This window comes from Streptomyces sp. NBC_00647 (genome assembly GCF_045207245.1).
In the GTDB taxonomy this organism is placed as follows: Bacteria; Actinomycetota; Actinomycetes; order Streptomycetales; family Streptomycetaceae; genus Streptomyces.
The window spans coordinates 1,370,524-1,428,194 of the sequence record NZ_CP109040.1 but is presented as its reverse complement, the minus strand read 5'-3'; the positions used below and the strand labels follow the sequence as shown (position 1 = coordinate 1,428,194).

General features: G+C 70.7%; 37 protein-coding genes and 3 pseudogenes (2 of these 40 only partly in view). 19 read left to right on the top strand and 21 right to left on the bottom strand.

The annotated features are described in order from the left end of the window. Positions 1-1,293, top strand: the 3' portion of a protein-coding gene (locus OG788_RS06260) for a phytoene desaturase family protein (protein ID WP_406369453.1). Its footprint begins 273 nt before the window's first position; 1,293 of the gene's 1,566 nt are visible here — the last part of the coding sequence; its start codon lies beyond the left edge, outside the window; it ends in the stop codon at positions 1,291-1,293. 151 nt (positions 1,294-1,444) lie between these two features. On the opposite strand, the gene OG788_RS06255 is transcribed toward OG788_RS06260, so the two are convergent. From OG788_RS06255 to OG788_RS06245, 3 genes are all read right to left on the bottom strand, one after another. Then, entirely contained in the window at positions 1,445-2,368 is a 924-nt protein-coding gene (locus OG788_RS06255; RefSeq protein ID WP_406369452.1) for a hypothetical protein, read from the bottom strand. A gap of 51 nt (positions 2,369-2,419) precedes the next feature. Next, positions 2,420-2,857 carry a peptidase inhibitor family I36 protein gene (locus OG788_RS06250; RefSeq protein ID WP_406369451.1) on the bottom strand — a complete coding sequence of 146 codons (438 nt, stop codon included), beginning with the start codon at positions 2,855-2,857 and terminating at the stop codon, positions 2,420-2,422. Positions 2,858-3,075: 218 nt separating this feature from the next. Beyond that, positions 3,076-4,860 carry a serine hydrolase gene (locus OG788_RS06245; protein ID WP_406369450.1) on the bottom strand — a complete coding sequence of 595 codons (1,785 nt, stop codon included), beginning with the start codon at positions 4,858-4,860 and terminating at the stop codon, positions 3,076-3,078. Between the two features lie 171 nt (positions 4,861-5,031). Between OG788_RS06245 and OG788_RS06240 the strand changes: the two genes are divergently transcribed. Then, entirely contained in the window at positions 5,032-6,144 is a 1,113-nt protein-coding gene (locus OG788_RS06240) for an NAD(P)H-dependent flavin oxidoreductase (RefSeq protein WP_406369449.1), read from the top strand. Between the two features lie 28 nt (positions 6,145-6,172). Here the strand turns inward: OG788_RS06240 and OG788_RS06235 are convergent, their stop codons facing one another. Beyond that, complete coding sequence (locus tag OG788_RS06235) at positions 6,173-7,366, bottom strand: RNA-guided endonuclease InsQ/TnpB family protein (RefSeq protein ID WP_406369448.1); 1,194 nt, start codon at positions 7,364-7,366, stop codon at positions 6,173-6,175. A gap of 179 nt (positions 7,367-7,545) precedes the next feature. Between OG788_RS06235 and OG788_RS06230 the strand changes: the two genes are divergently transcribed. Together OG788_RS06230 and OG788_RS06225 are read left to right on the top strand one after the other, a co-directional pair. Further along, positions 7,546-9,096 (top strand): acyl-CoA synthetase, encoded by a 1,551-nt coding sequence (locus OG788_RS06230; protein ID WP_406369447.1) that lies wholly within the window; start codon positions 7,546-7,548, stop codon positions 9,094-9,096. A gap of 102 nt (positions 9,097-9,198) precedes the next feature. Beyond that, positions 9,199-10,698, top strand: a complete 1,500-nt coding sequence (locus tag OG788_RS06225; protein WP_406369446.1) for an acyl-CoA synthetase — start codon at positions 9,199-9,201, stop codon at positions 10,696-10,698. Between the two features lie 94 nt (positions 10,699-10,792). Here OG788_RS06225 and paaK read toward each other — a convergent pair whose 3' ends face one another. The 5 genes from paaK to OG788_RS06200 form a co-directional block, all read right to left on the bottom strand. Then, positions 10,793-12,100, bottom strand: coding sequence for a phenylacetate--CoA ligase PaaK (paaK, locus tag OG788_RS06220; RefSeq protein WP_406369445.1), 1,308 nt, complete (start codon positions 12,098-12,100; stop codon positions 10,793-10,795). A 175-nt stretch (positions 12,101-12,275) separates the two neighbouring features. Further along, a complete protein-coding gene (locus tag OG788_RS06215) occupies positions 12,276-13,607 on the bottom strand; it encodes an enolase C-terminal domain-like protein (protein WP_406369444.1) in 1,332 nt (443 codons plus the stop codon). A 114-nt stretch (positions 13,608-13,721) separates the two neighbouring features. Beyond that, a complete protein-coding gene (locus OG788_RS06210; protein ID WP_406369443.1) occupies positions 13,722-14,681 on the bottom strand; it encodes a 5-dehydro-4-deoxyglucarate dehydratase in 960 nt (319 codons plus the stop codon). Between the two features lie 473 nt (positions 14,682-15,154). Continuing rightward, entirely contained in the window at positions 15,155-17,407 is a 2,253-nt protein-coding gene (locus OG788_RS06205) for a sulfatase (RefSeq protein ID WP_406369442.1), read from the bottom strand. Between the two features lie 156 nt (positions 17,408-17,563). Next, positions 17,564-19,192, bottom strand: coding sequence for an acyl-CoA synthetase (locus tag OG788_RS06200; RefSeq protein ID WP_406369441.1), 1,629 nt, complete (start codon positions 19,190-19,192; stop codon positions 17,564-17,566). A 198-nt stretch (positions 19,193-19,390) separates the two neighbouring features. Here OG788_RS06200 and OG788_RS06195 point away from each other — a divergent pair, with 198 nt between their 5' ends. From OG788_RS06195 to OG788_RS06165, 7 genes are all read left to right on the top strand, one after another. After that, a complete protein-coding gene (locus OG788_RS06195) occupies positions 19,391-20,191 on the top strand; it encodes a crotonase/enoyl-CoA hydratase family protein (protein ID WP_406369440.1) in 801 nt (266 codons plus the stop codon). 78 nt (positions 20,192-20,269) lie between these two features. Next, entirely contained in the window at positions 20,270-21,211 is a 942-nt protein-coding gene (locus tag OG788_RS06190; protein ID WP_406369439.1) for a Zn-ribbon domain-containing OB-fold protein, read from the top strand. Then, the gene (locus OG788_RS06185; RefSeq protein ID WP_351555081.1) at positions 21,212-22,267 is read left to right on the top strand and encodes a thiolase domain-containing protein; all 1,056 of its coding nucleotides are present in this window, start codon (positions 21,212-21,214) and stop codon (positions 22,265-22,267) included. Continuing rightward, complete coding sequence (locus OG788_RS06180; protein WP_356756694.1) at positions 22,264-23,430, top strand: thiolase domain-containing protein; 1,167 nt, start codon at positions 22,264-22,266, stop codon at positions 23,428-23,430. Before OG788_RS06185 ends, OG788_RS06180 begins: the two co-directional genes overlap by 4 nt. 83 nt (positions 23,431-23,513) lie before the next feature. Continuing rightward, positions 23,514-23,756, top strand: coding sequence for a DUF397 domain-containing protein (locus tag OG788_RS06175; RefSeq protein ID WP_028799506.1), 243 nt, complete (start codon positions 23,514-23,516; stop codon positions 23,754-23,756). A 243-nt stretch (positions 23,757-23,999) separates the two neighbouring features. Next, on the top strand, positions 24,000-26,891 hold the full coding sequence (locus tag OG788_RS06170; RefSeq protein WP_406369438.1) for an AAA family ATPase: 2,892 nt from the start codon (positions 24,000-24,002) through the stop codon (positions 26,889-26,891). A gap of 80 nt (positions 26,892-26,971) precedes the next feature. Then, the gene (locus tag OG788_RS06165; RefSeq protein WP_266755403.1) at positions 26,972-27,469 is read left to right on the top strand and encodes a hypothetical protein; all 498 of its coding nucleotides are present in this window, start codon (positions 26,972-26,974) and stop codon (positions 27,467-27,469) included. Positions 27,470-27,490: 21 nt separating this feature from the next. Here OG788_RS06165 and OG788_RS06160 read toward each other — a convergent pair. From OG788_RS06160 to OG788_RS06145, 4 genes and pseudogenes are all read right to left on the bottom strand, one after another. Beyond that, positions 27,491-28,903 (bottom strand): annotated as a pseudogene (locus OG788_RS06160) (SpoIIE family protein phosphatase); the annotation flags it as partial. A 126-nt stretch (positions 28,904-29,029) separates the two neighbouring features. Beyond that, positions 29,030-29,809 (bottom strand): annotated as a pseudogene (locus tag OG788_RS06155) (PAS domain-containing protein); the annotation flags it as partial. Between the two features lie 209 nt (positions 29,810-30,018). Further along, positions 30,019-31,989, bottom strand: coding sequence for an N-acetylmuramoyl-L-alanine amidase (locus OG788_RS06150; RefSeq protein ID WP_406369437.1), 1,971 nt, complete (start codon positions 31,987-31,989; stop codon positions 30,019-30,021). 266 nt (positions 31,990-32,255) lie between these two features. Continuing rightward, positions 32,256-33,395 carry an aminoglycoside phosphotransferase family protein gene (locus OG788_RS06145; RefSeq protein ID WP_351542017.1) on the bottom strand — a complete coding sequence of 380 codons (1,140 nt, stop codon included), beginning with the start codon at positions 33,393-33,395 and terminating at the stop codon, positions 32,256-32,258. 233 nt (positions 33,396-33,628) lie between these two features. On the opposite strand from OG788_RS06145, the gene OG788_RS06140 reads away from it, so the two are divergent. Next, positions 33,629-35,128 carry a hypothetical protein gene (locus tag OG788_RS06140; protein ID WP_406369436.1) on the top strand — a complete coding sequence of 500 codons (1,500 nt, stop codon included), beginning with the start codon at positions 33,629-33,631 and terminating at the stop codon, positions 35,126-35,128. Positions 35,129-35,293: 165 nt separating this feature from the next. On the opposite strand, the gene OG788_RS06135 is transcribed toward OG788_RS06140, so the two are convergent. Then, entirely contained in the window at positions 35,294-36,763 is a 1,470-nt protein-coding gene (locus OG788_RS06135) for a PP2C family protein-serine/threonine phosphatase (protein WP_406369435.1), read from the bottom strand. Between the two features lie 308 nt (positions 36,764-37,071). Next, positions 37,072-37,752 carry a TetR/AcrR family transcriptional regulator gene (locus OG788_RS06130; protein ID WP_406369434.1) on the bottom strand — a complete coding sequence of 227 codons (681 nt, stop codon included), beginning with the start codon at positions 37,750-37,752 and terminating at the stop codon, positions 37,072-37,074. Between the two features lie 366 nt (positions 37,753-38,118). On the opposite strand from OG788_RS06130, the gene OG788_RS06125 reads away from it, so the two are divergent. After that, the gene (locus OG788_RS06125; RefSeq protein ID WP_406369433.1) at positions 38,119-40,149 is read left to right on the top strand and encodes a phosphocholine-specific phospholipase C; all 2,031 of its coding nucleotides are present in this window, start codon (positions 38,119-38,121) and stop codon (positions 40,147-40,149) included. Here OG788_RS06125 and OG788_RS06120 read toward each other — a convergent pair whose 3' ends face one another. Next, a complete protein-coding gene (locus tag OG788_RS06120; protein WP_406369432.1) occupies positions 40,150-41,163 on the bottom strand; it encodes a Gfo/Idh/MocA family protein in 1,014 nt (337 codons plus the stop codon). A 263-nt stretch (positions 41,164-41,426) separates the two neighbouring features. On the opposite strand from OG788_RS06120, the gene OG788_RS06115 reads away from it, so the two are divergent. Together OG788_RS06115 and OG788_RS06110 are read left to right on the top strand one after the other, a co-directional pair. Next, the gene (locus tag OG788_RS06115; RefSeq protein ID WP_406376684.1) at positions 41,427-42,845 is read left to right on the top strand and encodes a basic amino acid/polyamine antiporter; all 1,419 of its coding nucleotides are present in this window, start codon (positions 41,427-41,429) and stop codon (positions 42,843-42,845) included. Between the two features lie 33 nt (positions 42,846-42,878). Continuing rightward, the gene (locus OG788_RS06110) at positions 42,879-44,141 is read left to right on the top strand and encodes an arginine deiminase (RefSeq protein ID WP_406369431.1); all 1,263 of its coding nucleotides are present in this window, start codon (positions 42,879-42,881) and stop codon (positions 44,139-44,141) included. A gap of 23 nt (positions 44,142-44,164) precedes the next feature. On the opposite strand, the gene OG788_RS06105 is transcribed toward OG788_RS06110, so the two are convergent. The 3 genes from OG788_RS06105 to OG788_RS06095 all read right to left on the bottom strand — a co-directional run bounded on the left by OG788_RS06105 (position 44,165) and on the right by OG788_RS06095 (position 48,205). Then, positions 44,165-45,733 (bottom strand): FMN-binding glutamate synthase family protein, encoded by a 1,569-nt coding sequence (locus OG788_RS06105; RefSeq protein WP_406376683.1) that lies wholly within the window; start codon positions 45,731-45,733, stop codon positions 44,165-44,167. A gap of 145 nt (positions 45,734-45,878) precedes the next feature. After that, positions 45,879-46,427 carry a DUF4232 domain-containing protein gene (locus tag OG788_RS06100; RefSeq protein ID WP_406369430.1) on the bottom strand — a complete coding sequence of 183 codons (549 nt, stop codon included), beginning with the start codon at positions 46,425-46,427 and terminating at the stop codon, positions 45,879-45,881. Between the two features lie 191 nt (positions 46,428-46,618). Then, positions 46,619-48,205, bottom strand: a complete 1,587-nt coding sequence (locus tag OG788_RS06095; RefSeq protein WP_406369429.1) for an alpha/beta hydrolase — start codon at positions 48,203-48,205, stop codon at positions 46,619-46,621. Between the two features lie 270 nt (positions 48,206-48,475). Between OG788_RS06095 and OG788_RS06090 the strand changes: the two genes are divergently transcribed. Next, on the top strand, positions 48,476-49,207 hold the full coding sequence (locus OG788_RS06090) for a chaplin (RefSeq protein ID WP_406369428.1): 732 nt from the start codon (positions 48,476-48,478) through the stop codon (positions 49,205-49,207). Between the two features lie 288 nt (positions 49,208-49,495). Further along, positions 49,496-50,353: a GNAT family N-acetyltransferase gene (locus tag OG788_RS06085; RefSeq protein ID WP_406369427.1), complete on the top strand. Its 858-nt coding sequence runs from the start codon at positions 49,496-49,498 to the stop codon at positions 50,351-50,353. A 91-nt stretch (positions 50,354-50,444) separates the two neighbouring features. On the opposite strand, the gene OG788_RS06080 is transcribed toward OG788_RS06085, so the two are convergent. Both OG788_RS06080 and OG788_RS06075 read right to left on the bottom strand, forming a co-directional pair. Continuing rightward, complete coding sequence (locus OG788_RS06080) at positions 50,445-51,188, bottom strand: class I SAM-dependent methyltransferase (RefSeq protein WP_406369426.1); 744 nt, start codon at positions 51,186-51,188, stop codon at positions 50,445-50,447. Then, positions 51,172-55,530, bottom strand: coding sequence for an aminotransferase class I/II-fold pyridoxal phosphate-dependent enzyme (locus OG788_RS06075; protein WP_406376682.1), 4,359 nt, complete (start codon positions 55,528-55,530; stop codon positions 51,172-51,174). Before OG788_RS06075 ends, OG788_RS06080 begins: the two co-directional genes overlap by 17 nt. 387 nt (positions 55,531-55,917) lie before the next feature. On the opposite strand from OG788_RS06075, the pseudogene OG788_RS06070 reads away from it, so the two are divergent. Further along, positions 55,918-56,406, top strand: a pseudogene (locus OG788_RS06070) (IS630 family transposase); the annotation flags it as partial. 793 nt (positions 56,407-57,199) lie between these two features. Beyond that, positions 57,200-57,671 carry the 5' end (the start) of a putative bifunctional diguanylate cyclase/phosphodiesterase gene (locus OG788_RS06065; RefSeq protein WP_406369425.1) on the top strand. The gene runs 2,708 nt beyond the window's last position, so only the first 472 of its 3,180 coding nucleotides appear in the window; the start codon lies at positions 57,200-57,202; the stop codon falls past the right edge of the window.

Genomic DNA, 57,671 nt, shown 5'->3' with positions numbered 1-57,671 from the left:
CCCGTCGAGCGCGACGGACGGCCCACCGGGCTGCTCGTCGTCGGCGGCGAGCGGCGCACCCGCGAGGCGTTCGCCCGGCTGACGGGCTCGGACCGCGAGTACGAGGCGTGGCAGCGCTTCTACGGGATGACCGGCCGTGTCGCGAAGAACGTCTTCCCGACGCTCACCGAGCCGCTGCCCACCCGCGAGGAGCTGAGGGCGCGCGTCGACGACGAGGACGCCTGGCGGATCCTCTTCGAGCAGCCGGTCGGCGTGGCCGTCGAGGAGTACTTCAGCGACGACCTCGTACGCGGTGTCGTCCTCACCGACGCGCTGATCGGCACCTTCGCCGACGCCCACGACCCGTCCCTGCGGCAGAACCGCTGCTTCCTCTATCACGTGATCGGCGGCGGCACCGGAGACTGGGACGTGCCCGTCGGCGGCATGGGCGCCCTCACCGACGCGATCGCCGCCGCGGCGCGCACCGCGGGCGCGGTGATCGCCACCGGACACGAGGTGCTGCGGATCGACACGGACGGCGAGTCCGCCGAGATCACCTACCGGACCGCCGACGGCGAGGGCGTCGTCGCGTCCCGGCACGTCCTGGTGAACGCCTCGCCGCAGGAGCTCGCGCGCCTCACCGGAGACGAGCCGCCCACCCCCGCCGAGGGCGCCCAGCTCAAGGTGAACATGCTGCTCAAGCGGCTGCCGAGGCTCCGGGACACCTCCGTGGACCCGCGTGAGGCGTTCTCAGGGACCTTCCACATCGCCGAGGGCTACGAGCAGTTGGCGACCGCCCACGCGCAGGCCGCGTCCGGTGAACTGCCCGCCGCGCCGCCCTCGGAGATCTACTGCCACTCCCTCACCGACCCCAGCATCCTCGGCCGGGACCTGGTCGAGCAGGGATATCAGACCCTCACGCTCTTCGGCCTCCACACGCCGGCCCGGCTCTTCGAGCGGGACAACGACGCCGTACGGGAGGAACTGCTGAAGTCGACGCTGGCGCAGCTGGAGTCGCACCTCGCCGAGCCGCTCGCCGACTGTCTGGCCACCGACGCGGACGGGCGGCCGTGCATCGAGGCGAAGACCCCGCTGGACCTGGAGCGCGATCTGCGGCTGCCGGGTGGCAACATCTTCCACCGCGACCTCGCCTTCCCGTACGTGCAGGAGGGCACCGGCCGCTGGGGCGTCGAGACCCGGCACGCGAACGTGATGCTGTGCGGGGCGGGCGCCGTGCGCGGTGGCGGGGTGAGCGGAGTTCCGGGGCACAACGCGGCGAAGGCCGTACTGGAGTCGCCGGGCCAGGGACGCTGAGGCCCGGCCCGCATCTGCCGGCCCCTGCGGACCCGGTCCGCAGGGGCCGGCAGATGCGGGCCTGACGCTGGAGGACCGGGTCCTGCCGGTCGCCGCGCCGGCGGACCTGTCCGACCCTGCGCCGACTCGTCCCGCTGTCGAGGCTGTCGAATCAACCACCGTTCGACGGTGACGCCTTCGACGGCGCCGAGCCGGTCGACCGCGCGAATTCCGCTACTTTGCCATGCTCCGCAGAGAGTTGGGCAAGGCGCGCTCTGTTCGTCTGGATATCCGCTCGCTGAATGCGTGATTCGGCGTTGAACCAGACATTCAGCAGGTTCGTCTTCTTCTTGCACGAAAGGTCCGCCACGGCGACTTTTCGCTCGTCGTCGCGCACGGCAGGTGTGTCCAGATCGAAGTCGCGCGGAGGCGCCAGGGGTGAAGAGTAGGAGAATCCTTCTGCTTTCATGCAGGAGGCCCACTGCTTCGTGACGTTCAGAACCGACGGGTCGGACAACGACTTACGGAAACCATTGACTGCGATTTCACGCGCCACGTCCGCCGCCTTGGTGGTGGGTCGCTGCTTCTCCCATGTATGGACCGCCTCGGCGCGACATCCTCCCTTCGGCACTTCCTTTCCGTCGAAAGTGGATACCGCACCGTAGAGGACTGGGTAGGACGGATCGGTGGAGGGCACCGGCACGGTCTGAGGAGAAGGGGCCAGGTGATAACCGTACCTCGCCGCTTCGCGCGGGTCGGAAATTCCGTAACGGCGATCGGACGGAGTCGGGGTGTCCGTGATATCGGTATCTGCCGGGTGGTAACCCAGGTCGAATCGCTGCATGCACCCGCGAGTAAGGGAATCCTTCGCCCTCGCTATCAGGCGCTCCTGGGCGGGGGTGTATTCATATTTCGCGATGGGGAGGGCGTGGGTGAAGTCTTTGACGTCATCTCCGCGCTTCCCCGCTGTGACCTCACGGGACGTGGGAGCGCCGTGCGCATCACTCTTGGCAGTCCCGCCATCACTCGCGGAACAGGCGCTGACGAGCAGCGTGCCCGACAACGCCGCACCGATGAGAGCGTGAGCCCTTTTCATGTGTCTCCTTGCAGAAAAAAAGCCCTGGCCGCATGCGGCCAGGGCTTTCCGTCAGAAGTCGTAGCAATCGCTCCTGGTGTAATCCCAACGGAAGGATGCGTCGTTGTTGTACGTGTAGTGCAGCTGGTCCGATATCGCATATGCCGACAGGGTGTCACAGGCCCCGACATAGCCGCTGTTGTAATAGATGGTGACCATGCTCGGACTGTCGTTCAGGGCGCTTGCGGCGTTGTTCTTCACCGCGTTGCCCTTGCCGGTCCCCGAGGTGAGGAAGGTGTACCCCGCCAGGTCCGAGACGTTTGCGTCGAAATAGGTGCTCGAACCCGCCCTGTTGCTGTTGTAGAACAGGCGAATACACCCGTTGTGAGTCCCGCTGGCATTGCAACCGGTGCTGGCAGTCGCCGATGCGGCACCCGCCGTCGGGATGATCAGCGCGATCGCGGCCGCCAGCGGAACCACGGAAGTTGAAATAGCTCGTCGGATGTTCAATTCCGCTCCATTTCAAATGAGGTCGACGCCATAAGGTACCACCGCGAAGATCAACAAGCCACTCCTTAATCGTTTTCTTACGGAGGCTTTTCGGAAGGCTTGCGCCCATCTCGGTCAAGGAATCCCGAATTGGGTGAGGGCTTTGTGGTCTGGCATGGATTGCGGTACGCGTCGGGGTCGATCGGTCACCGCCCCCGCCGCGCCCGCCGCCCCCGGGATCAGTCCTTGGACGGCTTCCAGCCCGCCGCCGCGATCCGCGCCGCGTCCGCGGGCCGTGACTCGTCGAAGACGACACGGTCACCGCTCTCGACCCGCAGGGCGTCGACGTACGCGCCGCGGCCGACGTACAGCCGGTCGGTCGTGTACCGCCAGCGCAGCGTGAGCCCCGCGGCGCTCGGCAGGTCCGCGCCGAGTCGGTGCCACACGCGCCCCGACCAGCCGGTGGCCGTGCCCGTCGGATGGTCCTGCGGGTCCTCGGAGTGCCGCCGGGTCGTGAAAGGGATCGGCTGCCAGGTCGTTCCGCCGTCGGTGGAGGACTCCAGGAACAGGAGGTCCGACCGGGGTTCGGTGTCCCACCAGAGCACACACCCGAGGCGCGCGGGACCGGCGGTGGTGTCGAGGACGGGCAGCGTCAGGGTCGCGGTCGTCGCGCTCGCGGTCCCGGAGAACCAGGATGTACGGCCGCGCGCGGAATGCACCGCGACGGCCCGCGCCAGGTGGTTCGCGGCGGTGACCCGGGGGGCGGAGCCGGATCGCCAATTGCGCACGGGGTGAACGGAGTTGCCGAGGACGATCAGGAAGGAGTTGGTCGTCGGGTCGAGGACGAGCGAGGTGCCGGTGAAGCCGGTGTGGCCCGCGGTGCGCGGCGTCGCCATCGCGCCCATGTACCAGTGCTGGTAGAGCTCGAAGCCGAGACCGTGCTCGTCGCCCGGGAAGGCGGTGTTGAAGTCGGTGAACATCAGGTCCACCGTCTCCGGCTTCAGGATGCGTGCCCTGCCGTACGCGCCGCCGTTCAGCAGCGTACGGCCGAGAACGGCCAGGTCCCACGCGCAGGAGAAGACACCGGCGTGACCGGCGACCCCGCCGAGGGAGTACGCGTTCTCGTCGTGGACCTCGCCCCACACGAGCCCGCGGTCCAGTCCCGACCAGGGCAGCCGGGCGTCCTCGGTGGCGGCGATCCGGGGCTTCCAGGAGGCGGGAGGGTTGTAGCGGGTGCGGTCCATGCCGAGGGGGCCGGTGATCTCGTCGCGCAGGAGGATGTCGAGGGTCCGGCCGGTGATCCGCTCCAGGACCAGCTGGAGCGAGATCAGGTTCAGGTCGGAATAGAGGTACGTGGTGCCCGGCGGATGGAGGGGCACCTCGTCCCAGATGAGCTGCAGCTTGCCCTCGGGGGTCGGCGCTTTGTACAGAGGGATCCAGGAGCGGAACCCCGAGGTGTGGGTGAGCAGTTGACGGACGGTGATGTCCTTCTTGCCGCCGCCCGCGAACTCCGGGAGGTAGGAGGCGACGGCGGCCTCCAGCTCCAGGGCCCCGCGCTCCATCTGCTGCACGGCGAGGATCGACGTGAACAGCTTGGAGACGGAGGCGAGGTCATAGACGGTGTCCCTCGCCGCCGGGATCTGCCGGTCGGCGGGGAACTCCACGCCGGTGTCGGTCTTCTCGTCGTACGCTGCGTAGCGAACCGCCATGCCGATCGGCTGGTGCAGGGCCACCGTGCCGCCGCGCCCGGCGAGCAGGACGGCACCGGCGTACCAGGGGTGCTGGGGGGAGGGGCCGAGGAACGACTCCGCGTCCGCCACCAGTTGGCGCAGATGCCCGGCGAGCAGTCCGGCCTGGCCGGGGGTGCCGTGCCGCAGGGTCCGGCGGCCGTCCCCCGTCGAGGCCACCGCGGGGCCGGCCGGGAACGGCGCGACGGCCAGCGCTCCGCCCATGGCCAGTACGCCCTTGCCCCATTGGCGACGGGTCAGTCCGTCGCCCGCTCTGCCCTTCGCGCCTTCGGTCATCGAGAAGCCTCCTGCTCACGTAGCCTGAAAGTATCTTTCCGGGTCTGCCGTGCCGAGTGAAACTTTCCCGTCAGGCGCAGGCGTGTCAACCTCCCCGGCGGACCTCCAGTGATCTGACGGAGTATCAGAAAAGGCCTTCCCTCGTCCGGACGTCTGCGGCATCCTGCGGCCATGCAGACGGAGCTGAGCAAGGAACTGGGAGTCGAGCACGCCATTTTCGGCTTCACGCCGTTTCCCGCCGTCGCCGCGGCCATCAGTCGCGCGGGCGGATTCGGTGTGCTCGGCGCGGTCCGCTACACCGCCCCCACCGACCTCGAGCGCGACCTCGACTGGATCGAGGCGAACGTCGACGGCAAGCCCTACGGCCTCGACGTCGTCATGCCCGCGAAGAAGGTCGAGGGCGTCAGCGAGGCGGACGTCGAGGCGATGATCCCCGAGGGACACCGGCAGTACGTCAAGGACACCCTCGCCAAGTACGGCGTGCCCGAACTCGCCGAGGGCGAGGCGTCCGGCTGGCGCATCACCGGGTGGATGGAACAGGTCGCCCGCGGCCAGCTCGACGTCGCCTTCGACTATCCGATCAAGCTGCTCGCCAACGCGCTGGGCTCGCCGCCCGCCGACGTCGTCGAACGCGCCCACGCCCAGGGGGTGCTCGTCGCGGCTCTCGCGGGCAGCGCCCGGCACGCCCGCAAGCACGCCGAGGCGGGCATCGACATCGTCGTCGCGCAGGGCTACGAGGCCGGCGGGCACACCGGGGAGATCGCCTCGATGGTCCTCACCCCCGAAGTCGTCGACGCCGTCGGCCCGTTGCCCGTGCTCGCCGCCGGCGGCATCGGCAGCGGGCAGCAGGTGGCCGCCGCGCTCAGCCTCGGCGCCCAGGGCGTGTGGCTCGGGTCGATCTGGCTGACCGTCACCGAGGCCGACATGCACTCGCCCGCTGTCACCCGCAAGCTGCTCGCGGCCGGCTCCGGCGACACCGTCCGCTCACGCGCCCTGACCGGCAAGCCCGCACGCCAGTTGCGGACCGAGTGGACCGACGCCTGGGACGACCCGAACGGTCCCGGCACGCTCCCCATGCCGCTCCAGGGGCTGCTGGTCGCCGACGCCGTCTCACGTATCCAGAAGTACGAGGTGGAGCCGCTGCTCGGCACACCGGTCGGGCAGATCGTCGGCCGGATGAACAGCGAACGCGCCGTCCAGGAGGTCTTCGACGACCTGACCCGGGGCTTCGAGCGCGCCGTCGACCGCATCAACCGCATCGCGGGCAGGGAGGAACAGGCTTGACTTCCTCCCCCTCCTGAAGGGGGGATTCCTACGGCTCGCGCCGTGGGGTTTCCTGCTTCGTCGCCGACTGCCCGCCCGGAGTGCTCCGTTGAGGTCTTGCACCAGCTCCACAGGCTGTCACCGCCAGTCCGGCGGCCAGCAGGTTCTTCGCCGCGTTCACGTCCCGGTCGTGGGTCGTGCCGCAGTCACACGTCCAGGCGCGGACGTTCAACGGCATCCGCTCCCGCAGAGCGCCGCAGGCGGAGCACAGCTTGGAGGAGGGGAACCACCGGTCGACGGCGATCACCTCACGTCCGTACCACTGGGCTTTGTACTCCAGCAGGCTCCGGAAGTCCGCCCATGCCGCGTCCGAGACGGCCCGGGCCAGGCTCCGGTTCCTGACCATGTTGCGGATACTCAGGTCCTCGATCACGAGCGTTTGGTTCTCACGCACGAGTCGGGTGGTCAGCTTGTGCAGGGTGTCACGGCGGCGGTCGGCGATCCGGGCATGGATCTTCGCGACCTTGCGGCGGGCCTTGGCCCGGTTCGCGCCGTCGCCCCTGGCCTTCTTCGACAGGCGGCGCTGTGCCCTGGCGAGGGCGGCACGGTCGCGGCGCTCGTGCCTCGGGTTGGTGATCTTCTCTCCGGTCGACAGGGTCAGCAGATGGTTCAGGCCGACGTCAATACCCACGGCCGTGTCCGTGGCGGGCAGGGGCTGGACGGACGGATCGTCGCACAGCATCGAGACGAACCAGCGTCCGGCCGGATCCTGGGACACGGTCACCGTCGACGGGCTCACGCCCTCCGGAAGGGGCCGGGTCCAGACGATGTCCAGGGGCTCGCGCATCTTCGCGAGCGTCAGCCGGCCGTCCCGGAAACGGAACGCGCTGGTGGTGTACTCGGCGGACTTCCGCGACTTCTTCCGGGACTTGAACCGCGGGTACTTCGCCCGCTTGCCGAAGAAGTTGGTGAACGCCACCTGCAGATGCCGCAAAGCCTGCTGCAACGGAACCGACGACACCTCGTTCAGGTAGGCCAGTTCCCCGGTCTTCTTCCAGACCGTCAGCATCGCCGAGGTCTGGTTGTAGTTCACCCGCTCCTGCCGCGTCCACGCCTGCGTACGCGCGGCCAGCGCCAGGTTGTAGACCTTCCGCACGCATCCGAACGTGCGCGACAACTCCGCCGCCTGCGCATCGGTCGGACAAAAGCGGTACTTGAACGCCCGCTTCACGTAAGTGGCCACGGCCCACAAACTAGCGCCAACGTCAGCGAAGGATCGAACCTGCCGGTCAGAGCACTGCGATCCGCCCTGACGGCGAATCCCAGCCCGCTGCCCTGCTCCGCAGGAGTCCGTTTCTCCCCCCGCAAGCGGGAGGTACCCCCACCCGGCCCGAAGGCCGGGGTATCTACGGAGGAGTTCCGATGAGCACCGCACCGAACGGCTTCTGGGCCCAGGCCGCCGCGGACCCCGAGCGCGTCGTCCTCGTCACCCCCGAAGGAGAGGAATGGACCGCGGGACGGCTGCACGCGGCCGCCAACGGGCTCGTCCACGGACTGCGTGCCGCCGGCCTCCGGCGCGGCGACTCCTTCGCGGTCGTGCTGCCCAACGGCGTCGAGTTCTTCGTCGCCTTCCTCGCCGCCTCGCAGGCCGGTCTCTACCTCGTCCCCGTGAACCATCACCTCGTCGGCCCCGAGATCGCCTGGATCGTCTCCGACTCCGGCGCCAAGGTCCTCATCGCCCACGAACGGTTCGCCGACGCGGCCCGGCACGCCGCCGACGAGGCGAAGCTCCCCGGGGACCGGCGGTACGCCGTCGGCGCGATCGAGGGCTTCCGGCCGTACGCCGAACTCCTCGACGGGCAGCCCGGTTCCGTGCCCGAGGACCGCACCCTCGGCTGGGTCATGAACTACACCTCGGGTACCACCGGCCGCCCGCGCGGCATCCGGCGCCCGCTGCCCGGAAAGCTCCCCGAGGAGTCGTACCTCGGCGGCTTCCTCGCCATCTTCGGCATCCGGCCGTTCGACGACAACGTGCACCTCGTCTGCTCGCCGCTCTACCACACCGCGGTCCTCCAGTTCGCGGGCGCGTCCCTGCACATCGGCCACCGGCTGGTGCTGATGGACAAGTGGACGCCCGAGGAGATGCTGCGTGTCATCGACGCACACAGGTGCACCCACACCCATATGGTGCCGACCCAGTTCCACCGGCTGCTGGCACTGCCCGACGAGGTCAGAGCCCGCTACGACGTCTCCTCCATGCGGCACGCCATCCATGGCGCGGCCCCGTGCCCGGACCATGTGAAACGGGCCATGATCGAGTGGTGGGGCGACAGCGTCGAGGAGTACTACGCGGCCAGCGAGGGGGGAGGAGCCTTCGCGACCGCCGAGGACTGGCTCAAGAAACCCGGCACCGTCGGCAAGGCGTGGCCCATCAGCGAGCTGGCGGTCTTCGACGACGACGGCAACCGGCTGCCGCCCGGTGAACTCGGCACCGTCTACATGAAGATGAGCACCGGCGGATTCTCGTACCACAAGGACGAGAACAAGACCCGGAAGAACCGCATCGGAGACTTCTTCACCGTCGGCGACCTGGGTCTTCTCGACGAGGACGGCTATCTCTTCCTCCGTGACCGCAAGATCGACATGATCATCTCGGGCGGGGTCAACATCTACCCGGCCGAGATCGAGGCGGCACTGCTCACCCACCCCGCCGTCGCCGACGCGGCAGCTTTCGGCATCCCGCACGACGACTGGGGCGAGGAGGTCAAGGCGGTGGTCGAGGCGGCGCCGGGCCACGAGGCCGGTCCGGCGCTCGCCGCCGACATCCTCGGCCACTGCGAACGCCTGCTCGCCGGGTACAAGCGGCCCAAGAGCGTCGACTTCATCGCGACCATGCCCCGCGACCCCAACGGAAAGCTGTACAAGCGCCGTCTGCGGGACCCCTACTGGGAGGGCCGCACCCGGGCGATGTGACGCAGGGACCTTCCCCGACCCCGGCGCACCCGCCGCGCCGTCCCGCCTGGAGGACGTGCGGTGACTTGACCTCCCCGTTCCCTGGGCCGAGGATCACGTGACATGACGCCTGGACACGGCAGTACGGTTGACGGGGTGCTGCGCCGCAGCGCACGGCGCACACCCGCGCGGCGCGCGGTCGACTACCGCGAGCGCTCCTGGACGTACGCGGAACTCGACGAGGCCGTCTCCCGCGCCGCGACCGTCCTCCTCGACGAGGGGCTGGTCCCCGGCGACCGCGTCGGCGCCTACGGCCACAACTCGGACGCCTATCTGATCGGCTTCCTCGCCTGCGCCCGTGCCGGACTCGTCCACGTCCCGGTCAACCAGAACCTGACCGGCGACGATCTCGGCTACATCGTCGGCCAGTCGGGCAGCACCCTCGTCCTGGCCGACCCCGATCTCGCCGACCGGCTCCCGGACGGCGTACGGACCCTGCCGCTGCGCGACGCCGACGACTCGCTCCTCGCGCGGCTGGACACGGCACTTCCGTACGACGGTGAGGAGCCGCGCGGCGACACGCTCGTGCAGCTCCTCTACACCTCGGGCACCACCGCGCTGCCCAAGGGCGCGATGATGACGCACCGTGCCCTGGTGCACGAGTACCTGAGCGCGATCACCGCCCTCGATCTGAGTGCCGGGGACCTGCCGGTCCATTCGCTGCCGCTCTACCACTCGGCGCAGATGCACGTGTTCCTGCTGCCCTACCTCGCGATCGGCGCTTCGAACACCATCCTCGACTCGCCGGACGCGGGTCAGATCTTCGACCTCATCGAGGCGGGCCGGGCGGACAGCCTCTTCGCGCCGCCCACCGTGTGGATCGGTCTGTCGAACCGCCCCGACTTCGCCGACCGCGACCTGAGCGGCCTGCGCAAGGCCTACTACGGGGCGTCGATCATGCCGGTCCCCGTCCTGGAACGGCTGCGTGAACGGCTGCCGAAGCTGGCCTTCTACAACTGCTTCGGCCAGAGCGAGATCGGCCCCCTCGCCACCGTCCTCGCACCCGACGAGCACAAGGGCCGGATGGACTCGTGCGGACGCCCGGTGCTGTTCGTGGACGCGCGGGTGGTCGACGAGGACGGCAAGGACGTGCCCGACGGGACACCGGGCGAAGTCGTCTACCGCTCACCGCAGTTGTGCGAGGGCTACTGGGACAAGCCCGAGGAGACGGCCGAGGCGTTCCGCGACGGCTGGTTCCACTCGGGGGACCTCGCCGTCCGCGACGCCCACGGGTACTTCACCGTCGTGGACCGGGTGAAGGACGTCATCAACTCCGGTGGCGTCCTGGTCGCCTCACGGCAGGTGGAGGACGCGCTGTACACCCACGAGCAGGTCGCCGAAGTGGCCGTCGTCGGGCTCCCCGACGAGCGCTGGATCGAGGCCGTCACCGCGGTCGTCGTCCCCCGGGGCGAAGTCACCGAGGACGAACTGATCGCCCACGCACGCGAGAAGCTCGCCCCCTTCAAGGCACCCAAGCGGGTCCTGTTCGTGGACGAGCTGCCCCGCAACGCCAGCGGCAAGATCCTGAAGCGGGAGCTGCGGGACCGGTTCGGCGGGATCTGACGGGCGCCGGCGACGCGGCTCCCTCCCGACAGGGAGACGTGCGGGGCCGGTTCGGCGACCGCTGGGGTGCCGGGGAACGCGTGGCCACGGCCGGTCACGGGCGCGGGCGCAGGTCCACGATCCGCTTGAGCTTGCCCACCGACCGCTCCAGCGACTCCGGTTCGACGATCTCCACCGTGACCGAGACACCGATCCCGTCCTTGATACCCGCGGTGATCGCCCGCGCCGCCGCCTCCCGCGTCTCGGGCGTGGCGCCGGACCGCGCCTCGGCCCGTACGGTGAGAGCGTCGAGACGGCCCTCACGGGTCAGCCGGAGCTGGAAGTGCGGGGCGACCCCGGGCGTCCGCAGCACGATCTCCTCGATCTGCGTCGGGAAGAGATTGACCCCCCGCAGGATCACCATGTCGTCACTGCGCCCGGTGATCTTCTCCATCCGGCGGAAGACCCGCGCCGTGCCGGGCAGCAGGCGCGTCAAGTCCCGTGTCCGGTAACGGATCACGGGCATGGCCTCCTTGGTGAGCGAGGTGAACACCAGCTCGCCCTCCTCGCCGTCCGGCAGCACCTCACCGGTGATGGGGTCGACGACCTCCGGGTAGAAGTGGTCCTCCCAGATGTGCAGACCGTCCTTGGTCTCCACGCACTCCTGGGCGACACCCGGGCCGATGACCTCCGAGAGGCCATATATGTCCACCGCGTCGATCGCGAACCGCTCCTCGATCTCGCGGCGCATCTCCTCGGTCCACGGCTCGGCTCCGAAGACCCCGACGCGCAGCGAGGTGCCGCGCGGGTCCACACCCTGCCGCTCGAACTCGTCGAGCAGTGTCAGCATGTACGAGGGTGTCACCATGATGATCTGGGGCTTCAGGTCCTGGATCAGCTGGACCTGACGTGCCGTCATGCCGCCGGACGCGGGGATCACCGTACAGCCGAGCCGTTCCGCGCCGTAGTGGGCGCCGAGTCCGCCCGTGAACAGCCCGTATCCGTAGGCGATGTGGACCTTGTCGCCGGGCCGGCCGCCCGCAGCGCGGATCGAACGGGCCACCATGTCGGCCCACATGGACAGGTCGTTCTCCGTGTAGCCGACGACCGTCGGGCGCCCGGTCGTCCCGCTCGACGCGTGGAGGCGCCGGATCCGGTCCTGCGGCACGGCGAACATTCCGTACGGGTAGTTCTCGCGCAGATCCGCCTTCGTCGTGAAGGGGAACCGTGCCAGGTCGGCGAGCGAGCGGCAGTCGTCCGGGCGCAGCCCGGCCTTGTCGAAGGACTCCCGGTAGAAGGGAACGTTCTCGTACGCGTGGCGCAGTGACGCGCGCAGCCGCTCCAGCTGGAGGGCCCGCAACCCCTCCGCGTCGAGCCGTTCGCCCGCGTCGAGCAGGTCCTTCGCGTCCGTCGAGCCCGCCATCGCGACTTCTCCCTCGCCAACCGTGCGATTCCGGACGACCGATCATTCGGTCGTTCTGTTCTGGATCAGTAATTCAGGTGTCCAGCGTCAGTGCAAGGGGTCGGCGGCGCTTTTTGCGGGAGCGGGGGAAAGGGGGCGCGGGGGAGTGCGGGAGGGGGGTGGCCGGGGGTGACGGTCAACGCACCATGGCGGGGCGCTTGGCGTCGAACTCCCACCCGGGGACGAGGTGGCGCATCCCGACGGCGTCGTCCCGGGCGCCGAGCGACTCGTTCAGGTACAGCTCGTGCGCCGCCAGGAGCCGGTCCATGTCCAGCTGGACGCCGAGACCGGGGGAGTCCGGGAGCGCGATCTCGCCGTCGACGATGCGCGGCGGGGCGACCGTGAGCCGCTCCAGACCCTCCTGCCAGATCCAGTGGGTGTCGAGGGCGTTGTAGGGGCCCGGTGCCGCGGCTCCGCAGTGCGTGACCATGGCGAGCGAGATGTCGAAGTGGTTGTTCGAGTGGCAGCCCCAGGTCAGGCCCATCGCGTTGCACAGCTGGGCCACGCGCACCGAGCCCCGCATGGTCCAGAAGTGCGGGTCGGCCAGCGGGATGGAGACCGACTGGAGGGCCAGGGCGTGGGTCAGCTGCCGCCAGTCCGTGGCGATCATGTTGGTCGCCGTCGGCAGCCCCGTCGCCCGGCGGAACTCGGCCAGGATCTCCCGCCCCGAGTAGCCGTCCTCGGCGCCGCAGGGGTCCTCGGCGTAGGCGAGTGTGCCGACCAGCGGCTCGCACAGCTCGATCGCCTCGCGCAGCGACCAGGCGCCATTGGGGTCGAGCGTGATCCGGGCTTCGGGGAAGCGGTCCTTCAGCGCGCGGACCGCCCGGACCTCCTCGGCGCCCTCCAGGACGCCGCCCTTGAGCTTGAAGTCCTGGAAGCCGTACAGATCGTGGGCGGCCTCGGCCTGCCGGACGATCGCCCCGGGCGTGAGGGCCTCCTCGTGCCGCAGGCGGTACCAGTCCACCTCCGAGTCGCTCTCCCGGGCGTAGGCCAGATCCGTGCGGTCCGGGTCGCCGACGTAGAAGAGGTAGCCCAGCACCCGTACGCGGTCGCGTTGGAGGCCGTCGCCGAGGAGGGCGGCGACCGGGACGTCGAGATGCTGGCCGAGCAGGTCGAGGAGAGCGGACTCGACCGCGGTGACGGCATGGACGGTCGTCCGCAGGTCGAAGGTCTGGGCGCCGCGCCCACCGGCGTCGCGGTCGCGGAAGCGGTCCCCGATCTCGCGCAGGACGCGCTGGTAGTCGCCCACCTTCGCGCCGAGCACGAGGGGCTGCGCGTCGCGCAGTGTCCGGGTGATCTTCTCGCCGCCGGGCACCTCACCGAGCCCGGTCCGCCCCTCGGAATCCTTGAGGACGACGACATTGCGGGTGAAATAGGGGCCGTGGGCGCCCGACAGGTTCAGCTCCATGCAGTCCCGTCCCGCGACCGGGTAGACGGAGAACTCGGTGATCGTAGGTTGCTGGCTCATCATCAGAATCCTTGTGTACGGGGGTGACCGAGGCCGGTGATCACAGAATGACGGCGACGGGCCGGGCGGGCGGACGGGCCGCCCCGAGTCCCCCGGGACCGTCCCCCGTGCGCTTCAGGCGGGTCGGCGTGTGGCTCCGACGAGCGCCAGCCCGGTGTCGAGGAGGTGCTCCAGGGCGGCGAGATCGGCCGGATCGGGATCGGTGAGCGGCGCGCGCACCGGGCCGACCGGAAGGCCCCGCAGCCGGGCCGCGGCCTTGACCAGCGAGACCGCGTAGCCGGGCACCCGGTCGCGCAGTTCGACGAGCGGGACGTAGAAGTCCCGCAGCAGCTTGGTCACGGTCGCCTCGTCGCCGGACCGCAGTGCGGCGAAGCAGGCGTCGGCGATCTCGGGAGCGAAGGCGTGGACGGCCGACGAATAGGCCGGGACGCCGACGGCGGCGTACGCGCGGGCCTGGATCTCGGCGGTGGCCGCTCCGTTGAAGAACAGGAAGCCGTCGGGCGCGGCGAGCGTCAGGCGCTGGAGGCGGTCGAGGTCGCTGTGGCCGTCCTTGAGCCCGATGACGGTGGGGATCGCCGCGATGGCGCGCAGCCCCTCGGGCGTGAAGGCGACCGGGCCCCGCTGATACGCGATGAGCGGCAGCCGCGTGCCGGCGGCGATCCGGCGCAGCTGCTCGACCAGGCCGCCTTCCGGGGCCTCGACGAGGTAGTGGGGCAGCACCAGGAGGGCGTCCGCTCCGGCCTCCTCCGCGATCCGCGCGAACCGCAGCGCCTGCGCCCAGCCGTAGCCGACGCCCGCGACCACGGGCAGGCGGCCGTCGGCGATCTCGACGGTCGCGGTGACGACAGCGCGGTATTCGTCCTCGTCCAGCGCGCTGAACTCGCCGGTCCCACAGGCAGGGAAGACCGCGCCCGGCGCCGTGGCCAACTGGGCGGCCAGATAGGTCCGGTAGGAGTCCGGATCGAGGTCGCCGTCCTCCGTGAAGCTCGTGAGCGGGAAGGACAGCACCCCGCTCACCATGCCGTCCCGCAGCCGCTCGACCACGCGCTCGTGCTCCACGCTGAACCCCGCCATGAGCCCCATCCCTATATACAGATGTCGTCTATGTATGCGAACACAGGTTACGTTCGTGAACCCTTGGGGGTCAATGGATACGGCGACGTGGATTCACGGCGGGCGCTGAAGGAGAGCGCCGCTGCTCCGCAGTGCTCCGTCGGCGATCCTGACTCGGCTGCCGACCTCTGGTTCTTCTGCAGGGTCCGGGTGGCACCCGCGATGACGGCGGACGTGAGCGCCCAGCCGAACGCGATCGGCAGACAGGCCGGCCGGTGGAGGCTGCTTCGGCGCACGCGGACGGGGACCCGTTCCGTCCGTTCCCTCTGGTGTTTCCGGGGCGGGGCTTTAGGGGGCGACGAGCCGGGAACGCCGACGCCCGCGGCCGTGGAGGTCGCGGGCGTCGGCGGTGGCGCGGCGGAGCCGGGGGGCTTCCGCTGCTGGGGAGGGTGACTTGCGGCGGGCCGGGACGTGCCCGGCCGGTCGCGGGGCGGTCAGGGCGTCGGCGTCGCCGCGGCGGTGCCGGGATGCGGGCCGTAGGCCGTCATGAAGCGGTCGCGGAAGGTGTCCATGCGCCACTCCGGCGCGTTCTTGGAGGGCTTCAGGCCGTCCGTCCAGCCCCAGTCGGAGATCCTGTCCAGCACCTTCGGGTCCTTCGCGACGATCGTGACGGGCACGTCCCGGCTCGTGCTGCCGGCGGTGACGGTCGGCACGGGCTGGTGGTCGCCGAGGAAGACCAGCACGGTGTTCTTGTCGCCGTACTTCTCGACGTACTGGGTGAGGCTGTGCAGCGAGTACTCGATGGCGTTGCGGTACTCCCTGCGCACGCTCTCCGGGTTCTTCCAGACCTCCTTGGGGTCCTTGCCCTCCTTCTTGATCTGGTTGTAGACCGAGCCGTCGCCGAGGTCGTTCCAGTCGATCATGTGGGCGATCGGCGCCCAGGGGTTGTGGCTGGAGGCGAGGATGATCTCGGCCATCATCGGCTTGCGGTTCTTCTTGCCGTGCTCCAGACGCTCGAACGCCCCCAGGCTGAACTGGTCGGGCACGGGCGTCCAGCTGAAGTACGGGCCGTTGTAGCCGAGGTGCTCGGAGTCGTAGATGCGGTCGAGGCCGAAGAACTTGCCCTCCGGCCAGGCGCGGCGGACACCCGGCACGATGCCGACGGTGTCCCAGGCGCCCGTCTTCTGGAAGTACTTGGTGAGCGTGTTCCGGTCGCTCGTGGTCAGACTCCGGTAGCGCTGCTGGTTCTTGATCCACAGTCCGGAAAGGAAGGTGGAGTGGGCCAGCCAGCTGCCGGCGCCCGTGACGGGCGAGCGCAGCCAGGCGCTGCGCGAGGAGAACCCGGCCGACTTCAGCCCGCTGGTCCCTTCGGAGAGGACCGAGTCGATCTCCTTGGACATCGCCGGGTCGTCGATCGCCGTGCGGCCGTAGCTCTCGATGAAGGTGAACAGCACGTCCTTGCCGCGCAGTCCGGTCAGCAGCTGATCCGGCGGGGTGTCGGCGAAGGCGTCGACGGACGCCTGCTTCGCGAAGATCTGGCCGTCGTGCAGGCTCGCCTGCACCTGGTCCACCCGGTTCTGGACGATCGTGGCGTTCATCTGGGACGCCACGGGTACGTCGGTGAACTGCACGCCGAGCGTCACACAGGTGATCCAGGCGGTGCCGAGGATCAGGGTGGTGCGGGTGGCGACGGGCCGGTGACGGACCATGACGTCGGTCAGCCGCGCGACCGCGAGCGTCATGAGGACGAGCAGGGCGATGACGAGCACGACGACCGCGATCACGGCGACGATCTCACCGGAGCGGCCGAAGGACTCCTTCACCCAGTCCGCGGCGTTCTCGAACAGGATCCAGTCCAGGACCAGGTCGAACGGCCGGGCCATGACCGAGTAGAAGCCCATGTCCACGAACTTCAGGATGGTCACCAGGCCGAGCAGTGCCCCCACGACGTACGACGTGATGCGCCTCGGCTTCGGCGGCAGCGCCAGCAGCAGGGCGGCGAGGAGGACTCCCTCCGCCGGGATGCGCACGAAGGCGCCCAATTCGAGGCGTTCGAGCTTGTTCGGCACGAGGAGGCCGAAGAGTACGAGTGCGGCGGCGAGCACCGTCGTCCCGACGGTCACGACCCGCGCCACCTGGGGATACTTGGCCAGGCGGCCCCGCAGGACGCCCCGCCCACCTGCGGCCTTCTCGGAGACGCCATCGTCCCCGTCGCCCCCGGCCCCGTCGCCCTTCTCGGAGCGGCCGCCCCGGTCGGCATCGCCATCGGCCCTCTCGGGGACGCCATCGCCCCCGGCGGCATCGGCGTCGGCCTTCTCGGACCGGTCGTCGCCCGCGTCGCCATCCGCGTGGGCCGCCTCGGAAACGCCGTCGGTGTCGGCATCGGCCTTCGCCGGGGCGTCGCTTGCCGCCGCACCCGCCGCCGCGTCGGTGCCCGCGGGGGCCTCCACCGTGCTCACCGTCTTGTCCGAGTCCACGGCGCCCGCACCCGCGGTCCCATCGGTGTCCAGGTCATCCGCTACCGCGGGCCCGTCGGCTTCCGCGTCGTCCGTACGCACGCTGCCGTCGGCTTCCGTGTCGTCCGTTCCCGCGATCGCGTCGGCGTCCGGGGCGGCAGGTCCGGGCGCCGGTCCGGTCTCCGGCTCCGCATCAGCGGGCGTTCCGGTCGCCGTACGGGCGTCCGGATGCGGCTCCGTCTCCTTCTCCGGTTGTTCCGGCAGTTGACTGGAGCGCGTGATGTGCGACACGCCGATGGTCCTTCCGTACGAAGCCCCGCGATGACACGACGGACACGCCCCGGGGCAAGGCAGGTGTGCCATCTTCCGTACGGCCGATCTTCACCCATCGTTCAGCCGCGAGGGTCAATCGCGGGCAAAGAGTACGCCGGGTGAAGGGTGTTCCGTTCAGTGCGTGGCGTTCGCGGCGACCGACCGGGCCCAGCGGTAGTCCGCCTTGCCGCTCGGGGAGCGCTGGATGGAGTCGGCGATGACGAGCCGGCGCGGGATCTTGTAGCCCGCGAGGTGGGTGCGGCAGTGCGTCTGGATGTCGTCGAGGGAAGGTGAGGGCGCGCCCTCCCGCAGCTGGACGACGGCCGCCACGCGGTTGCCCCACTTGGGGTCGGGCACTCCGGCGACCAGCGCGTCGTACACGTCCGGGTGCGACTTGAGGGCCTGTTCGACCTCTTCGGGGTAGACCTTCTCGCCGCCGGTGTTGATGCACTGCGAGCCGCGGCCGAGGACGGTGACGATCCCCTCCTCGTCGACCGTGGCCATGTCGCCGAGCAGCACCCAGCGCTCGTCGCCCTTCCGGAAGAAGGTCTCGGCGGTCTTCTTGGGGTCGTTGTAGTAGCCGAGGGGCACATGGCCGCGCTGTGCGACCCGCCCCGGCTCGCCGACGGTGACCGGCTCGTGGGTGACCGGATCCACCACCTGCGTACGGGAGTTCACCCGTATCCGGAAGCCGCGCTCCGGGCCGGAGTCGGGTGTCGCGGTGCCGTTGAAGCCGGACTCGGAGGAGCCGAAGTTGTTGAGCAGCATCACGTTCGGGACGAGCGCCTGGAACTGTTCGCGCACGGTGTCCGACATGATCGCGCCGGACGAGGACACGCTGAACAGCGCGGAGCAGTCCGTGCCCTTCAGAGGCCCGTTCAGCGCGTCGATCAGCGGCCGCAGCATCGCGTCCCCGACCAGCGACACGCTGGTCACCCGCTCCCTCTCGATCGTCCGCAGCACTTCCTCGGGCGCGAACTTGCGGTGGAGCACCACGCGTTGGCCGAAGTTGAAGGCGATGAAAGCGGTGAGCGTCGACGTGCCGTGCATCAGCGGGGGAGTGGGGAAGAAGGTGATCCCCGCGCCGCCGGCGGCGACCCGCTCGGCGAGCTCCTCCGGCCTCGTGACCGGATCGCCGGTCGGCGCGCCACCGCCGAGGCCGGCGAAGAACAGGTCCTCCTGCCGCCACATCACTCCCTTGGGCATCCCCGTGGTGCCGCCGGTGTAGATGATGAACTGGTCGTCCGCGGAACGCGCGGGGAAGCCCCGCACGGGTGACCCGGCGGCCGCGGCGTCGGCGAAGTCCACCATGCTCATCGCGTCAGGCGCGTCCGCTCCGGACGCCGGGGTGCCCACCCGGACGAGGTGCCGCAGCCGCGGGGCGCGTGGCCGTGCCGCCGCCACCCGGTCGGTGAACTCCGCGTCGAAGACCAGCGCCGCCAGATCGGCGTCCTGGTAGAGGTAGGCCAGCTCCTCTTCCACATAGCGGTAGTTGACGTTGACCGGTACGACGCGCGCCTTCAGGCAGGCCAGCACGGTCTGGAGGTACTCGATGCCGTTGTAGAGGTGGAGGCCGAGGTGCTCGCCCGGGCGGATCCCGCTGTCGATCAGGTGGTGCGCGACACGATTCGCGGCCGCGTCGAGCTGCGCGTACGTCAGGCGGCGCTCCGCGCCCGTGCCGGGGCGGTCGATGTACACGAGGGCCTCGCGGTCCGGGACCACGTCGACGACCGACTCGAACAGGTCGGCAAGGTTGTACTCCACCGTTCCTCCTGACCGTCTGCGTCCGTGGCCGGGTGCCCCGGGGCGTGTCCGCCCTGGGCGTCCGACGGTCATCAGAGCAAAGCCGGACCGAACTGGGAAGGGTCCCGGCACAAGAAATCTGACTGTCTGTCAGAAAACCCTTGTACTGGCTCGACGCCTCCTGCAACCTGTTCTCGTTCCTGAGACGGGAGGACGGCAATGGGTGGGACGGAACACCTCACCGTGCAGCGCGAAGGCGCCACACTGGTGCTCACGCTCAACAGGCCCGAGGCCAAGAACGCGCTCTCGCTGCCGATGCTGGTCGGTCTGTACGACGGCTGGATCGAGGCCGACGAGGACGACGCGATCCGCTCGATCGTGCTCACCGGCGCCGGCGGATCCTTCTGTGCCGGGATGGACCTCAAGGCGCTGGCCGGAAGGGGCATGGAGGGCGAGCAGTACCGGGACCGGCTCAAGGCCGACCCCGATCTCCACTGGAAGGCCATGCTGCGCCACCACCGCCCCCGCAAACCGGTGATCGCAGCCGTCGAGGGGTACTGCGTCGCGGGCGGCACCGAGATTCTCCAGGGCACCGACATCCGGGTCGCGGGAGCCTCCGCCACCTTCGGGCTCTTCGAGGTGAGGCGCGGACTCTTCCCGATCGGCGGCTCGACGGTCCGGCTGCAACGCCAGATCCCGCGCACCCACGCCCTCGAGATGCTCCTCACGGGACGCCCGTACTCCGCCGAGGAGGCCGCGGGCATCGGCCTGATCGGTCATGTCGTGCCCGACGGGACCGCGCTCGACAAGGCCCTCGCCGTCGCCGAGCAGATCAACGCCTGCGGCCCGCTCGCGGTCGAGGCCGTCAAGGCGTCCGTGTACGAGACCGCCGAGCTGAGCGAGACCGACGGCCTGGCAGCCGAACTGCGGCGCGGCTGGCCGGTATTCGACACCGCCGACGCCAAGGAGGGCTCCCGGGCCTTCACCGAGAAGCGCCCGCCGGTCTACCGGCGCGCCTGACCCACGTGCCCGCGCCCGGACGCGTCCGACCCGCCCCGCGGACGCGGCGCGTCCGGCCCTCGGAAGGAGAGATACGGGATGCCCGAAGTCCTCAAAGCCCCCCTCGTCGTCGAGTTCCCCTTCACCCGCTCGCTCGGGCCCGTGCAGAGCGCGTTCCTCACGGGCCTGCGCGAGCAGGTCGTCCTCGGTGTACGGACCGCCGACGGCCGCACGCTCGTCCCGCCCGTCGAGTACGACCCCGTCACCGCGGAGGAGATACGCGACCTCGTCGAGGTCGCCCCCACCGGCACCGTCACCACCTGGGCCTGGAACCACGAACCCCGCCGCGGCCAACCCCTCGGCACGCCCTTCGCCTGGGTCCTGGTCCAGCTCGACGGAGCGGACACGGGCCTGCTTCACGCCCTCGACGCCCCCGGCCCCGACGCCGTGCGCACCGGGATGCGCGTCCGCGTCCGCTGGGCCCGCGAACGCTCCGGCGCGATCACCGACATCGCCTGTTTCGAGCCCTACGACGGCGCGCCCGGCGAACTCACGGGCCACGACGGCAGGTTCGAGGACATGGTGACCGGAATCGTCGCCCCCGCACGGCTCGACTACGTCTACTCGCCGGGCCGCGCCCAGGCCGCCTACATCGCGAGCCTCTCCGAGCGGCGGACCGTCGGCGAGCGCTGCCCGTCCTGCCACAAGGTGTACGTCCCGCCCAAGGGAGCGTGCCCCACCTGCGGCGTGGCCACCTCCGAACAGGTCGAGGTCGGACCGCGCGGCACCGTCACCACGTACTGCATCGTCAACATCAAGGCGAAGAACCTCGACATCGAAGTGCCGTACGTATACGCCCACATCGCCCTCGACGGCGCGGGCCTCGCGCTGCACGGCCGGATCGGCGGCATCCCCTACGACGAGGTCCGCATGGGCCTGCGCGTGGAGCCGGTGTGGACGGAGGGCGGCCGCTACCCGGACCACTACCGGCCCACCGGGGAGCCCGACGCGGACTACGAGACGTACAAGGAGATGCTGTAGATGCGGACCGTCAGGGACATCGCCGTCGTCGCCTTCGGGCAGACCGACCACCGGCGCACCTCCGACGAGCTCTCCGAGGTCGAGATGCTCCTCCCGGTCCTGCACGACGTCCTCGACCGGACGGGCCTGCAGACCAGCGACATCGGCTTCACCTGCTCCGGCTCCACGGACTACCTCGCGGGCCGCGCCTTCTCCTTCACCATGGCGCTCGACGGCGTCGGCGCCTGGCCGCCGATCAGCGAGTCGCACGTCGAGATGGACGGCGCCTGGGCGCTGTACGAGGCGTGGACCAAGCTGCTGACCGGTGACGCCGACACCGCGCTCGTGTACGCGTACGGCAAGTCGTCGCCCGGGTCCGTGCGCGACGTGCTGACCCGGCAGCTGGACCCGTACTACCTGGCCCCGCTGTGGCCCGACTCGGTCGCCCTCGCCGCGCTCCAGGCGCAGGCGCTCATCGACGCGGGCGAGACCGACGAACTCGCGCTCGCCTCGGTCGCCGCCCGGAGCCGGACGTCCGCGACCGCCAACTCCCACGCGCAACTGCGGGGTTCGGTGCCGCAGGGCGACTATCTCGTACGACCGCTGCGCACCGGCGACTGCCCGCCCATCGGTGACGGCGTCGCCGCCGTGATCCTCGCCGCGGGAGACCGGGCACGCGACCTCTGCGAGCGGCCCGCCTGGATCCGGGGCATCGACCACCGCATCGAGGCGCACTCCCTCGGAGTGCGCGACCTGACCGACTCGCCGTCCACGCGGCTGGCCGCCGAACGGGCCGGCGCCTTCGAACGGCCGGTCGACACCGCCGAGTTGCACGCCCCCTTCACCTCCCAGGAAGTGGTCCTGCGCAAGGCGCTGCGGCTGGACGACAGCGTGCGAATCAACCCGTCGGGTGGGGCGCTCGCCGCCAACCCGGTCATGGCGGCCGGGCTCATTCGCATCGGCGAGGCCGCCGTGCGTGTCCACCGCGGGGAGTCCGACCGGGCGCTCGCCCACGCCACCTCGGGCCCCTGCCTCCAACAGAACCTGGTCGCCGTACTCGAAGGGGATGCCCGATGAGCAAGGAGCCCGTGGCCGTCGTAGGCATCGGCCAGACCAAGCACGTGGCGGCGCGGCGGGACGTGTCCATCGCGGGACTCGTCCGGGAGGCCGCGCAACGAGCTCTGGACGACGCCGAGTTGACGTGGGCCGACATCGACGCCGTGGTCATCGGGAAGGCGCCCGACTTCTTCGAGGGCGTCATGATGCCCGAGCTCTACCTCGCCGACGCGCTCGGCGCCGTCGGCAAACCGATGCTGCGCGTCCACACGGCGGGCTCCGTCGGCGGGTCCACGGCCCTCGTCGCCACGAACCTCGTCGCGGGCCGGGTCCACGGCACGGTCCTGACCCTGGCCTACGAGAAGCAGTCCGAGTCGAACGCCATGTGGGGCCTGTCCCTGCCCATCCCCTTCCAGCAGCCGCTGCTGGCCGGCGCCGGAGGCTTCTTCGCACCGCACGTGCGCGCCTACATGCGGCGCACCGGCGCGCCCGACACCGTCGGCTCGCTCGTCGCGTACAAGGACCGGCGCAACGCGCTGAAGAACCCCTACGCGCACCTCCACGAGCACGACATCACCCTGGAGAAGGTCCAGGCCTCGCCCATGCTCTGGGACCCGATCCGCTACTCGGAGACCTGCCCCTCCTCCGACGGAGCCTGCGCGATGATCCTCACCGACCGCGCGGGAGCCGCCCGTTCACCGCGCCCGCCCGCCTGGCTGCACGGCGGCGCGATGCGCAGCGAACCGACCCTCTTCGCCGGCAAGGACTTCGTGTCCCCGCAGGCCGGCAAGGACTGCGCGGCGGACGTGTACCGCCAGGCGGGCATAGCGGATCCCCGCCGTGACATCGACGCCGTCGAGATGTACGTGCCCTTCTCCTGGTACGAGCCGATGTGGCTGGAGAACCTCGGCTTCGCCGAGGAGGGCGAGGGGTGGAAGCTCACCGAGTCGGGAGTGACCGAACTCGAGGGCGACCTGCCCGTCAACATGTCGGGCGGGGTGCTCTCCACCAATCCGATCGGCGCTTCCGGCATGATCCGCTTCGCCGAAGCGGCACTCCAGGTGCGCGGTCAGGCCGGAGAGCACCAGGTCGACGGGGCTCGCCGCGTGCTCGGCCACGCCTACGGCGGCGGATCCCAGTTCTTCTCCATGTGGCTGGTCGGCGCCGCGCCGCCCGCCTCCTGAAACCGTCCCCCTCACGTGGCCTGTCCGCCATCGGGACCGATCGCTAGGCTGGCCGCGGACGACGAACCGGGAGGAGCACGGACGTGGCCGAAAGCACCATCGAGCAACACCCGCTCGCGGGCTGGGACAAGCCTGAGCTGGACCTGAGCAACGCCGAATGGCAGTCCAGCAGCCGAGGGCGGGGGGACGTCCAGATCGCTTTTGTCGAGGGCTTCATCGCGATGCGCAACAGTGGCCGCCCACAGAGCCCTTCCTTGATCTTCACACCCGCGGAGTGGGGGGCGTTCGTATCGGGAGCCCGCGAGGGCGAGTTCGACCTGACCTGAACCGACGACCGCCGGGCCCTCCCGCCCCGCCCCCTGCCGGGGAGGGGTGGCGGCCTGACGTGCCGCCCCCAAGTGGCCCCTCGCCGCCCGGCCCTTCGGCGGACACGCCGTCATCACACGGTTCTGACCAGGAGCGCTCGAACGGGCTGCCCCGTGGTTGATCCGGGCGTACGCTGAGGTGCCTGGAGGTCACGGTGCGCATCCGCTCCCCGCGCGGACGCGCGATCGTGACAGGGGGTGATCATGGGGCAACGCAGCCTGCGCAGCCGTCGGACGCTCTTCGAGCGTGAGAGTGAACTGTCCGCCGCCGACGAGGCGTTGAGCGACCTGGTAGGCCTGCGCCGGGAGGCCGGCGAGCCACCGGGCCGCCCCCGCGGCGCGCTCCTCGCCTTCGCCGGACGCGCCGGAATCGGCAAGACGACCCTCCTCGCGGAAGTCCGCAGGCGCTCCGCCGCCAAGGGCTGCATGGTGCTGAGCGCTCGCGGCGGAGAACAGGAACAGCGCGTCGCCTTCCACGTCGCCCGCCAGCTCCTGCAGCCGCAGCTCGCCGGATTCTCCGAGGCCGAACTCCGCGCGTCCCTGGGCAGTTGGTACGCGATCGTCGGCCCCGCGCTCGGCCTCTGCGCGCCGTCCGAGGGCGCCCCGCCCGACCAGCAGGGCCTGCGCGCCGGCCTCGACTGGGTGCTCACCCACCTCGCCGTGCAGCGCGCCCCGATGGTGCTCGTCCTGGACGACGCCCACTGGGCCGACGCCGAATCACTCAGCTGGCTCGCGGCGTTCGCACCACGCGCCGAACAACTCCCGCTGCTGCTCGTCGTCGCCTACCGCCCCGACGAACTCCCCGAACACGCCGAGGCGTTCAGAGGGCTGCCCGGCCGCGCCGGACAGCGCCCCCTCGGCCTCGAACCGCTCAGCGCGGCGGCCGTCGCCCGGCTCGTCCGCGAGGATCTCGGCACCCAGGCCGACGACGCGTTCTGCCGCGAGTGCTGGGCGGTCACCGCGGGCAACCCCTTCGAGGCCGTCGAGCTGACCGCCAAGGTCCGTGACCGCGGTCTGACCCCGACCGAGGACGGAGCGCACCTCCTGCGCGACCTCGCCGCCGCCGTCAAGGGCAGCGGCCTGATCGCCCGCCTCGAACGCCTCGGCACCGCGACCGTCCGTTTCGCCTGGGCCTGCGCCGTTCTCGGCACGGAGATCCATCCGACGCTCGCCGCCGCCGTCGCGGGCCTCGGCCCCGAGGAAGCCGCCGACGCGGCGGACGCCCTGCGCACCGCCCGCATCCTCACCGGCGCCGACCCCCTCGAATTCGTCCACCCGCTCATCGCCACCGCCGTCTACCGGGACATCCCCGGCAGCGTCCGCGTCGCCCTGCACGGCCAGGCCGCCTGGTGTGTGATCAACGAAGGCCTCGGTCCGGCCGCCGCGGCCCGTCACCTCATGGAGACCCACCCCGACGGCGACACCTGGATCGTCCAGCAGCTGCGTGCCGCGGCCCGCGAGACCCAGCGTGCCGGAGCCCCCGACGCCGCCCGCCGCTGCCTCGCCCGCGCCCTGCGCGAACCGCCGCCCCCCGGGGACCGCGCCGCGGTCCTGTACGAACTGGGCTGCGCGTCCCTGCTCACCGAACCGGCGACCACGGTCAACCACCTGCGCGCCGCCCTAGAGGAGCCCATCACCGACCCGGAGCTGCGCCACAACATCGTGTACCGCCTCTCCCAGGTCCTCGCGCACAGCGACCGCCTCGCCGAGGCCTCCGAGACCCTCGCCCGTGAGATCCGGGTGACCGGCGACGCCCGGGTACGGCTGCGCATGCAGTCCGAGCAGTTCATGTGGGACGCCTTCCGCGCCGACGAACCCGACTCGCCCATCCGCTCCCGCCGGCTGGCCCGTCTCGCCGACCGGCTCACCGGCCGCGACCTCACCGAGCGCTATGTCATCGGGCTGCGCGCCTGGGACGCCACCCTGCGCGGCGAACCCGCCCACATCGCCCTGCAGCACGCCGAACGCGCCCTGGCCGGCGGCCTCGGCTGGGCCGAGGCCGACCGCGGCTTCGAGGTCCCGGTCCTGGTCGCCATGACCTTCATGTACGCCGACCGGCCGGGCCGCACCGAAGAACTCTTCGCCACCGGAATCGCGGACTTCGAAGCCCAGGGCTGGCACGGCGCCCACCTGTCCTTCGGTTACACGATCCTCGGATACGTGCGCTTCCGCCGCGGCCGTCTCGCCGAGGCCGAGGACTTCGTCCGCGCGGGCCTCCGGCTCGCCGAACGCGTCGGACCCGGCACCCCCGTCCACTGGTACGCGGTGGGCACCCTCATCCAGGTCCTGCTCGCCCGGGGCCGGGTCGAGGAGGCGGCGCGCACCGGCGAGGAGTACGCGTTCTGCGCGCCCTTCCCGGCCGCCGTGACCTTCCCGGACGCCCAGACCGTGTACGGCGAACTCCTGCTCGCCCGCGGCCTCACCAAGGACGCCGCCGTCGAGCTCGCGTCCGCCGGCCGCCGCCTCGACCCGCGCGGCATGCGCAACCCCGCATGGTGCCCCTGGCAGCTCCACCTAGCCCGAGCCGAGAGCCACGACACCCCGGAGCGCGCCATCGCCACCGCACTCGAAGCGGTGAATCGCGCCCGCCAGTACGGCACCCCCTCCGCGATCGGCCAGGCCCTGCGCGCCGCCGCCGAGGTCTCGCCGGGCCCGGCCCGCGTCGAGCTCCTCGAAGAGTCCGTCAGCCATCTGGAGCGCTCCCCGGCCGCCTACGAACTGGCCTGCGCCTTGGTCGCCCTGGGCACCGAACTGCGCCGCGCCGGACGCCCCAAGGAGGCCGCGGAGCACCTCTACCGAGGCCTCGACGCGGCCGTCCAGTGCGGTGCCGACGGGCTGATCGAGGAGGCCCGCGACGAACTGGCGGGGGCGGGGCTGCGGCCGCGCCGCCTGCACAGCACCGAGACGGACACCCTGACGGCCCGCGAGCGCACCGCCGCAGCACTCACGGCGCGGGACCGGACGCCGGCGCAGATCGCCGAGGAACTGAACATCGACGAGCACGCCGTCGCCCGGCTCCTTTCGGCGGTCTACCGCAAAGTCGGCACGGACCACAGGGGGCTGGCGGCGGCACTGGGCGAACAGGCCACTTCCTGACGCGAGCGGGCCGGTCTCCCGGTCCCGGGCGGACGGCGCCCGCGGGGCCCGGTACGCGCCCGTGCACGTACCATTGCGGCATGTCCTTCCTCCGCCGCCGCAGCGCTACGCCCGCCGGGCCCGACTTCGACGTTCTGGCCATGGATCCGGGCGACTGGCCCGGCAATCTCGGCGCGGGCCTGCTGCCCGCTCCCGACGGCAGCTGCCAGGGCGTCTTCCTGCGCTACGACCTCTTCGGCGGCCGCGGCCCCGCGATGATCATCGGCAACCTGCCGGAGGGCTCCCCGGCCCGTGACGTCGCCGAGGGCGAGGTCCCCTTCGAGGTGGCCCAGCTGCTGATCGCGCTGGAGAACGACGAGGAGTGCACCGTCACCGGCACCGAGGACATGCCGGTGATGCAGGGCGACAACCTGCTGATCGTGCGCCGGTTGAAGCTCTCCGAGACCCGTATCTCCTGCGTTCAGTTCGACCGCAGTGACAACGTCCTGGTGACCATCGCCGCCTGGGACCGTCCGATCACGGACGACCTGTACGCCCTGCTGAAGCCGCTCCCGGCGGAACTCTTCCAACAGGGCTGAGGCCGAACGCCCGTCCCGGGGTCACAGTTTGAGGGTGAACCACGTGGTCTTGCCCGCGTCGGTGGGACGTACGCCCCAGTCGTCGGCGAGCGCGCGGACGAGGATCAGGCCCCGTCCCGACTCCTCGTTCTCGGTGGCCATCCGGGGATGCGGCAGATGCGGGCTGTGATCGCTGATCTCCACGGTCAGATCGGTGGCGGTGCGGCACAGGTGCAGGCCGATGGGTCCCTGGGCGTGCTGGACGGCGTTGGTGAGGATCTCGGAGAGCAGGAGCCGGGCGTCGTCCGCGCTGGGCCCGCAGTCCCATGAGGTCAGGGCCTTGCTGAGGAAGGCACGGCCCTCCGGCACCGATTCGGGAGCCGCGGGGAGGTCGGTGCTGACGGTGGCCAGAGGTCCGTCGGGCAGCCGGGTGAGCAGCAGCGTGACGTCGTCGTTGTGCCCGTCGGCGTCCGGCAGCAGGGCCGCCAGCACATGGTCGGCGGCCACCTCCAGATCGGGCGCGGTGACGAACAGGCCCCCGAGCGTCGCGGTGAGCTGGGCGAGCTGGTCCTCGATGTCGCTGCCGGGCGTCTCGATGAGACCGTCGGTGTACAGGACGAGCGTCGCCCCGGGCGGTATCACCGAGGTCGCCTGCTCGTAGAGGACGTCGCCGACCCCGAGGGGCGCGTTCACGGGTGCGGGGAGCGGCCGGGCGCCCACGCCAGGTGTGGCGACCAGCGTCGGCAGATGGCCGGCCGAGCAGACCGTCACCTCGCCCGCGTCGGCGGAGATGACCAGATAGCAGCAGGTCACGAGCTGGTCGGGCACGTCCAGGTCGCCGACGACGGCCTCCAGGGCCTGCATCAGCTGGCGGGGTTGCATGCCGGTCTTGGCCAGGGCGTGCGCGGCCGAGCGCAGCTGGCCCATCACGGCGGCGGCGTCCAGACCGCGGCCCATCACATCGCCGATCAGGACCCCGACCCTCCCGGCTCCCAGCGGGATCAGGTCGAACCAGTCGCCGCCCACCCCGGCTCCCTGCGTGGCGGGCCGGTAGCGGCTCGCGGTGGTCAGACCGGGAATGGCGGGCGGGGTGCCCATGAGGCTGCGCTGGAGCGTGAGGGCGATGTGCCGCTGCTGTTCGTAGAGGAAGGTCAGCTCCGCCTCGGCCTTCTTGCGGTCGCTGATGTCCCGGACGATGGCGCAGGCACCGACGACCGAGCCGTCCGGCGCGCGGGTGGGCCACAGGGTGATGTCCACGTCCAGCAGGGCACCGGAGCGGGTCAGCCGCAGGGTCTCGAAGTGCTCGACCTTCTCACCGCTGCGCAGACGGTGCAGGAGTGTGTCGATCTCGTCCCGCCGCTCGGTGGTGGCGAGCAGCGACACGTGCCTGCCCATCACCTCGGCCCGGGAGTATCCGTAGAGTCGCTGGGCCGCCGCGTTCCAGTACGTGATGTGCCCGTCCAGGGTCTTGGCGAGGATCGCGTCCTGGGAGGACTCCACCAGACCGGCCAGTTCGTTGATGCGGGCCTCGGCGCGCTTGCGTTCGCTGACGTCGCGGACGGCGGCGGAGACGAGGAGGCCGTCGGCGGTCTCGAGCGGGCTGAGGCTGATCTCGACGGGGAATTCGGTGCCGTCCTTGCGGAGGCCGTGGAGTTCGAGTTCCGCGCCCATGGGGCGGACCTGGCGGTTGTCGGCGTACCCGTCGCGGTGACGGTGGTGGTGGGCGCGGAAGCGGCCGGGTACGAGGAGTTCGACGGGGTGGCCGAGCAGTTCCTCGCGTCGGTATCCGAAGAGGGCTTCGGTCTGGGCGTTGACGAGTCGGATGGTGCCCGTGTCGTCGACGATGACCATGGCGTCCGGTGCCGCCTCGAGCAGCCCCCGAAACCTTTCCTCGGCTGCTTTGCGGTCGCTGACGTCGCGGACGGCGGCGGAGACGAGGAGGCCGTCGGCGGTCTCGAGCGGGCTGAGGCTGATCTCGACGGGGAATTCGGTGCCGTCCTTGCGGAGGCCGTGGAGTTCGAGTTCCGCGCCCATGGGGCGGACCTGGCGGTTGTCGGCGTACCCGTCGCGGTGACGGTGGTGGTGGGCGCGGAAGCGGCCGGGTACGAGGAGTTCGACGGGGTGGCCGAGCAGTTCCTCGCGTCGGTATCCGAAGAGGGCTTCGGTCTGGGCGTTGACGAGTCGGATGGTGCCCGTGTCGTCGACGATGACCATGGCGTCCGGTGCCGCCTCGAGCAGCCCCCGAAACCTTTCCTCGGCCCCCGCCGGTGCCTTGTCACGCGCTCTGCCGCCGCACTCGCATTGCCGTGGGTCCGCCGCATCGGCGGGCCGCGTTGAAGTCTCTTTGACAAAGTCGCCCATACCCGCCCCAGATGTGCCGCGTACCGTGAGCGACCCATCCCAGCGCACATCGGTCGGGCGCGCGGTTACATGTCGTTAACTGGCCCTACCGAGGTCGAACCTGTCCTTGGCGGCACATCCCCTGGTCGGTTGCCCGTGTCATTGTCTTCGCCGACCGACGGAAACCGGGCCCGCTGCACGCGGACCCGGTCTCCGGACCGTCGGATCCGCTACCGAACCAGGTCCACGTCCACGGCCCGCACGAACGCCACCCGGTGACCGAACTGGATCTCGTAGTACTGGTCCGTACCGATCACGACCCTGTGCGGTGTCGTGTCGAAGGTCGGCGCGTAGAAATATTCGCCCGGCACCTTGTCACCGGCCGCGTACCGCTGGCCCGCGAGCACCTTGTACGGCAGGGGCGAGACGGCCTGGACGGGCACACCCGCCGGGTACGCCTCCTTCTCCGGGTACGCCCTTCCGTACACGGGGATCTCCGCCAGACCCTCCTTGGGCGTCACGGCGGGCCCCGACGCGCTCACCGCCGTCGGCTGCTTCCTCGGGTTCTCGAACCAGGCCTTCTGGCCCAGGTACCAGATCGCCGTCCAGTCGCCCTCGCGGCCGGCGAGCGCGTACCGCTGTCCGGTGGAAACACGCGAACCGACGTCGTTCACCCCGGTCGTCGAGGCGTCGCCCTTCGGGTACAGGCCGATGTCCTGGATGAGCGGCGAGCTCACGTCCGGCCGGGAGTAGAGCCGTACCTCGCTCGAACCGTGTGCCACGCAGGGCTCGCCCTTGGTGACGCAGCCCGTGTACACCGGCCGGTTCGCGTCGAAGTCGGGCAGGACGGTCACCAGGCCGCCCCCCTTGCCGAACGTGCGGTGGAAAGGGTGCCCGAGCAGGGTGAAGTAGTGCTGCCAGTCCCAGTACGGGCCCGGGTCCGTGTGCATGCCCGGAATCGTGGAGGTCGTGGGGCCCGGCACATTGTCGTGCCCGAGGATGTGCTGCCGGTCCAGCGGGATGTCGTACTTCCTGGAGAGGTACTTCACCAGGCGTGCCGACGCCCGGTACATCTCCTCGGTGTACCAGGCATCGGGCGCGGTGAGGAAACCCTCGTGCTCCAGGCCGATCGACTTCGCGTTGATGTACCAGTTGCCCGCGTGCCAGGCCACATCCTTCGCCTTCACGTGCTGGGCGATGTGTCCGTCGGTCGACCGCAGGGTGTAGTTCCACGACACATAGGTCGGGTCCTGGACGAGGTTCAGCACACCGTCCCAGGTCCCTTCCGTGTCATGGATGACGATGTACTTGATGCTCTGCGCGGCAGGCCGGTCGCCCAGGTCGTGGTTGCCGTAGTCGCCCTCGCCGAACTCCTCGTACGGGGCCGGGATCCACTCGCAGGACACCGTCCTCGGGCACTCCGTGCCCTCGGCGGAGACCGTCCGCAGCCCCGCGCCGGCGAGCGGCGCGGTGTCGGGGCTCAGCCCCGGCTGGGCGGCGAGCGTCACCTGCTGACCGGAGTCCGTGGTGCGCTGCTCGCCCGCCCGCAGGACTTCGTAGACGTCGTCGGCGTAGGTCGCCGCGGTGGCGGTGTCGTCCGCTCCCGAGAAGCGCGCCACCGCCCCGTACCAGTCGGCGGCGTCGCCGCTCAGGGGCTCGCCGAGGTCCCGCTGCTCGGCGGCGAGGAGCGCGGCGCCGCCCGCGATGTTCGCCGCCGCGTCGGTACGCAGCCGCTCCGCAGGCAGCCCGGTGAGGCCGACCGCCCTCGTCAAGGTCTTCAGCCGGTCCGGGAGTTCGGAGTCTTCCGGCGCCTTGGTGTCGGGCAGGAGGGCGGGGCGCGAGCTGTCGCCGCGGGCGTCCTCCGTGCCGTCGCCGTGGTGCGGTGCCCCGGCGATCGCCGTCCGGGCATCGGTCAGATGCATGGGACCGTAGCCGCCGCCGACGCTCGGCGCACCGGCGTGCGCGTCCCAGCGGGACTGCAGATAGGACACGGCCAGCAGCACGCTCTGCGGTACGTGGTACTCGGTGGCGGCAGCGGCGAAGGCCCGCTGCAACCCGGTCGCGGGAGACTCCTCGGCGGAGCTCGAAGGGGCCGCGCCGAGCAGGGGCAGCAGCAGCGCCGCCGAGGCGACGGCTCCCGCGGTCCTGCGCGCGCGTCTGTGCCCGGTGGTTCCCTTGGGTTCGGTGGCGGACCAGTGCAAAGCAGCCTCCTGGGACGGTCGAGCGCGGTGGGGCGTGCGAGGGCCGAACGCGTCAGTGCTACCGGCTCTCCGACGATCCGTCAATCATGCCCAGAGGCAGGCGATTTCCCATGTCAGGGCGGGGTGAAGGGGGTTTCGTGGCGGTGGCCTCCCGGCCTGCGAGGCGTCAGTGGAGTGGACCAATGCCCCCGAACGGCGGTGCCCCGGCATGACAGGAGGCCCGCGGTGCGCCGGTGTCTCGGCGCGACCGCGGACCTCCGTCCCCTTCAGCGAGTTCCGACCGCCGCGCGAACGGCCCGCCGGGCCATCTGGCAGTCGTCGTGCAGCCGCCTCAGCAGCAGCCGCTGTTCCTCGCCGGACGGCGCAGCAGCCGGGTGGGCCGGGCCCGGTGCCGCCGGGGCCGCGTCGTGCAGGGAGCGCTGCACGGCCGTCTCGTACGTACGGATCTCCCGGGTCAGGACGATCATCAGGTTCACCAGGAAGGCGTCCCGTGCGGCCGGGCCTGCCGACTGCGCGAGCTGACTGATCTGACGGCGCGCCACGGGAGCGTCACCGAGGACCGCCCACAGTGTCGCCAGGTCGTACCCCGGCAGATACCACCCCGCGTGTTCCCAATCCACCAGCACTGGACCGGCCGGTGAGAGAAGGACGTTCGACAGGAGGGCGTCGCCGTGGCAGAACTGACCCATGCCCTGGCGGCCGGACGAAGCCGCGATGCCGTGCACCAGCTTCTGCAGATCGCCCATGTCCCGGTCCGTGAGCAACCCCAGCTCATGGAAGCGGGAGATCCGTTCCGCGTAGTCCAGCGGGGCGTTGAAGGTCCCCGCCGGCGGCCGCCACGCGTTCAGCCGGCAGATGGCGCCCAGCGCTGCGCGGATGTCCGCGCGGGGCGGGGCCTCGGCCGGGTGCCGGTGGAGCGCGGCCACCCGGCCCGGCATGCGCTCGATCACCAGCGTGCAGTTGTCCGGATCCGCTGCGATCAACCGGGGCACCCGAACCGGCGGGCGGTGCCGGACGAACGAGCGGTACGCCGCTATTTCATGCCGGATCCGCTCGGCCCAGACGGGGGAGTGGTCCAGTAAACACTTGGCGACGGCCGTGCTGCGCCCCGTCGTGCCGACGAGGAGCACGGAGCGTCCGCTGCGGCGCAGCACCTGGACCGGAGCGAACTCCGGACAGATCCGGTGCACCGACGCGATCGCCGTGCGCAACTGGGCGCCCTGAGGGCCGGACAAGTCGAGTCTCCCGCTGAGCGGTTGGGTGCCGAGCCCCGGCACGCGCCGCGTCCGGCCGGCGCCGAGCACGGCGGCCGCCTGACGCGCGGGGTCGAGGTAAGGGCCGCTGCCCACCGGGCGGGGGTGCAACGACCGGGGCGGAGCGGACACGGAGGACGATGCTGTGTACATGGGCGAAACAGATCCCTTCGTGTGCCTGCAAGTTGCCGCGCCGCCCGCCCCGGCCGCCCTGGCTCATCCTGGGGAATGTCCCTGGCAAACCGGGTCGGGGTGGCGCGTTCCTACCTGACACCCGGCGTCCACTGGCACACCATCTGGCGCACCCTGGCGAACCCTGGCGAATAGTCGCTCAGCAACTGACAGGCGGTTACTGTCGAAATCAGCCGAGAACCTGGGGGCTTGACGTGAACGGACAACCCAACACCCGCCTGGCGGACCTGTTCGGCCTGGCCGGCTGGTCCAAGGGCGAACTCGCGCGGCTGGTCAACCGGCAGGCGGCGGCCATGGGCCACCCCCAGCTGGCGACCGACACCTCGCGGGTGCGGCGGTGGATCGACATGGGAGAGATCCCGCGCGATCCGGTGCCGCGGGTGCTGGCGGCTCTGTTCACCGAGCGTCTCGGCCGTGTCGTGACCATCGAGGACCTCGGTCTGGTCAGGCACGGGCGTACGGGGAAACGGCAAGGCGACGGGAGTGTGGAACATCCCGACGGAATGCCGTGGGCGCCCGACCGAACCGCCGCGGTCCTCACCGAATTCACGGGAATGGACCTCATGCTCAACCGACGCGGCTTGGTGGGCGCGGGTGCCGCGCTCGCCGCGGGATCCGCACTCAGCCCTGCCATGCACGACTGGCTCCGCAACGATCCGGCCCTCGCGGCCGACGCTCCACGGTTCGAAGACCCCCTGCACGCCGACCCCGCCGGGTTCGACCGCTATGAGGCCGCCCCCATCGGGTCGCAGGAGATCGAGGAACTGGAGCGCTCCGTCGAGGTGTTCCGGGCCTGGGACGCGGCCCGCGGCGGCGGGCTGCAACGCAAGGCCGTTGTGGGCCAGCTCAACGAAGTGGGAGGCATGCTCTCCTACCGGCACCCCGACCATCTCCAGCGGCGCCTGTGGGGCGTCGCCGCCAACCTCGCCGTCCTCGCGGGCTGGATGTCGCACGACGTCGGCCTGGAGCCCACGGCCCAGAAGTACTTCGTCATCGCCGCCCACGCGGCCCGAGAAGGCGGTGACCGGCCACGCGCGGGTGAGGCGCTCTCCCGAGCGGCTCGCCAGATGGTGCACCTGGGCCGGCCCGACGACGCGCTCGACCTGATGAAGCTCGCCAAGTCCGGTTCCGGCGAGGAGGTACTGCCCCGCACCCGGGCCATGCTCCACACCATCGAGGCCTGGGCACAGGCCTCCATGGGCAAGGGGCAGGCCATGCGGCGCACCCTCGGTGTGGCGGAGGACCTGTTCGTCTCCGACCGCGGTGACGTACCGCCGCCCAGTTGGATGCAGTTGTTCGACGAGGCCGACATGCACGGCATGCAGGCTCTCGCCTACCGCACCCTCGCCGAGCACGAGCCGTCCGCGGCCGCCACCGCGCAGCGTCACGCCAAAGAGGCGCTGAAGCTTCGGGAGTCGGGCCGGGAGCGGTCGAAGATCTTCGACCACATCTCCCTCGCGTCGGCCTGCTTCATCGCCGACGACCCCGAACAGGCCGACCGCTACGCGCGACTGGCCCTGACGTCGATGGGGTCCAACTCCTCCCATCGCACCTGGGACCGCCTGCGCGAGATGTACCGGCTCACCGGGCAGTACTCCAGCTATCCGAAGATCAGCGATCTGCGTGAGGAGATCAAACTCGCGCTGCCGAAGGTTTCGTCGAAGCCCAAGGGCGGCAACAGCGCGCGGGCATAGGGGAGTTGCTTCCCCGCGTGGACGGGTGTTCCGGGTGTGGTCGCCGCGTGACGCGTGCTGCCACGGCTCGGCTGACAAGGGCGTCAGCCGTCAGCGGCCGATCCCGGCCGACTCCCTCTGTCGTCGGCCGCCGGCGTCGGGCAAGGGTGTCATCAGTCCCCGACGTCAGGATCCGATCCGGGCGATGAGCACGCAGGCGTCGTCCTCGCGCTCGGTCTCGCCGAACTCCTCGACAACCATCCGTACACAGTCCTGAGCCGTTCGGGCCCCGTCGAAGCGCGGGGCCAGGTCGAGCAGGCTCCGTGCGGCCGTCGTTCCTCCCCCGCTCCCGGTCTTGTCCGGACCAGGGGACCCCGACCGCCGGGGCACCAGTCCCTCGGTGTGCAGGAGCAGCACGTCGCCGACGTGGAGGGTCTCTTCGGCCTGCCCGTAGACGGCGCCGGAGGTGGCTCCGAGCAGGACGCCCTCCGGTGCGGCCAGCGCACGCCCCGTCCCGTCGCGGAACAGCAGCGGGGCGGGGTGTCCCGCCTGCGCCCAGCTGAGGGTGCGGGTCTCGGGCCGGTAGCGGCAGCAGAGGGCGCTGCCCAGGGCGGGCTGGACGGTGGCGTCGAGCAGTTGATTCAGCCAGGAGAGGAGCTGCCCCGGCCGAGTGCCCGCCACGGCCATACCGCGCAGGGCGCCGAGCAGCATCGCCATGCCCGAGGTCACGGTGACCCCTTGACCGGTGAGGTCGCCGACGCTCAACAGGGTCTCGCCGTCGGGGAGTTCGAGTGCGTCGTACCAGTTTCCGCCGATCAGCGCGCTGGTCGAGGACGGCAGATAGTGGGCGGCCACGTCCAGGGCCCCGGGCCCTTGGCGCGGGAACCGCAGGGAGCCGCGCCAAGGCGGCAGCACGGCCTCCTGGAGCTCGACCGCGAGCCGGTGCTCGGTCTCGGCGACGTGCTGCTGACGCTGGAGCGATTCACGGGTCCGCCCCACCGTCCGCTGGCTGCGGCGCAGTTCGCTGACATCGCGCAGCACGGCCCACATCGAGGCGGTGCTGCCGTCGGCGTCCAGGACGGGTTCACCCATCATGTGCACGGTCCGCACTCCGCCGTCGGGGCGCACGATGCGGAACTCTCCGTCGATGGGCTTGGCGTCGATGAGGCAGTCGGTGACCATCGTCGTCAGCATCGGCCGGTCCTCGTCCAGGACCAGGGAGGGGAGTTCGTCGAGGGTGAGCGGGGGAGCGGAGGCGTCCCGGCCCAGGATCTGGTAGAGCTCACCGGACCAACTGGCCTCGTCCGTCAGCAGGTTCCACTCGGCGCTGCCGACCCGGCTCAGCAGTGAGCCGCGCCGGGGTGCGGCGGGCACGGACAGGGCGGCGGGGGTGTCCGTGGGCTGGACGGGCACGGCCGGCGGTCCGTCCCGCAGCTGAGCCAAGTGCTCGTCCAGGTCGTTCAGTTGATGGAGCGCCAGATTGCACAGCGCCCGTTGCCAGCGCCCCTGCGCGTCCTCGTCGTCGACGGGTGCCTCACGCCGTACGGCGTCCACCTCACCGCGCAGGTGCCGCGTCTGCGAGATGAGCGCGTCGACCGTGCCGCGCCGGGGGGGCGGCTGAGCGGCGGGGCGGTCCGCAGAGAGATGGGAGGGCATGACGTACTCCGATGCGGGAACGGTACGACCTAGGCTGACGGAAGGACCGTTACGACTGTCGCACAGCCCGCGACGCGCTGTAAGGGATTTGGCAACACCCGATACGGTGGTGCTTCTGGTATATGCCGCAGTCCTCCCGGACCGGGCGAGTGGTCCCGATGCGGTAGGTGTCGTACGGGGTCAAGTCGTAGACACCGTACGTGACTTGAGGTCCCCATCGCCTACTCGTGCCCTGCCTTCATTCTCCTGTTCGAGGGGCATGTGTGCGAGTCCTCGGGCTCGGGAATCTCTTCCGATCGCCCGCCGCCTCACAGGCAGCGCACGAAGTCCTTCACCTCGGTCTCGTAGAGAAACGACGGATCGATGCCCATCGAGGTGAAGTTGCCCTCGATCTCCAGGCCGACCAGGCCGTGCAGATGGGCCCACAGCATCGTGGAGCGCACGGCGACCGCCTCCGACGTGTCCTCGAAGCCGTGGCGTTCGCGCCACTCGCCGAACTGCGCGGCCGCGTCTTCCGGGACCCGCGTGCCCGGCTCGGCGAGGGCGCTCACCGCGTCGAGGAGCACGGTCATGGCGGGCTGAGAGGCCTCGACCAAGCTGGTGGACTGGGCGTCGTACCCCTGGAGCGGGGCCCGGAAGAGCAGGCGGTAACGGTGCGGCTCGGCCAGCGCCCAGAGCCGGTAGGCGCGGACCAGCTCGGTCAGCCGGGTGACCGCGTCCGCCGTGCACGCCTCGGCGGTGCGCCGAAGGGTCGAAGCCAGGTCCCCGTAGGCGTCGACGACGAGCTCGGTCAGCAGGCTGTCGCGGTTCGCGAAGTACCGGTAGAGCGCGGGTCCGGTCATGCCCAGCTGCTTGGCGATCGCGTTGAGCGACAGCGCTTCAGGGCCGCCCTCGGCCAGCTGGCGCAGTGCCGCCGTCTTCACTTCCTGCTGGACCTGCGCGCGAAACCGGTCGCGCGGGCCCGTCCCGGTGCGGGGGTCTGCGGCCATGTCATCGCCTCTTCGTGTCGGGTGCGGGTCTACGGGCGGGCTGGTGGGCTTCTGGGCTGACGGGGTGCGAAGGAGCGCCACCTGCGTTAGAGCCTATCACGGTCGCGATAAGTAGTTACGGAATGATGACCGTGCCGGCGGTGCCAGGCGGCTCGGCGCCGGGGGTACAGGGGCCGGGGGTGCGGTGCAGGGTGCGAACGCGCACCTGCGGCACTGAGCGGCGACGGACGACTCGTGGCCCGCGCGAACAGGTTCGACCGCTGTTCATCCAGGCCTCACCGCACCGGTTGAGCCTCGGCGAACGTCCCGTGCACGCTGGCTCGCGGTGTGCCACAGGGGCACCCACCCAGTGACGAGGGCGGGCGAATGACACCGATCAGCCGAAGAGGCTTTGTGGGGCTCGGCGCATCCGTGGCGGCGGGAGTCGCGACGGGCGCCGGCTCGCGTCCCGCGGTGGCCGCGGCCACCGCGGCGACGGCGACCGGCACGATCTCGGACGTACGGCACGTCGTCATCCTGATGCAGGAGAACCGCAGCTTCGACCACTACTTCGGGCGGCTCAAGGGGGTCCGGGGCTTCGACGACCGCAGCGGTATCGCGCTGCCGGGCGGGTACTCGGTCTTCAACCAGCCCAACGGCCAGAGCAGGCAGTACCCCTGGAAACTCAGCTCCACGCCCGCGGCGGGCGGCAAGGACGGCGAGACCCTCGCCCAGTGCAGCGGCGACCTCCCGCACTCCTGGTCCTCGCAGCACGCCGCCTGGAACAAGGGGCGGCTCGACAACTGGGTCTCGGGCGTCGGCAACGTACGGTCGCTCGGCTACCTCGACCGCTCCGACATCCCGTTCCACTACGCGCTCGCCGACAACTACACCATCTGCGACGCCTACTTCTGCTCCGCGCTCAGCGCCACCGGGCCGAACCGCACCTACCTGTGGAGCGGCAAGGTCGACGGCTCCAGCCACGACGGCGGCGACGAGTCGGGCCTGACCTGGCAGAACTACGCCGAGGCTCTCCAGGCGGCGGGTGTGAGCTGGAAGGTCTACCAGAACGCCCAGGACAACTACGGCGACAACGGCTGCGCCTACTTCAAGAAGTTCGCCGCCGCCCGGGCCGGCGACCCGCTCCACGACCGGGGCATGGCCTCCGTCCCGAAGACCACCGGCTCCACGCCCGACGACATCGGCGCGGCCATCAGGGCCGACGTCGTCGCCGGAACCCTGCCCCAGGTGTCCTGGGTGGTCGCCGACCAGGCCTCCTCGGAGCACCCGTACGCCCCACCCGGCGACGGCGCCCACTTCGTCGACCTGGTGTACAAGGCGCTCGCCGCCGACGCGGACGTCTTCGGCTCCACCGTCCTGTTCCTCAACTACGACGAGAACGACGGCTTCTTCGACCACGTGCCGCCGCCCGCCCCACCCGCCGGCACCGCGGGCGAGTACCTGAACGGCGTTCCGTACGGCCTGGGTTTCCGGGTCCCGCTGCTCGTCGTCTCGCCCTGGACGCGCGGTGGCTGGGTCTCCTCGGAGGTCTTCGACCACACCTCCGTCCTGCGGTTCCTGGAGACCTGGACCGGAGCTCTCGGCAAGCCCGCGGCCTGCCCCAACATCAGTGCCTGGCGCCGCAGGGTCACCGGTGACCTGACCGGGGTGTTCGACTTCGCGCACCCGGTCCACGGGGCCGTGTCGCTCCCCGCGACGAGCGTCATCGGGTACGCCACCTGCGGTCCGCTGCCCAACCCTGTGCCGACCACCAACGCGCAGCCGGCGCAGGAGCCCGGAACCCGGCCCGCCCGGGCGCTGCCGTATCAGCCCAACGGCTTCCTGGACCACCTGGAGTTCGGCGCGACCGGCAGGATCCTCGCCTGGTTCACCATGGCCAACCAGGGCGCCCCGGCCAAGAGGGCGGCGCACTTCTCCCTCCATCCGAACGCCTACCGGGACACCGTGCCCTGGCAGTACACGGTCGACGCGGGTGGCACCGCCTCCGACTCCTTCAACATCGGCACGGGCTACGGCGACGGCAAGTACGACTTCACGATGACCGGCCCCAACCGCTTCCTGCGCCGCTTCAAGGGAGACGCGACGAAGGCGGGCAGGTCGGCCGAGGTCGGTGTGCGGTACGCGACCGAGCCCGGCACCGGGAAGACGGCCGTCTACTTCAGGATGACCAACTCCTCCGCCTCCCCGGTGACGTTCACCGTCGCCTCGAACCACTACCGCTCCGACGGCCCCTGGACGTACACCGTCGCCGCGGGCGGCTCGACGGAGGACTACTTCAACGCGGTGGCGTATCAGGAGGGCTGGTACGACTTCACGATCACGGTCGGCTCCGACGCGAGCTGGTCGCGCCGGTTCACCGGCCACCTCGAGACGGGTGCCGCGAGCGTCAGCGGCTGATCAGGCGTAGAGGTCCGGGCGCGGGGCCAGGTCGACGGTCACCCGGCCGCCGTTCTCCAGCGCCCGGACACCCGCCTCGGCGACGGCGGACGCCGCGTACCCGTCCCAGACGCCGGGTCCGGTGACCCGGCCGGCCCGGGTGGCGTCCACCCAGGCCTGTACCTCGCGGTCGTAGGCGTCGGCGAAGCGGACGAGGTAGTCCTGGGCGACGTCCTCGTGCCTGCCGCCCGCCGTCGTCACGGCCAGGCCGCGCTCGTCCCCGATGCGCGCGGTCCCCGCCTCGCAGACCGCCTCGCACCCCACCTGGTATCCGAACCCCGAGTTCACGAAGACCTCGACGTCGACCAGGGCGCCGCCGGCCGTCTCGAACACGACGAACTGGGGGTCGACCAGTCCCTCGGGGGCGTTCGCGGAGGGCTGGGGGCGCAGCACGGTCACCGCGGTGAGCTCCTGGCCCAGGAGCCAGCGCGCCGCGTCGATCTCGTGCGAGACGGAGCTGTTCACCAGCATCGCCGAGGTGAAGCCGGGCGGCGAGGCGACATTGCGGTGCGTGCAGTGCAGCATCAGCGGGCGGCCCAGCCGGCGGCTGTCCAGCAGGGACTTGAGGCGCTGGTACTCGGCGTCGTACCGGCGCATGAACCCGACCTGCGCCAGCCGCCGTCCGAGCCGCACTTCCGCCTCCACCACGCGCAGCGCCCCGGCCGACTCCGGCACCAGCGGCTTCTCGCACAGCACCGGCAGACCCCGGGCGAAGGCCGCGAGCAGCGCCTCCTCGTGCGCGGGGCCCGGGGATGCGATCAGTACGGCCCGTACGCCGGGCGCGTCGAGCGCGGACGCCGTCTCGGCGTGGACCGAGACACCGTCGATGCCCGCCACCGCTTCCGCGGCGCGATCGGTGTCGGGATCCGCCACGGCGGCGACCCTGGCACCGCTCACTCCTTGGTCGAGACGACGTATATGGTCGGCCCCCATATGTCCGGCACCGAGTACCGCCACACCCAACAGCTCGCTCACGCGATGCGCACCTCTCCGACGACAACTCGGGATCGTTCCGTCCCTCTGATCCGATTGTCGGCCGGATAGATCAATAAGGCAGTACCCCGGTGATGCCTTTCGCGCCACATGGATCCCGCCATGGACGAAAGTGCTGGGTCCGCTTATCTGTCGCCTCTTATCGGGCATTCAGGGCAATTGGTTGTTAGTGTCGCTCGGGTCGCCAGATGACCTTGCCCCGCATCGTGGTCCCGCACGACGATGCCCGTCTCCGCAGGACGCCCATGACGCAGGCCGACACGGACACTCCGGCGCCACCGGCTGCCAAGCTGACGCTGATCACCCTCACCATGATGGTCGTCGGCTCCATGGTCGGCGCCGGTGTGTTCTCCCTCCCGCGGCGGTTCGCCGAGGAGACGGGCGTGGCCGGCGCGCTGATCGCCTGGGCCGTCGCCGGCACCGGCATGCTGATGCTCGCCTTCGTCTTCCAGCGGCTCGCCATCAGCAGGCCGGACCTCGACGCGGGCGTCTACGCGTACGCGAAGGCGGGCTTCGGCGAGTACCTCGGCTTCTTCTCGGCCTTCGGCTACTGGGCCAGCGCCTGCGTGGGCAACGTGACGTACTGGGTGCTCATCATGTCGACCATCGGGGCGATCGCGCCCGCGCTCGGCGACGGGGACACGGTCCTCGCGGTGGTGCTCTCCTCGGTCGGCCTGTGGGCGTTCTTCCTCCTCATCCGGCGCGGGGTGAAGGAAGCGGCGGCCATCAACCGCATCGTCACCGTGGCCAAGATCGTGCCGATCCTCGTCTTCATCATCCTGGCGCTCTTCTATCTGAAGCCCCAGGTCTTCGCCGACAACTGGGGCGGCGCCGACTACGCAGGCTCTCTCTTCCAGCAGGTCAAGGGCACCATGCTGGCCACGGTGTTCGTGTTCCTCGGAGTGGAGGGGGCCAGCGTCTACTCCCGGCACGCCAGACGCCGCGAGGACGTCGGCCGGGCGACCGTCCTCGGCTTCCTCAGCGTGTTCGCCATCTTCGCCTCGGTCACGATCGTGTCGTACGGGCTGATGCCGATGGCGGAGATCGCCGAGCTCAGGCAGCCGTCGATGGCCGGGGTCCTGGAGAGCGCGGTCGGCACCTGGGGCCAGGTCTTCGTCAGCGTCGGCCTCATCGTCTCGGTGCTCGGCGCCTACCTCGCCTGGACGCTGATGGCGGCCGAGGTGCTGTTCGTCGCGGCCAAGGACGAGGACATGCCCCGCTTCCTGTCCCGCTCCACCGCCGCCGACGTCCCGGTGCCCGCGCTGCTCCTGACGACTCTGCTCTCCCAGGTCTTCCTGGTCGTCACGCTGTTCTCGGACGACGCCTTCAACTTCGCGCTCGACCTGACCAGCGCCCTGACGCTCATCCCGTTCCTGCTGGCGGCGGCCTTCGCCGTGAAGATCACCCGGGGCAGGTTCGGCGGCGACCTCGTCGTCGCCTCCCTCGCCACCGTCTACACCGCGTTCCTGCTCTACGCGGCCGGACTGAGGTTCATCCTCGTCTCCTTCATCATCTACGCGCCCGCCACCGTGCTGTTCGTGATGGCGCGACGCGAGCAGGGCAGAGCGCCGTTCTCGCCCCGCGAAGTCGTCATCCTCGTCATCTCGATCGCCGGTGCCGTCCTCGGGATCGTCGCCCTGGCGCTGGGCTGGATCAGCCTCTGACCCGTCAGCCTCCGACCTGGAGAAAGGCACACCGTGACCAGTCAAGACACCACGAGCCGTCCGGCGTACGGCGTCCACTCCGAGGTCGGCAGGCTGCGCAAGGTCCTGGTCTGCGCACCCGGCCTGGCCCACCGCCGGCTCACCCCCACCAACTCCGACGACCTGCTGTTCGACGACGTGATGTGGGTGGAGAACGCCCAGCGGGACCACGCCGACTTCGTCAACAAGCTGCGCGGACGCGGCGTGGACGTCGTGGAACTGCACGACCTGCTCGCCCGGACCATGGCGCTCCCCGCGGCGAAGGACTGGCTCCTGGACCGCAAGATCACAGCGAACGAGGTCGGACTCGGCCTGGTCGACACCACCCGGGCCTTCCTGGAGTCCCTCGAACCCGCTGCCCTCGCCCAGTACCTGATCGGCGGACTGGCCACCGCCGACCTGCCCGACGAGTTCCGCTCCGGCTATCTCGGCCTCGCCCGTGAATCGACCGGTGTGCGCGAATACCTGATGCCACCGCTGCCCAACACCCTCTACACGCGCGACACCACGTGCTGGCTCTACGGCGGCCTCACCCTCAACCCGCTCTACTGGCCGGCCCGCCACGACGAGACGCTCCTGATGAAGGCGATCTACTCCTTCCACCCGGACTACGTGGGCTCCACCGTCTGGTGGGGCGACCCCGAACTCACCTGGGGCCAGGCGACGTTCGAGGGCGGCGACATCATGCCGGTCGGCAACGGCGTCGTCCTCATGGGCATGAGCGAGCGCACCTCACGGCAGGCCATCAGCCAGGTCGCGGCCGCCCTGTTCCAGAACGGCGCGGCCGAGCACGTCATCGTCGCGGGCCTGCCGAAACTGCGCTCCGCGATGCACCTCGACACCGTCTTCACCTTCGCCGACCGCGACCTCGTCACCCTGTATCCGGCCATCATGAACTCGGTCCACACCTTCTCGCTGCGGCCGAGCGACAAGGCCCCCGGCGTCGAACTCACCGACGAGGGCTCACGTCCCTTCACCGATGTCGTCGCCAAGGCGCTCGGACTGTCCGCACTGCGGGTCGTCGAGACGGGCGGCGACATCTACGCCTCCGAACGGCAGCAGTGGGACAGCGGCAACAACGCCGTCGCCCTGGAGCCCGGCGTGGTGTTCACCTACGACCGCAACACCCAGACCAACACCCTGCTGCGCAAGGCCGGCATCGAGGTCATCACCATCGTCGGGGCCGAGCTGGGGCGAGGGCGCGGCGGCGGACACTGCATGACCTGCCCGATCGTGCGGGACCCCGTCGACTTCTGACCCCGCCGCTGCCCCCCCGACGCTCAGAAGGAGTCCGGATCGGCGGCGGCCCAGTCCGCCGCCCAGGACGAGGGCGGCCCGGCGAGCAGGACCCCGGGCGCGAGCCACTCGTGGAGCTCGGCGTACGACCGCGGGGCCGTCGGGCCGACGCGCCGCAGCAGACGGTGGGGCGTGAGGTCGCCGGGATCCCGTGCGCCCATCGCGGCCATGATCCGGCTCGCGCTGAGCACGGTCGCCCGCTGATAGCGGCGTACCCGCTCGGACTTGTCGGCCACGTCCAGCGCGCGGGCCCGGAGGGGATCCTGCGTCGCCACGCCCACCGGACAGGCGTTGGTGTGGCAGCGCTGGGCCTGGACGCAGCCGAGGGCGAGCATCATCGCGCGGGCCGCGTTGGTGTAGTCGGCGCCCTGGAGGAGCCGCTTGACGATGTCCGAGCCGGTGGCGACCCTGCCGCTCGCCCCGATCCGGACACGGTCGCGCAGCCCGGTGCCGACCAGCGCGTTGTGCACCGTGATCAGGCCCTCGGTCAGGGGCGCGCCGAAGGTGCCGGCGTATTCCGGGGGCGCGGCCCCCGTGCCGCCCTCGGAACCGTCGACCACGATGAAGTCGGGCGTCACGCCCTCGGCGAGCATCGCCTTGCAGACGGCCAGGAACTGGCGCCGCGAGCCCACGCAGAGCTTGAAGCCGGTCGGCTTCCCGCCCGCCAGCCGCCGCATCCGCGCGATGAACAGCACCAGCTCCCGTGGGGTCGAGAAGACCCGGTGGGACGGCGGTGACACCACGGTCTCGCCCTCGGGGACATCGCGCGCCCGGGCGATCTCGGCGCTCACCTTCGCCCCCGGCAGGACCCCGCCGGTCCCCGGTTCCGCCCCTTGGGAGAGTTTCAGGGAAACGCACTTCACCTCGGGCAGCGCGGCCTTGTCCGCGAACTCCCGCGCCTCGAAGTCCCCGGCGGAGGTGCGGCAGCCGAAGTACCCGGTGCCGATCTCCCAGACGAGGTCGCCGCCGCCCCGCAGATGGTGGTCCGACAGGCCGCCCTCGCCGGTGTCGTGCGCGAAACGCCCCAGCGCCGCGCCCCGGTTGAGCGCCATGATCGCGTTCGAGGAGAGAGCGCCGAAGCTCAGCGCGGAGACGTTGAGCAGTGCCATGTCGTACGGCTGGGTGCAGTCGGGGCCGCCGACCCGGACGACGGGCGGCTCGTCCGGTACGTCGACCGGACGCATCGAGGGCTCCAGGAACTCGTGCCCGTCCGCGTACACGTCACGCCCGCTTCCGAACGGCCCCTCGGTCTCGACGCCCTCGGCGCGCTCGTACACGAGGGCGCGCACCTGGCGGTCGAAGGGCCGCCCGTCGTCGTCGCTCTCGGTGAAGTACCGCTGGAGCCTCGGGCGCAGGGCCTCCAGGCGGAGATGGAGATGGCCGAGCAGGGGGTGGTTCCGCAGCACGGCGTGACGTCGCTGCCCCAGGTCCCAGCAGCCGAGCACGGTCAGCGCCAGCAGCGGGCCAGCCGCGCACCACCACCACGCCGAGACGCCGCGGACGAGGACCAGCGCCCCGGCCGCACCGAGGGCGACGAGCAGCAGCGAGAGCATCCGGCGCACACCAAGAGTCAAACCCATGGGGACGAAAGCCGCCGATCGGAACCCCCAGGGATCGGGCGGGGTGCGCGACCGGCCGGCCAGGGGCCGCCTCCCCCGGGCCCGTGCCGTGCGAGCGCGCGGGCCCGGGGGGAATCGCTCAGCGGAGGCCGAGTACCCGGTCGGCGGCGGCCGCGGACGGCTTCCACCATGTCGTCACCGGCTCCCACACCAGGACGGTGCTGCCGGCGCCCAGTTCGCGCGCGGTGAAGGAACGCCCGAAGCGCGCGGGATCGGCCGAGACGGTGATCGAGCGGACCCGGCGGGCCTGCGGGTCGGACCGGTCGGCGATCGTGCGCACGGACGCGTACGCCGTCCTGCCCGCGGAGATCCGGTACGGACCGCTCTGCCCGGCGGGCTTCGGCAGGGCCGCGCCGTCGAGGTTGCCGAAGGTGACGACGGGGATGCGGTCGACGGTGCAGGCGCGGCTCGACCGGTTGGTCACGCGCAGGTGCAGCACGCGGCGGTCCGAGGACTGCTCGGCCCGCAGCCTGAGGGTGTTCGCCGAGCACTTCTTCGGCTGCGTGGCGGCCTTCGGGGGATGGGCGCCGGACGGTGCGGCCGGCGTGGCCGCCGCACCGCTCTGGGGGACCGCGAGGAGCAGCGCGGCGGCGACGGAGGAGAGGGCGAGGACGGGTCGGATGCGCATCGGTGATGTTCCCCCTGCTGTGGGCACGTGCGGGTGCGGGTCCGGCGGGCCGGATGAAGGCGACGCCTGCCCAGTGTGACCTTCGGGGGGTACGAGAGGTTGTAACCGACTTGTCTGTGTTACGTATCCGCGCCTGTTCTGTCATCCTCCGGGGGGTGCCGCCTCGGCCGTTCGGGGCAGCGGACCGCAGGTCAGTCCCGGTCCGTGTCCTCCGCGCCGCAGGAACTGCCGCTGGCCGGCAGCGATCCGTACAGCAGGAAGTCGTCGACCTTCCGGTGCACGCACTTCGAGGACGCGTAGCCGGTGTGCCCCTCGCCCTTGTTGTCGAGCACCACTGCTGAGGAGCCGAGGCGCTCCGCGGTCTCCTGGGTCCAGCGGTAGGGGGTCGCCGGGTCCCCACGGGTCCCGACGAGCAGCTTCTTCGGGCCGCCGACGTCGCGGACGTCGTCGCGGATGTAGTCGGTGCCCTTGGGGCGGCCGTAGCACATCAGAACCTGGGTGAGCCGGTACTGGCCGAAGACGGGCGAGGCCTCCGTGTACGCGGCACGCAGCTTCTCGACCTGCCGGGTGACCTGCTCGGCGCTGGGCCGGTCGGGGTCGTCGGCGCAGTTGATGGCCATCAGGGCGGCGGGGAGATTGTCGAGGGGGATGTCCTCGACGTCGGCGAGCCCGCCGTCCCCCTTCTTGAGCCGCTGGGCGGACGGGGTGGCGTCGGGGAAGGAGGCGCCTCCGGACAGCTGGACGAGTCCGTGGGTGTCGCCGTCCTGGATCAGCAGAGTGAGGGCCTGTTCGAGGGTGGGCCACATCTCCTTGCTGTAGAGCGCCTGGCTGATCGCCCCCACCAGGTCCTGGCCGGAGAACTGCTGGCCGAAGTCCGACGGCACCGGCTCCGCGTCGAGCGAGTCGACGAGCTGGACCACCTGGTCGCGGGCGCTGCGCGCGTCCTCGCCGAACGGACAGGCCATGCTCTTCGTGCACCAGGCGATGAAGTCGTCCAGCGCGGTCTGCTGTCCCTCGGCACCTGTCAGGCCCTGCTCGGTCATCGGTTCGGTGAGGGTGTCGACACCGTCGAGCACCATCCGCCCCGTCTTCTCGGGGAACCGGGCCGCGTACACCGCGCCGAGCCGCGTTCCGTACGAGAAGCCGAGGTAGTTGAGCTTCTTGTCGCCGAGCGCCTGGCGCATCACGTCCATGTCGCGGGCGGCGTTGACGGTGCCGATGTGGGGGAGCACGGCGCCGGAGTTCTCGGCGCATTCGGCGGCGGCCTTCTTGACCACCTCGAGAGCCGCCCGCACGTCGCTGGTGTCGGTGCCGCTGTCCGTCGCCTCGAAGATCTGGTCCATGCCCTCGCCGCAGCTGACGGGCGAGGACCGGCCGACGCCGCGGGGGTCGAAGGTCACCACGTCGTAGCCGTTCGTCAGGCCCATGAAGTCCTTGCCGCCCGCGGCGAGCTGGGGGACTCCCGCGCCACCGGGACCGCCGAAGTTCAACAGCACCGAACCGCGTGAGTCGCCCGTCGCCCGGTAGCGGGCCAGGGCCAGGTCGAGTGTGCCGCGGTCCGGCCGCGCGTAGTCCAGCGGGACGGTGATCTTGCCGCACTGCAGGTCCTTGGGCATGCCCTCGCCCTTACAGGCGGCCCACGTGATCCTCTGCCCGTAGAAGCGGGACAGGTCGGGGTCTTCGTCGGCGGTCGCCGTCGTCGGCAGGCCCGCAACCAGCAGGGTCAGCGCCGCGGTCGCGGCTCCCACGATCGCGAAGCGTTGGTGCATGGACAGCATGCATGCCTCCAGGGTCGCCCGCGGTGGACCGGCGATACCTCCCGGATCACGATAGACGCGGCCTCAGGGGCACGCCTCTGGGCGAGCGGAACCCGCCGCCGTGCCTTACCCTGTCCGCCGGCGCCCCCCGGAAAGGCTGAGGCACACCCGTTCGAAATGCGGGACGCTCGATGGGGTGAAAGGCCGATAAGCCATAACTCGGATGGTTCACACGCGTTCTAGGCACTGTGGGCGCATGCCCGCGACCTCGCTCTGGAAGGCAGTGAACCCATGAAACGGGTGACCCGAAATGGTTTGATCGCCGCGGCCGCCGCCTCGGGCGCGCTGGCCGGGGCCATGCCGGCCCACGCCGACTCCGCGGCGGACGGCACGGCGGCAGGCTCGCCCGGGCTGATCTCCGGCAACACTGTCCAGCTCCCGGTGCACGTTCCGGTGAACGTGTGCGGGAACACGCTGAACGTGGCCGGGCTCCTCAACCCCGCCGCGGGCAACCGCTGCGCCCATCGGAGCGACGGCGACGGTGCCGCCCGGTCCGGCGGAGTGAGGCACGGCGACCGTGCCGCGCACGGCGGCGGCACTCACCGGGGTGGCGCGCAGAACGGGGGAGGAGCGGTCGCGCACGGTGGCGGAAAGGATTCGCCGGGTGTGCTGTCCGGCAATGGCCTTCAGCTCCCGGTGGACCTCCCGGTCAACGTCAGCGGCAACTCCGTGACCGTGGTCGGACTGGGCAACGCGTCCGCCGGAAACGAGTCCGCCACCACCTCGGGCGCCAAGCCCTGGCAGCCGCACCACCCCGACAACCCTGCCCCGCGGCCGCCCGCCCCGCCAGTGGCCCACCCGAACCCCGGAGCGCCGGGGCAGGTCCGGCCGCACAGCGGCTCCATGGCCTCCCTCGCCCACACCGGCACGGACCAGACGGCGCCCGCCCTCGCGGCGAGCGCGGCGCTGCTGCTGGGCGGCGCCGTCCTGTACCGCCGGTTCCGGCCCGCCGCGGTGCGCTGACCCGCGGCGATCACGGACCGGAGGCTCCACCGGACGGGTGACCGGTGGGGCCTCCTCCATGTCCTGCTCGCCGGTGCACCGTGCCCGTCGACCGGAGCCGGAGCAGGAGTAGGAGCAGGAAGCAGGAAGCAGGACCACTCGGCCGGGAGAGGCGGACGCCTGTGCCGAAGTGGCCGAATCCCTTCCCGCGCGGGTGCTCGTCGCTGCGATCGGCACGGAGATCGGTAAGGATGCTGCGCGTGCGCCCGGCCGGCGCACCCCGCGACCCGTACGCATTGGAGTGCCCCCATGACCTCTCCGGGACCCGACGGCCTCGTTGTCAGCCAGGCCTCGCCGGACGACTGGAAGGTCGTCGGCGGCTGGGCGGCGGACGAGGGATGGAACCCCGGTCTGTCCGACAGCGCGAGCTTCTTCGCCCAGGACCCCGAGGGCTTCTTCGTCGGACGCATCGACGGGGAGCCGGTCTCGGCCATCTCGGTGGTCAACTACGGCCCCGACTACGCCTTCCTGGGCTTCTACCTCGTACGCCCCGACGTGCGCGGCCACGGCTACGGCCTCGCCACCTGGCGGACGGCCCTCGCCCACGCCGGTGGCCGGACGGTAGGACTCGACGGAGTGGTCGCGCAGCAGGGCAACTACCGCAAGTCCGGTTTCGAACTCGCCTATCGGACCGTCCGGTTCGGCGGCGTCGCCCCGGTGGGGGAGGAGCCGTCGGGAGTGCGGGCGGCCGAGCCGGCGGATCACGCGGCGATCACGGCGTACGACAGCGCGTGCTACCCCGCCGACCGGCCGGTGTTCCTGGAGTCATGGCTGACCGCCCCCGGGCACCGCACCGTCGTCCGGCACACCGAGGACGGCCGGCTGAGCGGTTACGGCGTGATCCGTCCGGCGCGTGACTCCCTGCGGATCGGGCCCCTGTTCGCCGACACCGCCGACGACGCCGAGGCCCTGTTCGCCGTGCTCGCCGCCGACGCGGACGGGAAGCCGGTCGCCATCGACGTGCCCGAGACGAACGCGGCGGCCGTCGCTCTCGCCGAGAAGCTCGGCCTCACCCCCTCCTTCGAGACGGCCCGCATGTACACCGGGCCGGTCAGGGAGTTCGCGGGGGAGCGGACTTATGGGGTCACGTCGCTGGAGCTCGGGTAGCGGGGACGGGCGTACGACGTGGGGAGGGAGTGCGCCCGCGTCCGCCCGCGCCGGCCCGGGCCCCGCATGTGCCACGTGCCGGTGCCGCGGCTCACGCCGCGGGACGGTCTGCCGCCACCCCGGTGAGCACGACCATTCCCGAGTCACCGTAGTCCGGCAGCGTCGGGTCGGACGGGATGTGACTGACCGTCAGCTCGTCGGTGAGCGGTGTGAACACCTCGGTGATGATCTCCGTGTCCACGGGGCAGCCGGGCCAGCGTGACGCGGCGCCGATCCGGTAGGTGGGCATGTTCTCCATGAAGGCGGCGACCAGACGCCCGCCGGGGGCGACGCAGCGGACGAACAGGCGGCAGAACTGCTTGAACTCCTCGAAGTCCTCGGTGGCCCCCTCGGCCACGAAGTGCATGGAGGCGAGGTCGTAGTTGCCGGGTGCGAGGGACCTGAGGTCGCCGTGCACGAGCCGCACCGCGGACAGCGAACGCTCCAGGGTCGCCGGCACATCGGGATTGAGGCTGCGGCACAACTCGTGGAAGGGCAGCCAGCTCGGGTCGGGGGTTCGGTTCAACTGCCGTTCCAGGTAAGCGGCGTTGGAGGCGCCGGCCTCCACGGCGTCGATGTGGCGGCTCACGGCGGACGCGAGTATCAGCGGATAGAGGTTGGGGCCGGCCCCGACCTCCACGGACCGGCCGATGCTGCCGGGCGCGAGCTCGCGGTAGAACGCGCAGTGGTGGGTGATGATCGCCGCGTCGGCGGGGTGCAGCTCGCGGTAGTTCTCCGCGAGGTAGTCCTCGACGGGCCAGCTGTCCCAGTTCACGTCGTCATTGAGGACCGCCATCGCGGACTCCGTCCCTCGGCCGCAACTGATAGCGCTCGGAGAGCCGGCTCAGCGCGTCGTTGAGCCGGTCGACGTCCTCGTCGGAGTTGAGCGCCGTGAGCTGGATCCGGAAACCCACCCGGTCGCGCGGGACGAGGGGATAGGCCGCCAGGGTCACATAGATGCCGTTGTCCCAGAGGAAGGCGGCGACCGCGTCCAGGTCGTCCGCGTCGGCCAGGGGGATCTCGATGATCGGCAGACGGTCCGTGTTGAGTGTGCCGGCCCCGAGCGCATCCAGGTGGTCGAGCACACGGACGGTCTTGCGGTACAGATCGGCGCGGATGGCGTCCCCGCGGCGGTCGTTGACGTCGAGCCCCGCGAGCGCCGTGGCGAGGGACGCGGTGGGTGAGGGGCCCGAGTAGAGATAGGGCGCCGCGGCGGTCTTCAGGCGCTCCTTGAGCGAGGTGGGCAGGGCGAGAAAGGCGAGCAGCGAGGAGTACGCCTTGGAGAATCCGCCGACGAGCACGATCCCCTCGTACGACTCTCCGAGGTGCCGTACCACGCTGTTGCCCCGATCCCCGTACGGACACGACTCGTGCGGGCCGCGCTCCCCGATGACTCCGAAGCCGTGCGCGTCGTCGACGTACATCGTCGCGTCCCGCGCCCGGCACACCGCGGCCAGCCTCGGCAGGTCGGGGATGTTCCCGCTCATGCTGTTCACGCCGTCCAGGCACACGAGCCGGGGCAGGCCGCTGGGCACCTCGCTCAGCAGGGTGTTCAGCTCGTCCGGCCGTTCGGCGTGGAACCGCTGCAGCGTCGCGCCCTGTCCTCGGGCCCCCACGCATCCGTCGAACACGGTCCGGTGCGCGGTGGCCTCGACGAAGACATGGCCCTGGCCCGCCAGGGCGGGGATCACCGAGGCGTGGATCAGGGTCAGCGTGGGGAGCAGCAGCGTGTCCGGCGCGCCGAGCAGGTCGGCGAGCCGTTCCTCGATGTCGGGGTACAGGCGCGGACTGCCGATCAGTCTGGACCAGCTCGGGTGAGTTCCCCAGAGGCGCACGGCCGGCTCGATGGCCTGGATGATCTCCGGATCGCAGTCGAAGCCGAGGTAGTTGCAGGAGGCGAAGTCGATCAGCCAGTGGTCCCCGCAGCGGATGTGCCGTCCGCGCACCTCGTCCAGGACGGCGTCGCTCATGGGGCTGGTCTGTCGCAGGTGTTCGAGGTCGCGCCAGCGTCTGGAGCGGCGGGGGCCGTCGGTCTCCGTCGCGCTGGACGGGGCGGTCTCCGTCGCCCCGGACAGGGCGGGCTGCTCCTCGGGCGCCGGGTCGGGAGCCCGCAGTGTCTGCTCGTTCTGCGGCCCGAGGAGCGTCGGCGCGCCGACGGCTCGTGCCGGGGCACGGGTCCCGTCCCGCTGCCGCAGCAGGAACTCGCTCTGCTGCAGCGTCATGGGCCGTGCGAAGAGGAAGCCCTGCCCGTAGCGGCATCCCATACCGGCCAGGAGATCCCGCTGCGCCTGGTCCTCGATCCCTTCGGCGATCACCTGGATGCCCAGGGTGTCGGCGAGGCTGACGATGCCCTCGACGAGGGCGACCTGCCGGGTGTCCAGCGCGATGTCGTCGATGAACGTCTTGTCGATCTTCAGCACGTCGACGGGGAAGTCCCGCAGATACCGCAGCGAGGAGTAGCCGCTGCCGAAGTCGTCGACCGCGATGTGCACCCCGAGGTCCTTGAGGGCATAGAGCATCGCCTGGATCTGTGCGTCCCGGCGCATCAGCACCGTCTCCGTGAGCTCCAGCTGGAGCGACCCGGGAGCGAGTCCCGGCGTCTCCAGCGCCTTGCGGACCTCGCCCAGGAAGCCGGTGTCCCGGAACTGGCGGGCGGAGACGTTGACGCTGATGTACGGCGGGTCCGCTTCGTCGGTCATCCGCTGGAGGCCGGCGATGTCGGTGGTGGCGTTGGTCAGCACCCAGGCGCCAAGCGGCGTGATGTGCCCCGTCTCCTCGGCGAGGGCGATGAACTGGTCCGGCGGAACCGGATCGTGATGCGGATGCGGCCAGCGGGCCAGGGCCTCGAATCCGACGACCTCGCCCGCGGTGATGTCGACGACGGGCTGGTAGCGCAGCGTGAACTCGGACCGCTCCAACGCGCCCTCGAGGCGTGCCTGCAGATCGTGCCGTTCCACCATCCGCACCCGAAGCCGCGGCTGGAACCGGCGCCACTGCCGCTTGCCCGCCGCTTTGGCTGCGTAGAGGGCCAGGTCGGCGTGACCGAGGAGTTCCTCGGCGTCCGTGCTGTCCCTGGCGGTGGCCACGCCCACGCTCGCGGACACGCTCAACGAGCCCTCCTGAAGGATGAACGGCCTGCTCAGCGCCTGGATCACCTGCGCCGCCAGCAGTTCGGCGTCCAGCGGCTTCTTCGCGTCCTCCATGAGTACCGCGAACTCGTCACCTCCGAGGCGGGCCGCCGTGTCCGTGCGGCGCAGGGCTCCCGACAGCCGCTCGCCCACGGCGGTCAGCAGGTGGTCGCCCGTCGAGTGCCCCATGGTGTCGTTGACCATCTTGAAGTCGTCGAGGTCGATGAAGAGCAGACAGGTGAGCGTCGATCCCCGGCGGCTGCGCAACAGCGCGCGCTCGATGCGCTCGAGGAGCAGGGTCCGGTTGGGCAGACCGGTCAGCGGATCGTGGAAGGCCCGCTCCGTGAGCTCGTGTTCCAGGCGGCGCTGCTCGGTCACGTCCCGCAGCGTGACGACGAGACCGCCCACCGTGTGGTCCTCTCGCAGGTCGCTGCACCGCACCTCGACCTCGATGCGCCCGCCGTCGCGCAGGACCCACCAGTGGTCGTGGGTCTCGGACGCCCCTCCGGTCCGCATGGCCGCGAGCCCCTTGCCCACCCGGTGCCGGTCGCTGAAGTCCACCAGATCCGGCAGCGGCACGCCGGTCAGCTCCGCCCCGCCGAAGACGGCTCGCGCGGACGGACTCGCGTACCGCACCGTGTTGTCCTCCTCGATGATGAGGATGACGTCCGAGGCGTTGCGCACCAGGGTGCGGAAGTACGCCTCGCTCTCCTTGCGGATGATCTCCTGGCGGAGCGCGATGCGCTCCACGGCCAGGCCCGCGTGCGAGGCCAGGATCTCCAACGAGCTCTGGATCTCGCTGAGTTGCTGCTCCGGGCCCGCCGCCATCAGCACGCCCGGCAGCTCTCCGGCGGGCTCGTCGGGCGGGATCATGGGGCACACGAGTGTGGTCGGCAGGCCGTCGAGCCTGCTCGCGATGTCCTCCCCGAGATCGGCCGTGGGCACCAGGTGCGAGCGGCGGGTCGCAAGGCCGCCCGCGTATTCGGCCGACAGGACAAGACTCCGGTGAGCGACCTTGGGCCCGAACAGCGCGCTGACCGTCGCGTCGCATGTCTGGGCGACGTCCAGGGGCCGGGTCGCCGCGACGAGGGAGACGGCCGCTGTGCGCAGGGCCTGCTCGCGCGCCACGGCGTTGCGGTGGGCCCTGACCATCCCGGACAGCCGGAGGATCACCAGGAGGAAGAGCGCGGCGGAGAAGACCGCGATCACGGCAGCGTCCTCCGTGGTCCCCTGCCGCCCCTCGTACAGCAGAACGCCGGGCGCCACGAGGGTGGCCGCGGCGAGCATCAGCAGCCGGCGCCGTGTGGGCCGCAGGGACTCCTGCCGCGGTACGGGCCGGGTCAGTTCCACCATCGAGGGATGCAGCCCGGCGAGCCCCCAGGCCGTATAGAAGACGATCCAGCCGGCGTCGAGCGCGGTCCCCGTCTGCCACAGCGTGTTGAGCTGGAGAATGCCGTACGCGATGTCGAAGACGAGCAGCGTCGTGGTGCCCAGCACGAGGAGCTGCAGGGAGCGATTGCGGCCGGACCCGGGGCTCGACGCCAGCAGGCGGGCCAGCATCGCCAGTACGAGGACGTCACCCAGGGGGTAGGCGATGCTGATCGCGCGCTGCTGCCACGTCATGCCCTCCACGTGCGCGAGCGGCTGCACCAGGAAGACCCAGACCGGCAGCGCGAGAGCCAGGGCGAAGATCAGCGCGTCGAGCAGGCTCGGCAGGTCGTGTCCCGGCCAGCGGTATCGCACGAGGCCGTACAGCCCGGCGGCGAAGAGCGGATACACGACGAGGTAGCAGGCGTCCGCGGGGGACGGGAACGGGTTGGAGAAGTTGAAGTACGCCTCCATCACGTTGTAGGAGGTGTCGCCCGCGGAGAAGGCCAGCAGCCCTGCCGCGAGAAGCCACCACGGCCACCGGTGAGCGGGTCGGTGGACGTGGACTCCCGTGAGTACGGCCGCGAAGCCGCCTAGTCCGATGAGTGCCCACAGGGGTGGCCGGGTTGCCGGAACGGTCATGTAGACGAGAGTTGCGACCGACACCAGCAGGGCGTACACGCCTGTGAGGCGCTGTGCCCGCAGCAAGCCGAACCGCCTCCCTACGTCGTACGACACAGGACCGTTCGCCGGGTTCCGGGGCTGCGTTGATCGTACGGCCGGGCGGTGGCCCGGTGCATCTCCTGGGTGCGACGCGGCACGCGTGAGGGCCGGTGCGCGGCGGCCCCTCCGTACGGGCCCCACCGTCGCTCGGCCGGGGCGTCGGACCTGGGGGACCTCCGGGCCCGGACGTCCTCCCCTGGTGTTCTGAGTCGGGAATTCTGGTCAGATGTATAGGCTTGCTCTATGGCGCGACGGGGCGGCCGAAGGCCGAGTTGACACTGTGGGATGCGGAACGGGTCGCACTCGCGGTGTCGGATCATCCTGGCCTGTGCGATCGGCGCGTCGAACAAGGATGTTGCGGAGCTGCTGGGTTCGACGCCTCATGCGGTGGGCCGCTGGCGGGCCCGGTTCATGCAGTACCGGATCGCCGGTTTGGGTGACATGCCGCGTCCGGGCGGTCCCAGGACCGTGACGGACGAACAGGTCGCCGCGGTGGTCACCAGGACTCTGGAATCCACTCCGAAGAACGCGACGCACTGGTCGACGCGGTCGATGGCGAAGGAGATGGGCCTGTCGCAGTCGTCGGTGTCACGGATCTGGCGGGCGTTCGGCCTGCAGCCGCACCGGTCGCAGACCTTCAAGTTGTCGACCGAGCCGTACTTCGTCGACAAGGTCCACGATGTCGTCGGCCTGTGTCTGGACCCGCCCGAGCGGGCCCTGGTGTTCTGCGTCGACGAGAAGTCGCAGATCCAGGCTCTGGACCGGCCCCAGCCCATGTTGCCGATGATGCCCGGGGTTGACTAAGACCGCGGACGAGATCCTCGCCAGTTATCTGAACAGAATTCCCGACTTAGAACAGCACCTGTTGCGCCAGTGGGGCCGAACCGGCCGCGGCCGGTGGCTGCTGCTGACCACGCGATGACCGACCTTCACACCAGCGAGGCCGCGACCGGCGCCGGGGACCGGGACCGGGCGCGGCCTCGCGCCGCTGACCCGCTGGTGGGCCCCCGACCACCTTCGCGTCCGCACCATCGTCACCCTCGCAGGCGGCCTGGCCTCCACCGTCTTGGGTGGCTACTCCCGCCTGTTCGGACTGCTGTCACTCGTCTCCGGGCTCGCCGCCCTGGTCGCCTTCGGCATCAGGGCACCCCGCGATCCCGAGCCGTAGCTCCGCGCGTCGCAGGGAAATCCGCTGCGGGGTGACTGTCGAGACCCAGTGTCGAGTCGGCCCGACCGGCTCCGCGCCGGATCCGGTCCGGTCACTGCTTCCTCGTACCTCCTGTACTCGGATCGCCATTTTCACGCATGGCGCGGTTTCTCGCGACGCGAGGCGCCATCTCTCCGTGCACGTGCGGGAAATGGCGATCCGGGTACGCTGGATGGAAAGACACCTCGTCTCGGCGAGAAGGAGCCCGTATCCCGGCGATCGCGCATACCGGCGATCGTGTTCTCAGGTGAAAAGGGTCGATTCCCGGCCCTTTTGAATTCTCCCTTGCCAGCCCGCCCCCCCGGCTTCTTCGCTGTAGTCCGGTGGCGTTCGCTCAGCTGAGTCCGCTCGACAAGCAGCCCTCCCAGGAGGTGAGTTGGGGTGAACGCGCGATTGCGAAGCCGGGCCGCGATGGCCGCCGTCAGTTTCTGTATCGTCATGCTGACCGCGTTCTACTACATATTCCCGGAACAGTCGCTGATCTTCATCGCCATTGGAGCGGTCGGTGTCATCGGTATCGTTCTGGGTGTCTTTCTCAACCGCCCGGTGCATCGAATCCCCTGGCTGTTGCTCGCCGCGGGGAATTTCGCCTTCGCCGTGGGCCAGCTCACCCAGATCATCCTCATGCGGTTGCCCGCCGAGGAGATCTCGTTTCCATCGGTCGCCGACGGCTTCTATCTCGCGGCATATCCGCTCTATGCGGCCGGGCTGCTGGGGTTCGTCCACTGGCGCACGAGTTGGCGTGACCGCGCGAGCCTCGTCGACGCGCTGACGCTGACAGTCGGCCTGGCGCTGCTGTCGTGGCTCTTCCTCATCGGGCCGTTCGCACAGACTCCGGGTCTCACCTGGGTGC

Bases quoted from the DNA above. Each gene is read 5' to 3' on its own strand.
- OG788_RS06080 (WP_406369426.1), bottom strand. From the start codon at position 51,188: ATGGCGGTCCTCAATGACGACGTGAACTGGGACAGCTGGCCCGTCGAG.
- OG788_RS06090 (WP_406369428.1), top strand. From the start codon at position 48,476: ATGAAACGGGTGACCCGAAATGGTTTGATCGCCGCGGCCGCCGCCTCG.
- OG788_RS06190 (WP_406369439.1), top strand. From the start codon at position 20,270: ATGCCCGAAGTCCTCAAAGCCCCCCTCGTCGTCGAGTTCCCCTTCACC.
- paaK (WP_406369445.1), bottom strand. From the start codon at position 12,100: ATGGCGGGCTCGACGGACGCGAAGGACCTGCTCGACGCGGGCGAACGG.
- OG788_RS06125 (WP_406369433.1), top strand. From the start codon at position 38,119: ATGACACCGATCAGCCGAAGAGGCTTTGTGGGGCTCGGCGCATCCGTG.
- OG788_RS06075 (WP_406376682.1), bottom strand. From the start codon at position 55,530: ATGACCGTTCCGGCAACCCGGCCACCCCTGTGGGCACTCATCGGACTA.
- OG788_RS06230 (WP_406369447.1), top strand. From the start codon at position 7,546: ATGAGCACCGCACCGAACGGCTTCTGGGCCCAGGCCGCCGCGGACCCC.
- OG788_RS06105 (WP_406376683.1), bottom strand. From the start codon at position 45,733: ATGCTCTCGCTGCTGCTCGTCGCCCTCGGTGCGGCCGGGGCGCTGGTC.
- OG788_RS06100 (WP_406369430.1), bottom strand. From the start codon at position 46,427: ATGCGCATCCGACCCGTCCTCGCCCTCTCCTCCGTCGCCGCCGCGCTG.
- OG788_RS06245 (WP_406369450.1), bottom strand. From the start codon at position 4,860: ATGACCGAAGGCGCGAAGGGCAGAGCGGGCGACGGACTGACCCGTCGC.
- OG788_RS06215 (WP_406369444.1), bottom strand. From the start codon at position 13,607: ATGAGCCAGCAACCTACGATCACCGAGTTCTCCGTCTACCCGGTCGCG.
- OG788_RS06255 (WP_406369452.1), bottom strand. From the start codon at position 2,368: ATGAAAAGGGCTCACGCTCTCATCGGTGCGGCGTTGTCGGGCACGCTG.
- OG788_RS06210 (WP_406369443.1), bottom strand. From the start codon at position 14,681: ATGGCGGGGTTCAGCGTGGAGCACGAGCGCGTGGTCGAGCGGCTGCGG.
- OG788_RS06195 (WP_406369440.1), top strand. From the start codon at position 19,391: ATGGGTGGGACGGAACACCTCACCGTGCAGCGCGAAGGCGCCACACTG.
- OG788_RS06180 (WP_356756694.1), top strand. From the start codon at position 22,264: ATGAGCAAGGAGCCCGTGGCCGTCGTAGGCATCGGCCAGACCAAGCAC.
- OG788_RS06240 (WP_406369449.1), top strand. From the start codon at position 5,032: ATGCAGACGGAGCTGAGCAAGGAACTGGGAGTCGAGCACGCCATTTTC.
- OG788_RS06170 (WP_406369438.1), top strand. From the start codon at position 24,000: ATGGGGCAACGCAGCCTGCGCAGCCGTCGGACGCTCTTCGAGCGTGAG.
- OG788_RS06085 (WP_406369427.1), top strand. From the start codon at position 49,496: ATGACCTCTCCGGGACCCGACGGCCTCGTTGTCAGCCAGGCCTCGCCG.
- OG788_RS06145 (WP_351542017.1), bottom strand. From the start codon at position 33,395: ATGTACACAGCATCGTCCTCCGTGTCCGCTCCGCCCCGGTCGTTGCAC.
- OG788_RS06130 (WP_406369434.1), bottom strand. From the start codon at position 37,752: ATGGCCGCAGACCCCCGCACCGGGACGGGCCCGCGCGACCGGTTTCGC.
- OG788_RS06135 (WP_406369435.1), bottom strand. From the start codon at position 36,763: ATGCCCTCCCATCTCTCTGCGGACCGCCCCGCCGCTCAGCCGCCCCCC.
- OG788_RS06115 (WP_406376684.1), top strand. From the start codon at position 41,427: ATGACGCAGGCCGACACGGACACTCCGGCGCCACCGGCTGCCAAGCTG.
- OG788_RS06165 (WP_266755403.1), top strand. From the start codon at position 26,972: ATGTCCTTCCTCCGCCGCCGCAGCGCTACGCCCGCCGGGCCCGACTTC.
- OG788_RS06095 (WP_406369429.1), bottom strand. From the start codon at position 48,205: ATGCTGTCCATGCACCAACGCTTCGCGATCGTGGGAGCCGCGACCGCG.
- OG788_RS06225 (WP_406369446.1), top strand. From the start codon at position 9,199: ATGACGCCTGGACACGGCAGTACGGTTGACGGGGTGCTGCGCCGCAGC.
- OG788_RS06185 (WP_351555081.1), top strand. From the start codon at position 21,212: ATGCGGACCGTCAGGGACATCGCCGTCGTCGCCTTCGGGCAGACCGAC.